Here is a 54,034-nt window from a genome sequence, read left to right on the forward strand (position 1 = left end):
GCGCCGGACTCGGCGCGGTGATCGGCGCGGCGACGGGCGATGGCGGCGGCCGCCGCACGGCGACAGGCGCGGCGCTCGGCGGCGCAGCGGGCGCGGTGATCGGCAACATCTGGTCGGCCCGCATGGAACAGCAAAAGCGCGTCATGCAGCAGGCAACACAAGGAACCGGCGTGCAGGTCACCCAGACCGCCGACAACCGCCTGAAGCTGGATATCCCGACTGACATTTCCTTCGATACCAACCGCTCCGACATCAAGGCCAACCTGCGTCCCATCCTCGACAAGTTCGCGAGCACCCTGGTCGAGAACCCCTATGCCAGGGTAAACATCGTAGGCCATACCGATAACACCGGAAGTGACGCCATCAACGATCCGCTGTCGGTGAACCGGGCGGCGCATACGCGGGACTACCTCGTCCAGCATGGCGTGGCGTCGAACCGCGTTGCGATCGACGGCCGCGGTTCGCATGAACCGGTCGCCCCCAACGATACGGACGTCAATCGCTCGCGCAATCGCCGCGTGGAAATCTACGTCGCCGAACAGCAGGCCAACGCGCAGGCGCCCCAGCAATCCTCGGGCGGCCCGTCTGGTCCCTACGGCAATCCGGGCACGGCGCAAGGCGGTTACGGCGGCCAAACGTATCCGGCGCCGGCGGGCTATCCCCAGGCTCCGGCTGCCGGCTATCCGGCACCCGCAGGCAGCTACCCCGCTCCCGCAGGCGGCTATGGCGGGCAAGGAAGCACGGGCGGATTGCTCCCGCCGCGCTGACAACTTGGATAAGACCCGGGAACGGGCAGACGCAAAAAAGCCGACCCGAGGGTCGGCTTTTTCATTGGACTGCGCTAGAACGGCGGCTTACTTTGCAGCTTACTTGGCGGCGCTGGCCATGTAATCCACGGCAGCCTTGACTTCGTCGTCGGAGGCGGAAGATCCACCCTTGGGCGGCATCATGCCAGCCTTGCCCTGGAAGCCCTTGATGGCGTGCTCGTACAGGGTGGCGTTGCCTTGCTTGATGCGCGGTTCCCAGGCGGCCTTGTCGCCGAACTTCGGTGCGCCGGCAACACCCGCGCCATGGCAGGCCACGCAGGCGGATTCGTAGAGCTTCTTGCCGTCGGCAGCGGCCGGTGCGGCTGCAGCGGCGGGAGCAGCGGGGGCCGGAGCGGCGGCGGCGGCCGGTTGAGCGGCAGGCGCTGCGGGAGCGGCTTCTGCCGCGGGTGCGGCAGCAGCGGGAGCAGCGGCTGCCTTGACTTCAGGCTCCTTCAGCTTGCCGCCGGACTGGTTGGCCATGTAGACCACGGCGCGTTCGACTTCCACGTCGTCCAGGTCGGGATTGCCACCCTTCGCCGGCATGGCGCGGATGCCCTTGATCGCATGCTCCACCAGGGTTGCCTGGCCCTGGCCGATGCGTGCCGACCAGGCACCTGCGTCACCCACCTTGGGAGCGCCGGCTGCGCCGGTTGCGTGGCAGGCTGCGCACACCGCCTTGAAGACGGCATCGCCGCTTTGCAGCTGCTTCGGCGCATTCGCGTCTTTCAGGATGAACCCGTCGTCGGCAACCGGACGCAGCCTGGCGGCAATCGCTTCCTGGGTCTGGCTGGTCGAACCGGCACCGACCTTTTCCGCATTCGTCACGTACTGGACCAACAGCACGATAGCGATGATCGGTACGAGAAAACCTGCCAGGACCGCAGCAACCAGCTGCTTGGGCGTCTGGATGGCAGATGCGTGTTCGTTGTGTGCGTCGCTCATTATTCCCTCATTGCATTTTTCGAAACCGGTGTCGGGTCCGCGCTTGAACCAGAGTCTCCCTTGTGCCGCAGCGCAATACCTCGCAAAACCCTTGATTATAGTCGGAAAGGTGGGCCTTTGGTATGGAGATTACCGGATTTGCATGGACGCCACGGCCGAAACCCGGTATCCTTCATGGCTCTTCAGCATCACTGCTGATGTCCCGTGCGGCTGTAGCTCAGTGGATAGAGTATTGGCCTCCGAAGCCAAGGGTCGTGGGTTCGATCCCCGCCAGCCGCGCCATTTAAATTCAATGACTTAGCTCATTTCTCGCCATCCCTTCAAGGTTGCCAGTTTTGGCCGTGGTCTATTGGTGGACTAGCGGCGGAGCGTTACGGCAACTAGATGCCAAGCTTCCGATACTGATTCAACAAGTTGGCAAAAGTCCGACTTGTATAGATGGCTTCGTTGTACTGGATCCCGCGGTTGTCGTACAGCTCGCCAATCAACAAGAGCGCGGCCGACTTGATTGGAGCGGGAACCTCGCCATCGGCATAGGTTTCGCCAGTGTAGTTCTCTACATGCGCCTTTGCGGTCGCAATCATTCCCAAAATCAAGTCATCGTCGGCGTTATCATCGACTCGGATAAAGTTTTTTGCTTCGTCTAGGGTAATCATTTTTGGTCCTCTGTTGAAAGTACCGGCCGCGCGAGCGGAGGTCTGAAAGGTTTGCCCGCCGCCGGTTGTCGGGGTTTTGCTCGACGCGGGCACTTGCCGACTGATCCCGCGAGTACCAATCCGCTTGCGCGGGGGCGTACTCTACCCTCTCAAAATCTAAAAGAACGCAAACTCGCCTTCGTCATAAACGCTTGGCCGTTCTTCGTCTGCTTCCATTGCGCGGCCAAGCGCCATAAGCGCCGCGACAATACCGTCGATTCTTTCGGTACTTTTGGACTTGTCCGGCTTCATATTCCCGGCTTCGTCTTGCTTTATAGAAACGTTGGACGCCATCCAGCGAAGAACCGGGTTGCCGCCGTGGTTGATTTCTTGCGCCAGGACTCGGCGCTCAAGTTCTTTTGTTGGGCCGCTCATCGAGGCAAAGCCTTGGCCGAATCCAATCATCTCGAACCCATCGCCGGCTAGTTGCGTTGAAATCTGCGTGGCGTTCCAGCGGTCAACCGCGATTTCCTTGATTTGGTATATCTCGGCTAGCTCGTTGATCTTTGCTCGAATGATGTCGTAATCAATTACGTTGCCTTCAGTTGGGATAATCAAGCCTTGGCGTGCCCAAACTTCATATGGCACGCGGTCCCGGCTGGATCGCCGCTTGATGCCTTCCCGCGGAACAAAGAAAAACGGAAGAAGATGGACCTTGCCGGCAATAGGGAAGGCAAGAACAAGCGCCGCAATATCGGTGGTGGAGGCAAGATCCAATCCGGCATAGCAAACCCGCCCGGACAGATCCGGTAACTCGCCGCCGCATTTGTCCCAAGTCTCAAGCGGAATCCATCGAGTGTTTTGCTCGGTCCAGATATTCAGCAAAAGCCGCTTGAACGTGTTTTCGTATCCCGGTAATTGCTGCGCCTTGGCACACTCAGCCGCAAAGTATTCTTCTTTGACCGATACGCCCAAGCCAGGGTGAGCTTTTCGCCAAGTCTCCGGCTTCTTCCAATCGTCCTCTTGGCCAGCCTCGAAGATAACCGGCAAGAACGCCTCGTCCTCAATGACTCCATCTCGAACCTTTACCGCGTAGTCGTAAAGCTCATAGCAAAGCGAGTTACGGTCATAGCCGGCGGTCGTAATTGCGACGGTAAGCGGCTGGCGGCGAGCGCCGGTGGAGGTCGTTAGAACGTCCCATAACTCGCGGTTTGGTAGTGCGTGAACCTCGTCAACCACAATTCCATGAGCGCTCAAGCCGTGCTTTGTGTACGCATCGGAAGAAAGTACCTTGTAACTGGAATTGGTTGAGCCAACGATGATGGACCGCTTGAAAGATCGCGAGCGAGTACGCAACGCGGCGGAAGCATCCACCATACCTTTTGCCATCTCAAAAACGATTGCCGCTTGTTCGCGGTCGGCGGCGGCCGAATAGACCTCCGCTCCCGGTTCGCCGTCAGCAAAGAGCAAGTAGTTTGCAATCCCGGCGGCTAAGGTTGACTTGCCGGCTTTACGGGGAATCATAATGAAAGCCGTCCGGTACTTTCTCGTCCCGTCTTTTCGCTTCCAACCGAATAGCGGGCGAATGATTTTCTCCGCTTGCCACTCGTCCAGGTGTAGCGGTTGGCCGGCCCACTCGCCCTTGGTATGCGTTAGGCACTTGGAGAAGAACTGGACGGCACGCTCCGCGGCGGCTTCGTCGTACCAGTAGCCGGCCTTATTGGAAGAACTGCGCTGTTTCATCGTCTTCCTCCCGTTTTGGCACGGCCAGTTTTGCTCTTGCCGCCGGAGACAAACCAAGCTCGCTCGCATAAGCACGCATTTGCGCTAGAAGCGCAGCCTTCAAAGGCTCGCCGGCTCGAACCGTGGAAACAATCTCCGCATAGGTCGCGCAATGGCCAACTAATACCGCGTTATCCACGCAAGTAAGCACGCCCAGGTTGTCCAGCTCCGGCACGATACGGTTCCACTCGTCGCGGGCCTCGACGGGTAGCCAGTCCGGACAAGTGGGAGCGCCAACGGTCGGGAGGATTTCCCGGTCGTTCATGGGTCGCTTGCCGGGGTTGCCAGCAAGTTTTTTTATCGCGGTTGGAGTGGGTCTATTTGCCATAGCAATTGGTTGTTGCCAGTTTCAAATTCTTTTTTGGTTGTAAGGGTTTCTTGTACTATTTGGCCTAGATAAATCCCGTGAGAAAGAACTTATGGACGTTGAAAATGCCGACAAAGTAGCTCTTGCTGAAACGTTAGGAGGCATCAAGCGAGGAGTAGCGCGATTTTTACGCATGGGTTCATGGGGGCTTGTGTGCCTAATAATTTTGGTTGCGATGTACGATGCGAGCGAGACCTCAAACTCCATCACACTCCTTCGTTCTATCGCTATGGCTACCATGCCAGTTTGTCTATTGATCGCCATCCAAAATTTTCTTAAGTAAAACTTTCAAGTGCGGTCGCGTGCGTGAGTGCCCATAGCCGGTTCGGGACCGTTTTGTTCTGGTGATTTTTGCGCTCGACGGTCCGTGTTCCAAAAATGGAGCGGGTCCAAGGGGCGGCCGTGGACGTCGCAACCCTTGATTGGCAACCACTGGCCGGTTCGCTTGTAGTGCTCGAAGTGTTGCGTCTTGCGGGAGTGGCACGGTCGGCACAAGCCAATCAAGTTGGATCGCTCGTTGTTGGTCGGGTCGTTGTCGGCGTGGTCTACTTCATTCGCGGGGGTAGTCCAACCACAACGCTCGCAGTCAGCGCAAAGCGGTTGCTCCGCCAGGACAAGAGCGCGGAGTTTGCGCCAAGCCGTGCCATTGAGCGCAAGCGTTCTGCCATTTGCCCTTTGCTTATCCTTAAGCGTGCGCACGGTATCAAGCGCCTTGGGCATCTTGGTTCGATGGGATTTGATTGCGTTCGGCATTGGTCAACTTATCGAGGTTTTCAAACTTGCGGACTTCATCGACGGTAAGCCAGCCATCGGTAATCCCCTTGGAATAGAATTCGGCTCGATTGGCGCTATCGCCGCGAAGCAAACCCTCTACGTTGTGCTCCGCGAAGTAGGTACGCCGGCCGGCTTCGGTGAGTAGAGCGCGCGAGATAGCTTGCTCCCACATGGCCAGATGGCGGCGCAAGGTATGAACCACGAAAACCCGGTTCATCTCGACGGAGTTGGAGTAGTTGCCATGTCGGAGGTCGCCAATAATGGTTGGGGGAACCCGGAATAGGCGCGCGATTTCCTCGACAGAGAATTGCCGGGATTCGAGCCATTGAGCATCCTCCATGCTCATCGAGACGGTTTGATACTCCACGCCTTCTTCGAGAATGGCGGTCTTGCCAGCGTTAGCGCCGCCGGAATATTGGCTAGTCCAGCTCGAAGCAAGATTTGTCCGTTGTTCGGTCTTGAGCTTTTGCGGAAACTTCAAGATTCCGGAAAGGCGAGTTCCATTCGCAAAAGTGCTATTGCCGTGGTCGCGTTCGGCAAGCGCCAGTTGAACGGTCTCCCGGCTTGCCGTAACGGGCGAAATGCCAAGCATTCCGTTATCGGATCTATGCCGCAAGTGGAAGATTTCTTCTTGCAGGAACCGCTTTACGTTTCCCTTGAGGTCGGAGACGTTATAGGCCATTCGGCCGTTCTCAAGGCGAATGACTGTTACCCGATCCGCCGGAATAGGGATAAGCGCTCGAACTTGGCCATCGTAGCCGCGTTGGATCTCCGCATAAGCATTGCCACGCAAAAGGACGCTTGCGGTCATCATCTCGCGGAATTCGAGCGCCGTTTGTAGTTCGTTCGGTTGGTCGTGAAGAACCTTGTAGAGCGGGTGAGACGTAGCGCGTTCGCGGCCATCATCATCGGTCCGCCGGTACAAAACCAGCGGGAGGGACGCGATAGTCTCGGAAATGGCAGATACGCAAGCGTAGACCGCGGATAGGCTTTCGGCACGTCCTGGCGTTACGCCGCCACTTCGCAATAGCGCCGCGCCATCCCACGAAGGATCAGCGGAGCGCCTTTCGACTCCAATAAGGCTTAGAGCGCGGGCAATGATGTTCATAATGTTTCGATCCAAAGTGCCTCTAGCGAGCGTGCTCGGTCAGAGTTAATTTTTCGCCATTGCTCCATGCTGCGAACGGCAACGGTCGTATCCAGATAGGCCGGATTGCCGGTAATCGTGATTTCGTGAAGTTCGACGTCTAGAAGATCGCGGGTCAATACGCCGCCACGAATGTCCCATCTATCGCCGTTTTCCGGGACGCGGAAGCCGAAAGAGCAACCGGCAATGTCGCCGCGCTGGACAAGAACGCCAAGGTCGCGAGCGTAGGTCGTATCCGGCAAGGTCAACTCGAAATAAAGTCCCTTGCTGTTCTCGGTTAGCTCCAAAGTGCCGGCTCCAACCCTTCCAAGCGTCTTTTGGTGGTCGTGTTCGTAGAGCGCGCGGATATTGTCCGGTTTGGCCAGGGAACGCTTGAAAGCTCCCGGCATGATGCGCTCCACAAACCCGCCCAGGTCTTGACTGAGCGAGTTGTAGACGGCCGCATAGCCGGTAAGTTTGTTGGTGGAGATGGCGCGCAGATCGCCGCCCGATCGTGTCTCGAAAGTATTGGTCCTCATGCGCGCCGCTCCGTTAGATTGCTACGTCATCCGCGACCACGAACGCTTCCGGATGGCGGATTGCGACGTCGCACGTTGCCATTGCGCGAACCAGAACGCCGCCGCGCTTGTAAGCGTCGCTATCGAACGGATTAACCAGAATATCCAGCTCGGACCAAACGCCAAGAATGACTTGCGAGAAGTCGCCAAGGATCAAGCGGCCGGTATCGGGCGAACCGGTCTTGACCGGAACTTGTTTGGTGCTGTTGACCGCGAGGTCAGCCATACGGCCGCCTTCGGACAGATAAGCAGCTCCAGCGCTTGCGGATTTGAGAGTGCCGCGCAGTTTCGTTGCGACTTGCGGAGAGGTCAGCCAAGCGCCGGCGGATCCGTTGACCAGTTCAATCTTTTCCAACATCGCCAAGATGCCGTCATAGTCCAGCGTCGAAAGGCTTGCCGTTTGGATGCCGGAGGTTGCCAGGATGCCGGTTGGCTCGTTCGTGCCGCCGCCTTTAATCATCGCGGTGTCAATCGCCTTGGCCAGCGCAAACGCCATATCGTCGCGAATCAATTGCTCGATTTGGGGAGAGCTTTGTTGGATCAGTTGACGCGACATTTCCGACAGAGCGCCAACATGCTTGGGGGTAAGCGTCTTTTTGCCAAAGGTCATGCCGGAGGTCGACAGATCGCCATTCTCGGCAACCCATCCGCTAGTAATGCCGGTTCCGTAAGCGGGGATTTCGACGTTGCCAGACAAGCCGGTCAGCACGCGAGCGCCAAGGGATCGGGCCAGCAGACGGTTACGGAACGGTTCAATGAATTGCTCCGGCTTGTAGTCAACCGGGACAATTTGGGAAGCCGTGGTGGTGGTGTTGCGCTGCTCAAGCGCGGCCAGCGGAACGAAAATGCCTTGAGCTTTGCGACCATTGCGGCGCTCGATTTCCTTGCTGTATTCGGCGGCGGCTCCGGTGAGGCTGCGGCCTTCCATGCCGGCTTGGAGCACTTCGAGCAGCGACACATTGCGCTCAAGGTCAGAAAAAGCCTTGTCGCCGTTGACCGGCGTTCCGCTCATGCGACGTTCGGCATCGGCAAGGAAAGAAGCGCGGGACTCTTGGCCTTCCAGTTCGGTTACGCGAGCTTTCAGCGCGTCAAACTTGGCGGACTCGTCGGAGGTAAGGGAACGGCTTTCGGATTGCGCACGCTCGACAATCGAGCGCATTTCGGTGACTGCCAGAGCACGTTGCTCTTTGATGGCATTGATGTTCATCGGTGGTCCTTTTGCAAAAGGGGTTTAGGTATTCCCCTTATAGCAATAGACCAAAGCTATTAGTATTGAACCGAAAAGATAAAACCTCTATGGATGGCTATAGAGCGCAAAAGCGCTTTCGGCTCAAAGAATTTCTTAAGATGCTCAAAAATCCTTAAGGCGCTCATGTATTTCCGTGAGCACCTTAAGGAAAAGTGAGCATCTTAAGGACCTAGACGCCATTTCCAATGGCCTTTCGATCCCGGACCGCCATCCCGGAAGGCTTCAATCTTTGCTTCGACTTTCGCGCGCCGGATAGTAGCCATTGAATATCCAGCGCCGCGAGCCTCGGCTTCAATTTGCTTACTTGGCAATGGTCCGTCCGATAACAGATCCCGCAAGAAACGCGCCGCATCTTCTCGTTCCCCGCCTTCTTCGCTATCGTCAAACTCGACGTCTCCAAGGATTTCGCGAGCCGATCCCTCCACCGTGCCGGTCCAGGTCGCTACGGTTGTCTCGATTCCGCCGTCGATAGTCGTTGGCTCGATAGCATAAGAGACGCCGCCGTCATCGCGGGCAATGTTGCACTTTGCCCTGGCCAATACCCGCCGCTCGTCATCTTCCTTTTTCGCGGCAACCAAGTTCATCCTGGCGAGCGCTCCGAAAGCTTGGGATCCAAGTATTCGGTCTTGGGGAGAGCGGCCGCCGCTTCCCTTCGTAAAGTGCGTAATACCAAGAACGGCACAGTTATAAGCGTCGGCAAAATCAACGATAGATTGGAGGCTACGTCGAACGTCATTTGCCTTGTTCATATCGCCAGCGACGGCGCTAACAATTGGGTCGATGATCAAAAGCGAAACGCCGCCGATCTTGTCCGCCGCTTCGTATAACCCGCTTATATCCGTTGAAGGATCAAACGGCATACTCTTGCCATCTTCCGCAACGCCATCAATGAAAAAACATCTATCCAGATCGGCCCCGGCGGCTTTCAACCGTGGCGCAAGCGTATCGTCCGGCGCATCTTCGCTGGACCATATCAAGACGTTTCCGCGTTGATTACATTGGGTTCCGTCCGGCCAATGCCGGCCGGCGGTTAGCGTTGCGGCCAAACCTAGCGCCAAAGTGGTTTTGCCGGTTCCAGCCGCACCGGCCAGGATAGTTAGCTTGCCAGCGGGAAGCCACTGATCCCAAAGCCAATGAATTGGCTTCATTTGAATGGTGGAGCCGCGGCGGAGTTGGACGGAACGGTCCTTTGTGGCCGGATATATTGGAGCGTCAAGCAACGCCGCCCCGCGTTCGATACTTGGCCAATCGTTACGCATTAGCGACCTCCAAGCCTCGTTGGAACCTCGATGCCGCGGTTAAAAGTCGTTGCTTCCGCTTTTCCGAAAGCGGTTCGCCGCGCGCTATCTCGTTGGCGTATTGAATAATCAAAACCGCTTCAAACGACAAGCATCGAAGAACGTCCGCCGCGTTGAACGGCCGGCGCTCCCGCTTGAGCGAATCGCCGGCAAGACGTTCCGGAAACAAAGCGTCGAAGGTCAAGCCGACAGCGGCCAAGATTTGTTCGGGTTCGCATCCAGCAAAGCAATGGAGTAGAACGCGGCCATCGTCCAGCTCGCGAACGGCCAAGCTTGGTCCCCGGTCATCGTGAGCGGGACAGCAAGCCGCCCACTTGTTTGGGCCGGTTTTTCGGACTTTATTGAGATTGGAAAGAAGGATATCAACGCTCATACATCATTCTCCCCAAGCCTTTGAGCCAATTCCATGAGTTCGCTGGCCAAGTCGGAGCAAGCCCATAGATAAGTGTCTTGAACGCTTTCCGCCAAGTTGTTGAACGGCTTCAAGCCGTCGCCTTGGATCGCGAGAAGCATGGCTTGGAGTTTGGTTGATTTCTCAATCAAGCCATCAATGGTTTCGGCTTCGCGTGGGGATACATTGATCTTTTTAGGCATGAGCGCCTCCTTTGTCAGTTGAGCCGGTCCCGTCGCCAAACGGGTGAGCGGCGAATAGCGGGGTTGGCGAACCGGTGACAAAGGAAACCGGCATACCCGAAGGTATCCCCACTACCGCCGCCCGTAGGAAGTGAGATAGTGAATGGACGTAAAAATACCGCCGTGCGGCGGTTGTCCGCCTCTGTCTATTCGAGTCGCCAAACTCGGTTGCCTCTTTATCGGCAACTTGGCCAGAATACGCCGCGGTTAAGCGAACGTCAATATTTTTGGGGTTGGTCATCACGCAACTCCCAAGTAGTAATACCGCTTTACCCTAGTCTCACCGCCAAACCGGTTGGGTACGGTTTCCCATTCGCCGCGGAAAAGATAACCCTTGTTTCCAAGGCTAGATATCGTCGTGTTTAGGCAATGATCGCCCAGGCGCTCCGCCTCAAACCGGTTCAAGCTCTGGCCAGCGCGCAAGATTGACAGTATCGTCATCTCCTTGCTAGGCTTGGCACGCTGTACTTTGGAAGGCGCATTCTCTTGGAAGGGGGCTGCGCCTTTCTTCTTTTGGTCTTTCATAGTCAAACCTCCACGATGTTTTGCGTGGTTTGCTTTTCCATCTCGGACCGCCATTCGGCTGCGGCCTCGGCGCTAATCAATGTGCGCCGGCCAATCTTCATGATGCGCGGGCCTTTGCCATCATTGACCAGCTTGTGAAAGAAACTCTTGGAAATGTTCCCGTGTTCCGCGCAGAACTGGGCAATTGTGAAACTAGCCTTGTTCATAGAAATCCTTATCGTCGGTTGAATACACACCGCTACTTCAGTGGAAGTGCGTGATAAGGACTTTAGTTACCCGCGCGCTCTAAAGCTTTATAAATATTGCCCGAGAAAATTATTCTAATTTTCGGGGCCGCGTTTTAGAAATTTTTCCGGTATTCCAGGCCCATTAATTCCCTTCTTTATGGCGTAGTAATCCAGCCTTGCCGTCTCGAACGAAATGAAATTTTCTTTGGCTTGTTGGTAGATCAAGTCAGTAACGTTTGCCTTTGAGTTTGCGGCTAATTCGTTCTGGATGGCCGCATAAATTTTCAGCGCCCTTTCCCCTTTCTCCGTCCAAGGTGAGCTTGCTTTTTGGTCCTCCCAAGGCATTGGCAAGACTTGTTGCAATGGCTCCCCGGCAAGCGCTTTAAACATTTGATCCGCAAGGTAATTCATGATCCAGTATGGAACGTCTGCGGGATCTCCATTTTTGTAAAAATCCCGGCAAAACTGCCCCATAACTCGCGCCGCGAATTCGCTTTGCTCTTGCTCGGTTAGTTGGCCTTGTTTGGACCTCTCGAAGTAATCTTCAAAGTTAAAAGAAAGATCAAACAAGTTAATTTCATCGCTGTTTTCGAGATCCACGCTATTTCCTTTTCATTAGTGTTTGAACGGCCGCGGCTTTGTGTTCTGGACTCAAATGAGCGTATCGAAGCGTCATCTTCATGTCCGCATGGCCAAGTAATTCTCGAACCGTGTTTAGATCATTCCCGGCCATCACTAGACGGCTTGCGAAGTGGTGGCGCATGTCATGCCATCGAAAGTCTTCGATTTTTGCGTCTTTGAGTAGCCGGCCCCAAGCCGTTTTGATTTCCGTTATCGGCTTGCCATTTGGACCGGGAAAAACAAAGTCGCCAGGGGTTTGTTGCTGCCAAAGCTTGAGTGTTTCTAAAGCCTCGTCGTTAAGCGGTATATGTCTTGTCTGGCCGGACTTCGTGTTTTCGTCGCGGATCGTCAAATGGGGAGGTTCAAGATCCAACTTCACATCTACCCATCGCAGACCAAACAATTCGCCTTGCCGTAATCCGGTATTTAGCGAAACAAGAACCATTGGTTTTAGGTGGTCAAGAAAAGCGACCTCCCGGAAATCCGGTAGCAAGTCATATTTGCGCGCTCGCCTCCACTCATTCGCACTCGCCCTTTCTGCGCGGCCAACAAATTCCCGTTCATCAAGCGCATTGCGTAGGCGGGTTTCTTCGTCGTCCGAAAGCCAGCGGACCTTGCCGTTCGGTTCTTTTAATGCCTTGACGTTGGCTAGCGGATGCTGCGCAAGGAATCCCCACTCGACCGCGCGGGAGCAAAGACCTCGTAGAGCTGTAATGTTCCGATTGGTTGTCGATGCGGACATGCCGCTTTCTCTCCGGTCGGATCGCCATTTTTCGACCATTAGGCCGGTAAGCTCAACAAGCGGTTTATCAAGCAAGGTCGGGAATGAAACCTTGATGCGGTTGGCAATCATGTTGCCGGTCTTGGTATTCGAGACAAGCCAAGCTTTGTAATGCTCGTCTAGGAATTCACCGAGAGTAATTTTGTCCGCTTGCTTTGATTTGCTTTCGTCGTTTGGATCTTTGCCGGCCGCAATTTCGCCAAGCTTGATACGGGCCGCTTCCCGCGCCTCGCTGACGCCAACCGCGGGAAATGCTTTGCGAAGGGAATAGCGGCTTTGCTTGCCGGCGGCGTTTGTGTAGCGGATCCCAAAGGAAATTGCGCCGCTTGGCGTAATCCTGGCCAAGAATCCTCGAACTTCCGTATCGAGGATATCGAAGGCGGCTTGCTTTGGCTTTACATCCCGGAGAAGCTCGCGAGTGATCTTGGTTTTCATTCGTGGACTATTTGTGGACTGAATCCGCAATGTACCACGGAGAACTTCTAAATACATCAATGCGCTAAGTCATTGATTAATAATATCTCTGTATTCAACAGAAGACTTCCATAGACCATATAATTCGCCCTCCGAAGCCAAGGGTCGTGGGTTCGATCCCCGCCAGCCGCGCCACCTTTTCCTCCCCCTTTCTCCCATCGATTTGCCTGTCGCGCCCATCCGCGATTCCTTTCCTCCAGACTTTAATTTCCCCGTGGAACTACCCGCCGCTTTTGTATCTAACCGAGACCGCCGCAATCGACGGCCGGCATGATTCAGTCAAGGCAAGGTATGTATTCGCTCAAGAACGTGAGAAAAATTCGGGGACTGGATGGCGCGGGGATGACTGCGTCCATTCATTGCAATGCGAAGCGGATCGGCTGGGTGCAGATGCCGGCCGACGGCGGACGAACCTTGCTGACCTTCGACGCGGAGAACGAGCGCGACGGGTTCGAGCGCTTCATCGACGCATGGTGGGACGAAGCCCGGAGCCGGGTAACGATGGACTTGCTGGCGGTCGAGATCGCGGCCAAGGATCCCTTCTTCGTGCCGTCTCGTTCGGCAAAGCTGAAATACTGGATCTGCATGGTCGCGGCGCAGGCTGCCGACCGCAAGCTGCCGTCCGCGGCCTGAGGCGCGGCGGACGGCGCGGGCTGAATTCATCGCGCTGCCGGCACGTCCACCCTGAGCGATTCGATGCGCCCCTGGCGCTCGGCAAGCGCCTTGAGCGGCCGGGGGAGCTTGCCCGAGGTGAGATAGAGGGTGTGGCCATCCTCACCGCCGAGCGCGCAGGCGATGGCCTGGCCGGGGATGGCGATACGGTGAGTAATTTCTCCGCCCTCTCTCACCCTGAGGTATTCGCGGGTCGGTGGCGACGCGACCCAGATCGCGTCCTCGGCGTCGATGCAGATCCCATCCGGCATCGCCTCGTCGAAGGCGGCCCATACACGGCGGTTGGATAGCGTGCCGTCCGGTGCAACGTCGAAGGCGCTGAGGCGCTTGCCGAAGGTTTCGGCGACGACCAGGGTGCGGCCATCGCGGGTCACCACGGTGCCGTTCGGGAAGCGCATGTCGCTGGCGACGATGCGCGCGCTGCCGTCGGGCTCGACCAGGATGATTTCCGCCGGCCTTTCCGGCTCTTTCTCGAACATGTCGAAACCGAAATTGCCGACGTAGGCGCGGCCCTGGCCATCGACCAGCATGTCGTTGCAATGGCAGGTGGCGAGGGCCGACAGGTCGGCATGCAGGGCCAGCCCCTGCGCATCCAGGCGCAGCACGCGGCGATCATGCATCGAGACCACGAGCAGGCGGCCGTCGGGCAGCCAGCCGAGACCGGAAGGCTGCCCTGGCACATGCGCCACCTCGCTCAGCCTGCCGTCGGGTTCGACGCGCATGACTTTCTGCAGGCAGAAATCGGAAAACCAGAGGCTGCCATCGTGCCAGCGCGGCCCTTCCACGATGGTCAGTCCCTCGGCGATCAGCGTGCGTTCGGCAATGATGTCCTGCATGGCGGCTCCATGGCGGTCAGTCGTGTGATTCAGGAAGCGATTCAATTCACGTCCGAGGTGTAGAGGAAGTCGGTGACCAGCACTTCCTGCACCCGGCCGGCTTCGGTCCGGCGGTTGATGGCCGCGCGCACCGATCCCTGGAATTCGCGCATGCCCTCGGGCGACAGGAGGCGTCTCGGCGAGGCCATCATCAACGCTTCCTTGAAGATGTCTTCCATGACCTTGCCGTTGCTGCCTGCCCACTCGGCATATTTGCCGTTGGTGCGGACGGCGAAGGTGGCGGCCATGCTGTAGTCCTTGGTGGCCAGCGTGACCTCGCGCGGCTTGGAATAGACACGCTCGCTTTCGAGGCGCTCGCCGCGCTTGAGGTAGAACCAGGTGGCGGCGAAGCCGACGACCAGCACCAGGGCGGTCGCGCCGATCAGGGTGCCGATCGAGCGCTGCGGCCTGGCGGCAGGCTTGGCCGCCGGCCTGGATACCGACTTGAGAACAGGCTTGGCGGACATGGTGCTCAGCTCCTCGGCTTGTCCTGCACGAGGATCCATGGCTTGACGACCACGGCCCACAGCTCGGCGTCGGCGTCATGCCAGGCCATCGCTTGCGCGTCGCTGACGCGTCCCACCTGACCGGTTTCCATCCATTGCGCGACGGCGCGCTTGTCGTCGGATGCGATGCGCTGGGCGACCTCGACCAGGTCGAGGGCGGCATCGACCGCGATCACCGACCCGGCGGCGAAGAAGCGCTCGAGTTCCTTCCATGCCATGCGGGAGGTTTCGCCATTGATCTTGGCGCGCAGCAGATCCGGGTTGTCGTCGTTCATGTCAGTAATGCGGGGGCGGTTCGTTGGCGGGGGCGGCTTCGGGCGCGGTGTCGCGCAGTTCCTTGAGGCGCCGGGCCAGCGCGGTACAGAGGGTTTCGAGTTCGGCTATCTTTTTCTGCTGCTGGTAGACCGTCGTGTTGAGGACGTCCACCAGGTCGTCGAGCCGGGCGATGCGTATTTCGAGGTCGGCAATGGATTCTTCGGTGCTCATGGGATTTTCCTTCCAGAGCGGAGAGGATGCGGCATCAGGCGCGGTTTCGTCAACGCGGTTTCATCCCCCCGTTGCTGCCACCGCGCCTGTCGTTACCGGAATGATCAGACCACGCGCACCGAGAGGTTGGGCAGGCCGTCGATATGGCCTTCCATGACATCGCCGCGCACCACCGGGCCGACGTTTTCCGGCGTGCCCGAATAGATGATGTCGCCGGGCATGAGCTCGAAGGCTTCCGACAGGTTGCTGATCTGTTCCGCCACCGACCAGATCATCTGGCTGAGGTCGGCGTTCTGCTTCACCTGGCCATTCACCTTGAGCCAGATGTTGCCCTTGGTGAAATGGCCGACCGTCGCGACCGGGTGGATCGGTCCGATCGGCGCGGACTTGTCGAAGCTCTTGCCGATTTCCCAAGGCTTCTTCTGGTCGCCCATGCCGCGCTGCAGGTCGCGCCGGGTCATGTCCAGGCCGATCGCGTAACCGTACACGTGGTTCAGCGCTTCGCTGACCGGGATGTTGCGTCCGCCCTTGTTGATCGCCGCGACCAGTTCGATCTCGTAGTGATAGTTCTTGGTCAGCGTGGGATAGGGATGGTCGGCGGTCTGGCCGGGCTTGACGAACTGCACCGCGTCGCTCGGCTTCTGGAAAAAGAATGGCGGCTCGCGCGTGGGATCGGAGCCCATCTCGCGCGCATGCGCGGCGTAGTTCCGGCCGATGCAATAGATGCGGCGCACGGGAAAGGCGTCGCTCATGCCAACGATGGGAATGCTCGGCTGCGCGACGTCGAAGATGGTCTTGGCGCGATTGTCGGCGCTGACGGGCAGCGCGCATCCGGTCACGGCGCCCAGCGCCATCAGGCCGGCGGACTGCAGCGCATGGCGTCGATTGATCTTGTCCATGGTGTCTCCTTCTCTGGTTGTTGTGAGAGGGAGTGTAGCATCGGCGTCATGGCGACGCAGGACCCGCGGCGGGCGTACACCAAAGGTCGATCGGGAATTGTCTTAGCGATGGATCTAGAGGCTGGTGCCGGGCAATCGGGCCGTCCTCGCATGGCAGGCGCGCAGGAAATCGCTTTGCTGCGCCGCGGGTTGCTGCGGCTTCTGGAACACCCGGGTGGCCGCTTCGATCAGGAATGCCGCGTCATCGTCGTCCTGCACGAACCAGCGCAACGCGGGCGGGAAGGCCTGGATCAGTTCGATGTCTTCGCGCAGCCGCGTGAGGAATGCGTCTTCGGTCATGCCGCCATCGCGCGCGATCGCCGCGTTGCGGATGAAGTCGCCGGCTTCGCGGCAATCCTGTTTGCTGGGGATGCGCGCCGCGCACACTTCCGGGATGAGCGCCAATCCAAGCAGGATCATGCCCGCCGCGAGCCAGTACCGCGACAGGTTGGGGAGGTGAACAGGACGCATGGCCGTCTCCTTTTCTTCATCTTAGGATTCGACCGGCGCTCCCGCAATAAATTTCCGTCAGCGGGCGACCCAGCCTCCGCATACCGGGAATGTCTGGCCAACGAAGCAGTTCGCGGCCTCGCTGCACAGGTAGGCGGCGAACTGCGCATCTTCGCGCTGCGCCACCAGCCGTCCCAGCGGCACCTCGCGCTTCAGCCTATCCTGAAATGCGGGATTGGCCTGCACCTCCGGCGGAAAATACGTCGGGTTCTCGACGAAGTTCTGGGCGATGGCATTGACCTGCACGTTGTGCGGCGCAACCTCGACCCCGACCGCCTGAATGTAGGCAAGCTGCGCGCCGCGCGCGGCGCTGTAGCTCGACGCGCGCTTCATGCCGCGCAGCGCCGATGCGCTGCCCATCAGCAAGACCTTGCCGGACCTGCGCTGCACCATCTGCGGCAGCACCGCGCGCACCAGGCGCTGCAGCGGATCGACCATGTGGGCGAACATGTTCCGCCATTCTTCGTCGCTGGCCTCGGCCGCGGGCGTATAGGGCGCGGGCACCGCGAGGTTGGCGACGAGGATGTCGATGCGCCCTGCCTTTGCGACGATGGTTGCCGGCAGCGCCGGGTCGAGCAGGGCCTGGTCGTCGGCGATGACCTCCGCGCCGTTCTCGCGGAACACCTCGCAGAGGGTGGGCCCCATGAAGGTATCGGACTGGGTGACGAGCACGCGCTTGCCGCTGAAATCGAAGCTGGCCATGGTAAGGCTCCGGAAAGGAAAATGGTCATGCTAAGCCAATCCCGGCCGCCCTGCTTTGCATCAGCGCGGCCCGGCCGGAATCACGCTAGACTGGACGTTTCGCAGCCCGTCCTTCACCCTTCGCCACAGCGTCACTCCACCGTCCTCACAGCGCCATGAGATCGACCAAAGCCGCCGCCGCCGTCACCCGCCTGAACACCCGCGACCCCGCACATCGTTATTCGCTTGGCATGACCGCCAGCGGGTTCTTCTACCTGCTGCGCGCGGTGCCGGGCGGCGCGCCGGAAAAGATCAGCGCCGACCTGACGATGGATGAATTCGTCGAGTTCGCCAACAAGACCGGGCCGCAGAAGAAAGTAAAGATCAGCAAGCTGGACGAGGCCTTCGAGCGGCAGCTTGGGGCGCGCGGGAAGTCGCGCGAAGGCGAGGATTGAGAAATGGGATTCCCGCCTGCGCGGGAATGACAGCGGATGCTTTGCCGAATGCAGACAAGAGCGACTTCTGCCATTCCATCTCTGTCATTCCCGCGCAGGCGGGAATCCCATTTTCCTCGATAGGCCGCTCTACGCCGCCTTGGGCTTCTGCAGCAAGGCCTTGAGATTCGCCAGCCGCGCCTGCGGCGTCAGCACTTCCTCTTCCTTGGGCACCGCGTCGCCCTCGTCCAACTTCATCTCCTTGATGAAGCGCGACATGTCGCAGTTCACGCTTTCCCGCGCACGCTTGCGCTTCTTGCACCAGCTTACGTGCAGGCTGCGTTGCGCGCGGGTGATGCCGACGTACATCAGCCGGCGTTCTTCCTCGATGCGCGCGGCGAGGGTCTCGACCGGCGCGTCCGGATCGCCCTTGTGCGGCAGGATGCCCTCCTCCACGCCAACCAGGAAGACATGCGGAAACTCCAGTCCCTTGGAAGCGTGCAGGGTCGACATGCGGACCGCGTCCGGCTCTTCGTCGCGTCCCTCGAGCATGGTCATGAGCGCGACCATCTGCGTGAGTTCGAGCAAACTCTTTTCTTCGGCGGTGCCGTCCTTGCCGCCGGTGCCCTTTTCCTTCAGCCAGGTGGTGAAGTCGAGCACGTTCTGCCACTTGGACTGCGCCTGCTTCTCGTCGAACGTGGTGTAGAGGTAGGACTCGTAGGCGATTTCCTTCATCATCTCGTCGAGCAGCTCGGCGGCGTTTTCTCCGCGCTGGGACGCGCGCGCCTCGAGGCCGTTGATGAAGTGGCAGAACTCGCGCAGCGGCCCGAGCTGGCGGTCGTTGAGCTTCGACTCGATGCCGCCCTTGAAGGCCGCCTCGAACAGCGAGCATTGCCATTGCCCGGCGAAGGCGCCGAGCGCCTCGAGCGTGCTCTGGCCCACGCCGCGCTTGGGCGTGGTGACGGCGCGGATGAAGGCCGGGTCGTCGTCTTCGTTGGCGACCAGCCGCAGGTAGCTGACGATGTCCTTGATTTCCGCGCGGTCGAAGAAGCTTTGCCCGCCGGAGATGGTGTAGGGAATGCGTTCCTTGCGCAGCGCGGTTTCGATCACCCGCGACTGGTGGTTGCCGCGATACAGGATGGCGTAGTCGGAAAACTTCGCGCGCCGCTCAAACTTGTGCGCCGAGATCATGATGGCGACCTGTTCGGCTTCCTGCTCGTCGTCCTGCATGGCCATGACCTTGATCGGGTCGCCCAGGCCGTGCTCCGACCACAGCTGCTTCTCGAAGAGCTTGGGGTTGTTGCCGATGACCGCGTTGGCGGCCTGCAGGATGCGGGTCGATGAGCGGTAGTTCTGTTCCAGCTTGATGACCTTGAGGTCGGGGAAATCGACCTGCAGCTGCTTGAGGTTTTCGATGGTCGCGCCGCGCCAGGCGTAGATGGCCTGGTCGTCGTCGCCCACGGCGGTGAACATCGGCTTCTTGCCGAGGCCCGTGACCAGCAGCTTCACGAGTTCGTACTGGCAGGTGTTGGTGTCCTGATATTCGTCGACCAGGAGATAGCGCAGCTTGCGCTGCCAGCGGTCGCGCACTTCCTCGTTGCCGCGGAAAAGTTCGACCGGCAGGCGGATGAGGTCGTCGAAGTCCACCGCCTGGTAGGAGGACAGCGTGGCGACATAGCTGCGGTAGATGCGGGCGGCCTGGTCCTCGTGTTCGTTTTTGGCCTGCTTCAATGCGGCCTCGGGGTCGACCAGGCCGTTTTTCCAGAGCGAGATGTCGGTCTGGATACGGCGGATGAGCTGCTTGTCGGTAGTGCAGGCGAGGTCCTGCACGAGGGAGAAGCAATCGTCGCTGTCCATGATGGAAAAGCGGTCCTTCAGGCCGAGTTCCCTCGCTTCGCGCCGCAGGATCTGCACGCCGAGCGAATGGAAGGTGCAGACCGTCAGGTGCTTGGCTTCCTTGGGTTCCTTGAGCAGCTTGGCGATCCGCTCCTGCATCTCGGCGGCCGCCTTGTTGGTGAAGGTGACCGCGGCGATGTTGCTCGCCTTGTAGCCATGGTCCTCAATCAGGTGGGCGATCTTCTGCGTGATGACGCGGGTCTTGCCCGAGCCGGCGCCGGCCAGCACCAGGCAAGGGCCGTCCATGTACTTGACGGCCTCGCGTTGCGGAGGATTCATGCCATGCAGGCCGGAAGTGTTGGGATGGGACATGCGTGAGGTGCTTGCGGGGAAAACGGCGGAGCCGGCGATTCTAGCAGCCGGTCAGAAAAACTGGTTCCATTCATCGATCCAGTCGGGTACCGCTTCGCGTTCCATCGGCTTGGCGATGTAGAATCCCTGCGCATAGGTGCAGCCCAGGCCGCGCAGCAGGTCCCAGTCTTCGCGGGTCTCGACGCCGACCGCCACCGAATTGCGGCGCAGCTTGCGCGCAAGATCAAGGCAGGAACTCAGCGCGATGCGCATTTGCTCGTTCTGCGCGGCCCCGGCGACGAAGGAACGGTCGATCTTGAGGTCGAGGAAGGGAATGCGCAGCAATTGCTGCATGTTGGAGCGGGCGGTGCCGTAGTCGTCGACCGAGAGGCCGAAGCCTTTCATGCGCAGGCGGGCCAGGTTTTCGAGGCAGACCGGCGAATCGGTCATGGCCATGAGCTCGGTGATCTCGATGGTCAGAAAGGCGGGTTCGATGCCATGCTCATGGATGTGCGCGAGGATGCGTTCCGCCAGGCCGGCTTCGCTCAGGGCCGTGGCCGACAGGTTGATGGACACCGACAGCATCAATCCGCGGTCGTGCCAGCTCCGGCACGCGGCGACCGAGCGCTCGATAATGCGCCACGTCAGCCTTTCCATGCTGCCGCTCTGCTCGAGCACCGGAATGAATGCTTTCGGCGTCAGGATGCCGTGGGCCGGATGGCGCCAGCGCGCGAAGGCTTCGACCGCCTTGACCTTGCCGGTGGCCAGCTCGACCTTGGGCTGGAAGAAGGGCTCGAACTGGTTCTGCGCTAGTGCCGCGTGGATGTCGTCGAGGGAAAACTGGGGGAGCGCCTGCTGGGCGTCGCCCCGGGCGCGCGACGAAGGCTTGTAGTTGCCGATCAGCCGCTCCAGGACCTCCGGCGTGGCCGGCTTCTCGAAGGTGCCGAGCACGTCGATGCCATAGGCCTTGGACATGGTCTCGACCGAGAACAGCAGCGCTGACCCGAGGGCGCTGGTGAGGGCGACGGCGCCTGCGTGTTCGCCGTTGGCTAGATGGCGGACGAGCTCGATGCCATCCATGCCGGGCATGTTGAGGTCGACGAAGCTGATGTCGATGCGGCTCGACGCGTCGCTCAGGATCTTCAGCGCCTCGCGGCCGTTTTGCGCTTCCGTGATGTGAGTGGCTCCCAGCTTGGTCAACATGACCGTCAGCCAGTGGCGCTGGAATTCGTCGTCTTCCGCGACAAGGAATCTCAGCCCCCCGATGCGGTGATGTTGTTCGTCCTGCATGGTTGCCCATCCCGTGGAAATAATGCCTCCGGTCAATTATGCCCGTGATTCCATGGCACTTGAAGGACTATCTTCGGCTTGCAGGAATGGCAACGGAAATGGCCTGCCAGCCCGCCTGGAAAAGGCTCGGACGGGAACTCTTTCCATTCAGTAATGTCCTTGTGAAGCGGTTTCGCTCCCGATACGGACAAGCACGCCCATTCTGATCATTTGCAGGAGTTTTTTTGAACCGCCATTTGCTTCTCGCCTCGCTGTCCTGCGCGGCGCTTGCCGCCTGCGGCGGCGGAAACGATGCCTCCACTGCAGCAACTGCGGCAGCACCGGCAGCTTCCATCTCTTCCAGCCAGCCGGCCGGTGCCGCAGCGCCGGCGTCGACCGTCACATCGAACCCGGCGTCGATCCCGGCCGCGAGCACCGCGCCAGCATCATCGACAACGCCCTCCCCTTCGGCAACGACCTCAACGACTGCTCCCGCTTCTTCGCCGGCTCCCGCCGCTGCCCCGGCCGCGGACAGCGCCGGCACCGCGCAGACCTGCGGCATCGGCAGCTTCCAGCAGGACCTGCTGGCCCGCATCAACCAGGCGCGCGCCAGCAGCCGCGCCTGCGGCGCCACGACCTACCAGGCAGCGGGACCGGTGACCTGGAACGCCAGGCTGTTCGACGCGGCGGCGGCGCACGCGCAAGACATGGCGGCCAACAATTACTTTTCCCATGTGAGCCTGGACGGCACGACCTTCAGCCAGCGCATCACCGCCGCCGGCTACGCCTGGTCCGCCGTAGGGGAAAACATTGCCGCCGGCCAGACCACGCCCGCCGAGGTGATGGCCGCCTGGCTTGCCAGCCCCGGCCACTGCGCGAACATCATGAACGCCGCCTACACGGAGGTGGCGGTGGCCTGCGTCAGGAACGATGCCAGCCAGTACAAGTGGTACTGGGCGATGGAACTCGGCCATCCGCAGTAAGCGGCCGCGAAGCCGCAGGGCAAGTGCTGCAAAGCGGCCGCGCCTGGTTCACAATGAGGCATGGCTGTCTAGGAGCGGATCATGCGTACAGTGCTTGCGGTCGTTGCCCTGCTCCCCGCGCTCGCCATGGCGGGGGGTTCCAACTACACCATCGTTCCCGGCGTGTCCTCTCCGTCGGGAAAGGTAAGCGAGTGGGCAGTGCCCACGCCCCGTTTCGCCCGCGACCCCGCCGCCGCGCCGGACGGGCGCATCTACATCGCGGTCATGCATGGCAACAAGCTCGCGCGCTTCGATCCCGCCACGCGGCAATTCGAGGAATGGGACTTGCCGGAAGGCACGCGGCCGCACGGCCTTGTCGTCGATGAGAAAGGCACGGTCTGGATGACGGGCCATGGCAACGGCACGCTGCTGGAGATTCCCTTCGCCGACGGCAAGCCGGTGCGCATGACGGCGCACAAGACGCCATCCGGCGGCACGCCGCACACCATCATCTTCGACGGGCGCGAAGCGCTGTGGTTTACCAACCAGGGCGCCGACAAGGTGACGCGCTACGAACGCGCCAGCGGCAGAATGACGGAATTCGACAGCCGGGACGGCCCGTACGGCCTGGCGATGGACAAGTCGGGCAACGTCTGGTTCTGCCAGGCCAGCGGCCAGCGGGTGGGCCGCATCGACGCGAAGACGGGCAAGGTCACGGAGATCGATTTCGGCAAGGGCTCCCTGCCCCGGCGCATCGCCGCCGCACCTGACGATACGCTGTGGGTGGCGCGCTACGGCGACGGCAAGCTGACGCACATCGATGCGCGCAGCGGGAAGATCATCAAGTCCTACGAGATGCCGGCAGGTCCCAGCGGCAATCCCTATGCGGTCACGGTGGATGGCGCGGGCAAGGTCTGGGCCAACGAGATCGGCACCGACACGGTAACCCTCTTCGATCCGGCGAGCGAGAAATTCCGGGTCTTCGACCTGCCGACGAAGAACGAAGGCATCCGCAAGATGGTCGTCGATGCCAAGGGCAGGCTCTGGTACATGGGCAGCCACAGCGGCAAGCTGGGCGTGGTGGAATGAAGACCCCGCCCGGCGGCGCGGCAGGCGGGAAAACGCTACACTAGGCGGCCTCGATCAGGAAACCGCGCAGGCAACCGCAGCGCGCGGATGCCCTGGCGGATACACCATCTTTCCCTTCCCATCATGAAGTTTGCCCACCTCGTCGAAATCAACGATCCGCTCAATCCGCTGATCGATACCCTGAACCGCGAGCAGTTGTGGCGCGGCCTGGTGCTGCGCGCCGAACTGCCCAAGTCGTTCATTCCCTGGCTGGACAGCTGCACGATTACCGAGAAGCATGAATCCGGCGTATCGCGCGTCTGCCGTTACGGCGACCTGACTGTGCGCGACACGGTGACCTACGAGCCCATGCGCCAGGTGGTCTACAACGTGCCGCAGCAGAACGACATCCCCGAGTCGCGCCTGACGATGACCATCGAGGAACCGGAAAAGGACCAGTTCTTTGTGCGCTTCGAATACGAGGACGACGCGCCGGAAGAGAACATGGACGCCTTCTACAATGACTTCCGGAAATCGGCCTACGAGGAGGCCGACATCGACACCATCCGCGTGATCCGCCAGATGGCCGAACTGGGCAAGCTCGGCTGAGCCGCGGCAAGCGCTTTCCATGAAAAAGGCCGGCCCATGCAGCGCATGGCCGGCCTTTTTCACGCCAGGGGCGCGCCGATCAGTGATGGCGGCCGGTGACTTTCTCGGCGCCGTAGCGCACCGCGTCCTTCACCTTGTCCCAGGTGCTCTCGGGATGGCTCGATTCCCAGTCGCTGCGCACGTCGGGCTCGACCTCGTCCCAGCGATAGTTCTTGAAGCGTTCGGTGCCCGCCATGGTGGAACCGTAGCGATAGGCCGAGGCATAGTCTTCATAGCGTCCGCCGGAGTCGCCGTAGGCTGACTGCCAGTGGCGGCGGTAATCGGCGTCATCGTCGCCGGCCATGCCCGTCATGCCGACCGAGTCCGTGGCTGCCATGCTGCCCGTCAAGTCGCCCGTCATGCGCGACGTGCCGCTGCCGGCGCCGAGCTGCTCGACTTCCACGTCGGTGCGGCGCACGCTGTCATTGACCTCCTGTGTGCGCTGCGTGGCTTCCTTGTTGAGCACCACTTCCTCGACCACGCGCGCCGTCTTGGAAACGACGGGCTCTTCGGCCATTTCACGCAGCTCGATCGATCCTTCCTTGAAGGCGGCCAGGTCGGCTTCGGTGGCAGGCTTGTCGACAGGATGGCGTTCGACGTTCACGTGCTCCTCGCGCAGGTCGACGCTCTCGTTCACCGGCTGCTCGCGCACGCGCTGGAACACGCGTACGCCGCCGCGCTGCACCTCGCGCTTGCCGATCTCGACGTCTTCCTGGATCACCGGGATGCGCGTGCCTTCCGCCATGTCGCGGCCGGCGAGGTGCTCGGTCGTGTCGTGGCGCGTCGCTCCATTGCTGGCTCCATTGCCCATCCGGTCGGACAGATTGGCGCTGGCTTCCTGCGCCAGCGTGCGGTCGCGCGTTGCTTCATCGTTCATGTCGCTGGTGAATGACTGCGTTGCGGGCATGGCGGCGGCGTCGTTGACCATGTCGTTGTCGGTGGTGAACGACTGGTCGCGGTTGCGCAGCATGTCGCTTTCGGTGCCGCCGGCAAGGGCCCGGTCGACCGAACGGTCGCGCTGGGAGTCATCGAAGGCGGAGGAGCTCATCGCGTTGTCCACCGTGCGGTCGTTCAGGGCATTGTTGCGCATGTCTTCGGCGGCGGCGGTGTCGCGGAAGTTTTCGCCGCGGCTGGACGCGGCGCCCATGCCGGTACCGAGGTTCATGCCGGCATTTTCCGACAGGCTCATGTCGCGGCCCTGGGTGTACATGCTGCGGTCCTTCTCGATTTCAGAACCGCTCAGCATGGGCGCCGCCGGATCGTAGGTGTTCCAGCCCTGGCTGCGCCAGTGCGCGGCGCGCTCGTCGATGTCGATCGGATCATGGCGGTTCATGATCTCCACGGCGCGGTCGCGCATTTCCTCGGTGTCGGCACTGACCGTCAGCACGCAGCTGCCGCGCCGTACGGCCTCGGAATAGATGTCGTGGTGTTCCCGGTGCTCTTCCTCCATGCCGAACAGCGAACGGAAGAAATCGCCGATGGCGGAGCGGCCTTCCCCGGCGTCGTCGCGGCGGACCGCGGTGCCCGCGCCATCCTGGCCGGTGGATGCGTCTTGCATGTCGGGCGAGAGCTGCACGTCGCCGCGCGAGAAGCCCGCTGTGAGCAGCTCGTTGAGCGCCGATTCAGCCCGGGCATAGCTGTCATATACGCCTACTACGGTGTTGTCCATGATTGAAGTCTCCTAACAATGCAGGTTATCCGGCGGTGGAGCCGGGCTGGTGTGGCTGAGATGACTGAGGTAACGGAGCGTGGAAATCATCAGGCATAACGCGTGCCTGCTCTTCGTCGCCGAAGCGCTCGACGCGGATGTGTTCCGAGCGCAACGCGACCTGCTGCGGCTCGTGCACCTCCTGCCTGCGGCGCGTGATCCGCACCTCTTCCTTGAGCAGCAATTGCTTCTGCACGACGAGGACTTCCTCCAGCACCGGCACCACCAGCGTGTCGCCTTCGTAGCGGGTTTCCGGCAGGCGGCCTTCGGGCACGATCTGCCCGACGGGCACGTGTTCGACGGCAAGTTCTTCCCGCATCAGCGGCTCGTCGATCGTGCGATGCCGTTCATCGACCGTCTTGTGCAGACGGATGCCGCGGCCGGTCTCGACGACGCGCTTGTCCACGTGCAGGACTTCCTCCATCACCGGAAAAGTCATCTGCACGCCGTGCGCCTGTTCGAGCGCGGCGTCGAAGGCGAGCGGGAGGTGATAGCCGCCATCGTCATGCCGCTGCAGCAGGCTGGCGGGGACCAGCATCTGCTTGCCATCGGCGAGACGGATCCATGCGCGGCCATCTTCGCTTCCGCTGCCGGATTCGATGTTCACCAGCGACGCGCGCTGTCCCGCGGCGTCGGTCACCACGCCAGCCGCGGCGTCGTCAATGCCTTGGCGGTCGTCGGAAAAATGCGCCATGTCGAGTCCTCTTCATGCATGCTCAAGGAAGACGCCGGCATGCAAGTTGCGGGCCGGGCCGTTGGCCGTGCGTGCGCGCCTCGCGGCAGGCGCGCGGGCCATGCATCGCGCAGCGCTTTTTACCTTGATCAGGGAAAAACTTACATGCGGCAGATCATGCGCGGCTGCAAGAACTAATGCCGCCGCCCGTGTTCATACCGAGTTGAATGGCTGTCTATAAGGAGGCAAGAGTGACTACCACCATCATCGCAGGCAGGTTCCAGCAACAATCGGCAGTGGATGAAGCGGTCGATGAATTCACCCGCGCCGGCTTCGCGCGCGACCGCATTTCCGCGTTCTTCGTCAATCCCCAGGGGCAACACGATACCTATCCCATCGGCGGCGACCATGACCGCTCGCCCGGCGCGGGCGAGTCCGGCCAGGGCGTGGCGGCCGGCGCGGCGGCGGGCGGCGCGATCGGCCTCGCCGCCGCTCCTATCCTCGGTCCGGTCGGCACCATCACCGGCGGCCTGCTCGGCGCGCACATCGGCGGGCTGGTGGGCAGCATGGCGAAGATGAAGGACCGCGACGAGCATAGCGACCATCCGGACGACGTCGGCAACGAAGAACCGATCCGGCGCTCCGGCATGATGCTGGCGATTGCCGTGGAAGGCGAAGACCAGATGCACCAGGCGGTCAACCTGCTGCGCTCTCTGGCGGCGTCGGACATCGAGCTCGCCGAAGGCACGATCACCGAAGGCGACTGGACCGACTTCAACCCGGACGAACGCCCGCACCTGATCGGCTCGCCCGAGCAGGCAACCAGCTCCAGCGTCCCCTCGGACCTGCGGCGGCTCTGAGGCTCCCGGACGGCTGACGCGCTTCAGCCGTCGATGCGGGCAATCAGCGGCAAATGATCGGATGCCACCCGCGCCAGCGGCGTGGCATGCACCTCGACATGCACGAGGCGGTGGCGCGGCCGGATCCAGATGCGGTCCAGCGCGAACAGGGGCCAGCGCGACGGGAAGGTGGTCGGCGCCGGCACCGCCTGGAAGTGGTTCACCAGCGAGCGCAGCGTCTTGCCCCAGGCAAACCATTCGTTGATATCCCCGAGCAGGATCACCGGCATTTCGTCGGTATCGAATTTTTCGAGCAGCCGCCGGATCTGGTCGCGCCGTTCGGCCGGCCGCAAGCCGAGGTGCGTGGCGATCACCCGCAGCATGTGGCCATGGCAGTCGACGTCGGCGTCCAGCGCGCCGCGCGGCTCGCGGCTGCCGAAGGACAGGTCGATGCTGCGCACCGACAGGATGGGGTAGCGGCTCAGCACCGCGTTGCCATAGCGCTTTTCGCGCGTGTCGCAGGCCGGGCCCTCGGCCGCGGCGTAGCCTGTGGCGCGCTGCAGTTCGGCCAGGACGTTGGGCGTCCTGCTGCCGCCCAGCGGCACTTCCTGCAGGGCGATGATGTCGGCATCGAGTTCCTTCAGTACGCCGGCGATGCGTTCCGGAGCGAACCGGCCGTCGCAGCCGACCGCGCCGTGGATGTTGTAGGTGGCGATGGCCAGCGGCCACGGATCGCCGGTGGATGACGCGTGGGCGTCGGCTGCGTAGGCGCGGCTGGCGTCCGACAGATCGGTCATGCGCGCTGTTCCTCCCTTTTCCTGAGCGCCCGGCGCAAGGCCAGGGCGACGACGATGATCACCGCCGCCACGCCTGCCAGCACCGCGATCGTTCCCGCGCTGGGCCGGCGGATGGCTTCCGCCAGGTGATGCACGAAGGTGACCGTCATGACGATGCCGGGCAGCATGCCGAGGAAGGTGCCGATGATGTAGTCGCGGAAGCGGATGTGCGAGGCGCCGGCGACGAGATTGACGATGCTGAACGGCGCCACCGGCAGCACGCGGATGACGATCACCGCGAGGATGCCGCGGCTGGCGATGCGCTGGCTGAGGCGGTTGACCCGTTCGCCGAGCATGCGCTGCACGGTATCGCGTCCCAGCCAGTGGCCGATGCCGTAGGTCGCCATGGCGCTGAGCACGGTGCCCGCGATCGCATACAGGGTGCCTTGCACCGGCCCGAACACGATGCCGGTGACGGCGATGAGCAGCATGACCGGCACCACGAGCAGGCCGGCGCCGATGTAGCAAGCCGCGATCGCCAGCGGCGTGAACGGCAGGTCGTCCAGCCGGCGCGCGAAGGCCACCATCGATTCCAGGTTGACGAATTCGCGCAGCGGCGTCCAGCGCCATGCCAGCGCCAGCGTGGCCAAGCCGAGCGCGAACAGGCCGAGGCCGATCAGCCGGCCCGGCAGGGGCTTGCGGGCCTCGCGCGGCACCACGTCGGTCACCAGCTTTTCCGGCTCGATCGGTTGCTCGGGATCGAACAATGCCTGTTCCGGAATCAGCGCATCGAGTTCCGGCGGCACGCTGGGCGCCATCTGCCTCAGCGAGCGTTCTTCATTGCGCAGGGCGCGCACCGCGCCGAGCAGGCTGCCCTGCTGCAGCATGGCTTCGCGCACGGCTTCCGGCGAGGTGTCGAGATGTTCGGCCAGCAGGCGGTTGCGCAGGCGCGCGATGGCCAGCCGCAGGCGTTCCCGCTCGCCGTTGCTGCCGGCCGCTTCGATCGTCAGGTTGCACTCGGTGTCCAGGGCCATCGACCGGTTGCTGAGGTTGGCCGAACCGACGCAGAACAGGTCGTCGTCCACCGCGAACACCTTGCTGTGCACGTTCAGGCATTGCTCGACCAGCCCGGGGATGTGGGGACATGCCATCAGGTAATGGCCATGCGCGTCGGCGTCGGCCAGCCGCCGGTGCGCCCGGGCGCGCAGCACGCCCATCGTGGCCTGCTCCAGCCAGCCGCTCTGGGTCTGCGGCGACACGATGAGCACTTCCGGCCCCTGCGGCTCCTTCAGGCGCTCGGCGAGCGCGTCGGCCAGCAGGCCGGAGGTGAAATACTGGTTCTCGAAGAACAGGGAACGGCGCGCCGCGGCGATGGCGTCGAGGTGCAGTTGCCGCACTTCATGCACGCCGGCATGGCCTTCGAAGGCCGGTTCGGTGCGCGAGATCGCGACGTCGACGTCGACGATGTCGGGCTGCACGCCGTCCGGCCAGGGATCGTGTTCGCTGCGGCGCGGGCCGGCCAGGCGTTCGCCGGTCGCGCGCTGCCAGCGCGCCCGCGCTAGCTCGCCGAGCGCCCAGGCCACATCGCCATCGACCATGGCCTGCACGTCATGGAAAGGGGCGTGCGGCTTGCCGTCGCTGTCGCAGCGCAAGGGGGCATGGCAGGCATGGTCCGAGGTATCCCAGCGGGCCTTGGTCAGGTCGAGCCCGCCGACGAAGGCGACCGCGTCATCGACCACCACGACCTTCTGGTGGTGCGATCCGCCAAGGGGATGGTTCGCGTCCATGCGGAAGGCCAGGTTGCGGTGGGTGCGCCAGTCCAGCTTCACGACCGGCAGCCATTCCCGCTCGAGCGCGTAGAGCATGGCGTAGTCCCAGTTCAGCACATGGACGTGCAGGTCTGGCCGGCTGGCCGCGATTTCATGCAGGAAATCGCCGAGGGGTTCAGGATAACCATCCCTGGCGCCGTCAGGCACGAGGCGGATTCGGCTGTCGATGTCCCAGCTCAGGATGAAGACGCTGTGCCGGGCATTGACGATGGCCGCGCGCACCGCCCGGAAGTAGGCGTCGGCATCGACCAGCATGGCGAAGCGTCGCGCCCGCTCGATGCGCCAGCAGTTGCGTCCGGGACGCAGGAGGCCGCTGGCCATGGAAGGGGGATCAAGAAAGGGTTCTTGCGCTCGCATCGTGCATGCCGAAGGGGAAACATTGTCGTTTTGGATTCGACGCAGGGCGGGCCGATTGGTTTCTTTACTGCCTGGACAGGATGAATCTTCCCTAGCCGCCTTCGCGGTGATCGGGAATCGGCGGGATCTCGCGCGGCGGGGACGCGGCCGGCACGCCCGGGTTGCCGGCCGCGCCGGTTCCGGCGGATGCTTCCGAGCTGCCTGAGACACCTGAGCCGCCCGAACCATTGATTGCGGGCGGTGCGGATTGCTGGGTATTGGCGAGGTTGCAGGCGGCGCTGAGTTGCTGCGCATACACGGGGCTGAACAAGGTCTTGTAGCGCGAACGGGTAAACGATGCCGTTGCGGGCAGGAGGTCATCGCGTCCCGGCTTGTCGGTGCGTTTCCACTGCAATCCGCCGCCGGTCATCTTGAGTTGTCCGCTGACCGGCGCGTCCGGCCTGGCGCGGCTGCTCACGAGGCTGACGTTCGCGGTGTCGTCGGCGATGCTGCCGAGGATGGACGGCCCGGAAGCGGCCTCGTCGACCATGGTCGCGCTGGCGGTGGCGAAGGTATGCGAGCCGCAGAGCCGGTCCTGTTTCTGGAACAGCTCGAGCACGAATTGCGAGCATTTGCCGGGCGCATACTTCGTGCCGCCGGGACAGACCGCGGCTGTCCAGACGCCGGTGAAGTCGCTGGCCGCGGCGGGCACGGCTACGCTCCCAAGAGCAACGAGGACGGCAACGACGGCGGCGATGGCGAACGCGGACGGGCAGGAGGCGCGCATGACGACAGGAACGATGGAAGTTGGGGCAGGACCCGGTGCTGCATGTCCACCTTAGCCTCCTTCGTTCCGGCGGGTCTTGTGGTTTGTTAAGACCCCTACCAGCCTCATTTGGCGCAGTCGCAGGCCTGCTCGCCCTTGTCGAAGATGATCTTCCATACGCCGGGCGCTTCCTGCCGCCAGATGGACGTGAAGGTGCCGATCTTCTTGCCCGCGGGATCATGTACCGGCCCGCTGCTGAGCGCCAGCCCTCCGGAAGGCAGCACCTCCACCTTGTCGGGCTCCCAGGAGAACGGCGCCTGCGGGCCTTCGTAGAAGCGCTTCCACCAGCCCGCCACGGCTTCCTTGCCGTGCAGGGGCGATGGGCCCGAAAAGAATACCGCTTCGTCCGACAGGAAACGGGTGAACGCGGCATGATCGCGGTCCGCCATGGTCTTGGCGAAGGCGCGTTCGGTTTCCCTGACCTCACCGGACAGCCGGGCCTGGCGTTCTTCGCCGGCGGCGGCCGAGGGTGCAGCAGGCAGGATGGCCGCCGCGCACAGTGCGATAGAGGCAGTGATCGGAAGAAGACGCATGGCAACTCCTTTCATGATGGCAAGGGTGCGGCGAGATCGGTCCACATGTGGACCTTGGCGATGTAGCGCTCGCCTTCGCGCATGGCCAGCGGTTCGACGCCGAAGACCGAAAAACCGCAGCGCTCATACAGCCGCTGGGCCGCCTCGTTGCCTTCCGAGACAGTAAGCTGGACCACGCGCAAGCCCGCCTGCCCCCGCGCATGCCGCAGCAGCGCCTGGACGAGGGCCTTGCCGGTGCCGCCATGGCGCGCCGCGGGCTGGACGAACATGCCGAGCAGGCTCGCCTTGTGGCGGCTTTTCGGCCGCGGCTCGCGGCGGTAGCTGACCGCGCCCACCAGTGCCGCGCCGTCGAAGGCGCCGAAGCTCGCTTCCATGCTGTCCTCGCCCGCGCCGACGCGCGTTTCCCACCAGGACATCGGGAAGGCGGCGCGTTCGTCGACGCTGGCGGTGAAAGCTTCGGGATGCGCCGCATATGCCTGCAGCATCAGGGTCCGGTAGGCATCGGCGTCGGCGGGAAGCAGTCTGCGGATCTCGGGTGTGTGCATGCTGGTCGGGAAGGACGAAGCGTGGCGCTGACGCCCGCGCGGTCAAGGGGGAATGGGCGCATCTTGCCAGAGCCGGCCGGCATGCACAACGGTCCGCCCTGCCCGGCGCCTCCGGACCGGACTCAGCCTGACCGGCCGTCGAAACCGCCCACCGGACCGCTGCGCTCGGCATGCAGGCGGGCCCGTTCCGGCGTGAGGAAGAACGACATCCGGACGAGCGAGCCGAGCTCCTCCGAAAACTCCATGCCGGTGATCACGAAGCCGAGCCGCAGCTTGGCGATCAGCACCGGGTTGTTGGTGGACAGGTGCCTGGAATACACGGTGTGGCAGCCCCGGGCGGCGGCTTCGTCGAGCACGGCGCGCGCGAGGCGGGAATAGACGCCGCGCCGGCGGTGGGCCGGCAGGACAGCGGAATTGGCCACGTAGAAGGCGCCGCCGCGTTCATACCATCCCATCGACCAGCCGACGAGCGTGTCGCCATCGAAGGCGCCCACCCGCAGGCGCTCCGGCGCGGGCAGGCTGTCGCGCAACGCATCGGCGCGCGCGAAGGCGTCGTCGCCCAGTTGCGAGCGTAGCAGGGAGCGGCGGGCAAGGTCGCCGAAAAGGCGCTCGACCGTCTCGGTGAAAGCGGGTTCGTCGAACTGCGGCACGACCGCGATGCGGATGCCGTCCGCCCGTTCCAGGCTGGTTGCTTGTGTCAAGGCGTCTCCCTGTTCAGATATCCATCGGATCGACTTCGAGCGACCACTTTACCCGGCTTTTCATGGCGCGCAGCTGCAGCATCCACTCCCTCAGGTAGGCCTGAAGCGCGGGGCGGGAAGGCGATTCGACCAGCAGCTGGGCGCGCTCGACGTTGGCCACGCGCGTCAAGGCCATGGGAATGGGATCGTTGATGGTGATGCCGGGCGGCTGGAGCATGCCGGCGGCTTCCTGCAGGAAGGCCAGCGCGGCATCGAGTTCGCGCGCCTCGGCGCGCAGCAGCGCCTGGTAGAGGTAAGGCGGCAGGCCGGCTTGCTGGCGTTCCTCGAGCAGGCCGGCGGCGAAACGGTCGTAGTCGTGCGCCATGAGCGCCGCATACAGGGGATGCTGCGGGTAGCGCGTCTGGATCAGGACTTCGGCGGCATTGCCATCTTCCTTGCGCGCCGCGCGGCCCGCCCGTCCGCCGACCTGCATGAGCTGCGCGAACAGGCGCTCGCTGGCGCGGTAATCGTGCGAAAACAGGGCGGTGTCGGGATTGAGCACGCCGACCAGCGTGAGGTTGCGGAAGTCATGTCCCTTGGCGACCATCTGCGTGCCGATGAGGATGTCCACCTCGCCCCGGTGCACGGCGTCGAAGGCGGCCTGCGCGCTGCCCTTGAGGCGCGTGGAATCGGCATCGATGCGCAGCAGCCTCGCCTCCGGGAACAGGTGCTGCAGGTTTTCCTCGATGCGCTGGGTGCCGCGGCCGAGCGGCTGCAGGTCCACGTTGCCGCAGGTGGGGCAGGCGCGCGGAATGCGCTGCTCCATGCTGCAATGATGGCAGCGCAGGCGGTGCTCCGACTTGTGCAGGACCATGAACGCGGTGCAGCGCACGCAGTTGCTGATCCAGCCGCAGGACTCGCAGGACAGGACCGGCGCGTAGCCGCGGCGGTTCAGGAAAAGCAGCGATTGCTCGCCCTGGTCGAGACGCTTCTTGATCGCGGCGCGCAAGCTGGCGGTGAGCCCGCCGTCGGCCTTGTCACGCTCCATGTCGACAAGCCGGATAGCGGGGAGCACGGCGTCGGGCACGGCGCGTTCGCGCAGCGTGAGCTCCCGGTAGCGGCCGGTGCGCGCATGGTGCCAGGTTTCGAGCGACGGGGTGGCCGAGCCGAGCACCAGCGGGATGTCCAGCTGGCGCGCGCGCCAGACGGCGAGGTCGCGCGCGGAATAGCGCAGTCCTTCCTGCTGCTTGTACGAGGGGTCGTGCTCTTCGTCGATGATGATGAGCTTCAGCGCGGGCAGCGAAGCGAGGACCGCGAGCCGCGTGCCAAGGATGATGCGGGCACGGCCGAGGTGCGCGGCGATCCAGTGCTGCAGGCGTTCGCCTTCCGCGAGGCCGCTGTGCAGGGTGACCACGTCGACGCCCGGAAAGCGCGCCCGCACGTTGGCTTCGAGCTGGGGCGTCAGGTTGATTTCCGGCGTCAGGATCAGCACCTGGGCGTCATGGTTTTCCGGCTTGGCGAGGATGCGCGCCGCCGCCTGCAGGTAGACCTCGGTCTTGCCGCTTCCCGTCACGCCGTACAGCAGGATGGGCGCGAAGCCCTCGGCGGCGGCGATCGCCTCGGCCGCCTCGCGCTGTGCCGCATTCAGCGGCGGCATGTTGGCGGGAGCGGGATCGTGAGCGTGTTCCTTGCCCGCCAGGCGCTTCAGCGCCCGGTCGAGGGATACCGTGGTCTCCGCGCGCAGGTTCTTCGGAATGCCGGGAATGACCACCTCGCCCAGGGGCCGCTGGTAGTAATCGGCGGCGAAGCTGCACAAGGCGATCCAGTCGGGCCGGAGCGGCTCGAGCTGAGCGCGGAGCGAAAGCACGGGCTTGAGCTTGTCTGGCGGGACGTCCGAGGTATCTTCGATGGCGATGATCAGGCCGACGGCTTCCCGCTTGCCGAACGGGACCATGGCCAGCTGGCCGGGGCGCGGCGGCGAGCTTGCGCCGTCGTCGAGCCAGACATAGTCGAAGAGCTGGTCGAGCGGCGTGTCGAGGGCGATCTTGAGGATGCGTTGTTTCACAAACTTAAAGTAATTTTTTAGAAAAAACGCTAAGCCACGGTTTCTAAAGCAGGATTTCGGTCTATCCACACAAGCTGTGGATAACTTTGTGGGCAAGTCTTGGGAAAGCTTTGGAGAGGCGCTCCACTGGGCGGTTTCCGCTACGTTGCCGCTTTTTCTTGCATCGATTTTTTCCTTAATTTTCAGACGCTTGGCGCTGCGTTCCTAGCGACGGATATTTTCCCTCGGAAAAATTCCGCGCAACTTGACAATTTTTCGGGATTCCAGTTTGTGTGAATAACCGCCCCGCCGCTGTCTCTCGTTTGCGCCACTTTGCGGCAATCCGCTTGAGATTTCGCAGCGTCGTGGCGCGGCGGCAATTGCCTGCCCGCATGCGTTTCGTTGTCCGGGCGGAAACCGTTCGGGGAAATCGGTACGACCATGTTGTGCTGCATTCCTGGTTCACTGCCGCCCAAGAATCTTAAAGTAAACTTTCACATTCCTCCGTAACTTGGCGATGGAAAAGGAGTTTTTCGGGGTATCCACAAAGTCTGTGGATAACTTTGTGGAGAAAGTGCCGGCACTTCGGCGCAGAGCCACGGCTGGCGCGGGTTTCGGCGGTTTCGCGGCGAATTGCCAGAAAAAATTTTCCTTCAATTTCAATGACTTGCGGGAGGCGTTCGCGCCTGCCGTGAAGGCGCCGAATCGAGGTTGTTTCCGCATCGCACCATCACCGTACTGTGAATAAGCGCAGCGTTCCGCCGGTCAATGGTATTTCCGGCGGGATTGATCGTGCTTAAGCCGCGGGTCAGGCTTCGGAACGCAGCCTGCGGCCGACGTCGTGGACCGTATCGACCAGCACGCTGACGGCCTCGGGAGGCGTGAACTGGGAAATGCCGTGCCCGAGGTTGAACACGTGGCCGTTGCCCGCCTGGGGCTTGCCGAACGATTCCAGCACGCGCGTGGCCTCGCTGCGGATCTGCTCGGCGCCGGCGAAGAGGGTCATCGGGTCGAGGTTGCCTTGCAGCGCAACGCGGTCACCCACCCGGCGGCGCGCTTCGCCCAGATTGACGGTCCAGTCCAGGCCGACGGCGTCGGCGCCGATGTCCGCGATCTCTTCGAGCCAGAGGCCGCCGCCCTTGGTAAAGACGATGGCAGGAATGTGCGCGCCCTGGTGTTCACGCTTGAGGCGGGAGACCACCTCGCGCATGTAGGCCAGAGAGAAGCGCTGGTACAGGCCATCCGCCAGGGTGCCGCCCCAGGTATCGAAGATCATGACCGCCTGGGCGCCTGCCTCGATCTGCGCATTCAGGTAGCTGGCCACGGCGCTGGCATTGGTCTTGAGGATGTGGTGCATGAGATCGGGGCGGTTGTACATCATGCTCTTGACCAGTCGGAAGTCGTCGGAGCCGCCGCCCTCCACCATGTAGCACGCCAGTGTCCACGGACTGCCGGAGAAGCCGATCAGCGGGACGCGGCCATTGAGCGTGGTGCGGATCTGGGTCACGGCATCGAACACGTATTGCAGGGATCCGGGAGGCGGTTCCTGCAGCGCCATCACGGCCTTCTCGTCGCGCAGCGGATGTTCGAACTTCGGGCCCTCGCCCTCGGCGAAATACAGCCCCAGTCCCATCGCATCCGGGACGGTGAGGATGTCGGAGAACAGGATCGCGGCGTCGAGCGCGTAGCGGTCGAGCGGCTGGATCGTCACCTCCGTGGCGTAATCCGGGTTCTTGGCGAGGCCGAGGAAGGAGCCGGCCCGCTTGCGGGTGGCGCAGTACTCGGGAAGGTAGCGGCCGGCCTGGCGCATGAGCCAGAGCGGCGTGTAATCGGTGGGCTGGCGCATGAGTGCGCGCAGGAAAGTATCGTTCTTGAGCGGGGCGAAGTTGGTGGGCATGGGCGTCTTTCGGTAATCCTGCATTATCGCCCAGGGCGGGCTAAAACGCTGCTGGTAACGCTGGTTGCGACGCTGCTTGTGCGTGAAACGCGGCGCTTTCCTGGAAGCGGAAAAGCGCCTGCATGGAAGCGCGATCCGGCGCCCGGCAGGTGTGCCTGCCTTCGTTCAGCCCGGCATGCGGTTCACGCACAGGTCGGCCATCTGGCGGGCCCACACCGCGCAGCCGCGGACGGACGGGTGGTAGCCGTCGCTTGCCATCATCTGCGGCGAGACGAGGTCGACATGCAGCGGCACGTGCAGCACGGCAGGCAGGCTCGCTGCCAGGCGTGCGCTCTCGTGGTCGAGCGCGGCGGACTTGAGCCCCATGACCCAGCGCAGGGGCTGCGGCAGGGCTGGAAAGCGGGAGAGCGGCGGCACGCCCGCCAGCAGGATGATGCGTGGCTGGCAGCGTTCCTCCAGCGCCTGCAACAGGCTGGAAAGCGTATCGCGCCACCGGCCGACCGGCGTGAACGCCGTCGTGTCGTTGACGCCCAAGCAAACGAGCGCCACGTCGACGGGGGCGGCGGGCAGCCCCGGCAGCACGGCTTCGCCGATTTCCCTGGCGGTGGCGCCGTTGCGCCCATGGGCCTGCCATGCCACGGGACGGCCGAGGCTGGATGACAGCGCGCGGGCGAGTTGTGCGGTGATGGCGTCTTCCTGGGTGGGGACGCCGACGCCGGCGACCGGCGATTCGCCGATGGCGACGATGCGCAAGGCCTGGCCGGCGAGCTGCGCGCCGGCCAGGCCCTCGCGCGGGCCGTCCGCTTCCGGCAAGCGCGGCGTCTTGCGCCGGGTCCGCTTTCCCTGCCAGGACAGCAGCGGAAACAGGGGTAGCGCGACGAGTTCGGGGAGAAACTGCTGCATGGTTCGCGAATAACGCTGATGACGGAAGGGCCGCACCGGCAGGCTTGATCGTACAGGGCTCAGGCACGCATGGCTCGGCGCCTGGTAACAAAAAAGGCAGCCGAAGCTGCCTTGATTGTCATGCTGACGTGCCCTGCCGGATCAACGCTTCTTGCGCAACTTCTGGATGGCGGCGAGCTGTGCTACGGCGGCGGCGAGTTCTGCCTGCGCCTTTGCATAGTCGATCGCGGAATCCTTGTTGACAAGGGCTTCTTCGGCCAGTCGCTTGGCTTCGGCTGCCTTCGCCTCGTCCAGGTCATGACCGCGGATGGCGGTATCGGCCAGCACGGTGACGCCATGCGGCTGCACTTCGAGAAGACCGCCCGCCACGAAAACGAATTCGTCTTCGGCCTGGCCCGGTACCTTGATGCGTACCGCGCCGGGACGGATGCGCGTGATCAGCGGCGTGTGCTGGGGGTAAATGCCCAGCTCGCCCGCTTCACCCGGCAACGCGACGAACTCGGCTTCGCCGGCGAAGATTTCCTCTTCGGCGGACACGACGTCGACGTGAATGGTGTTTGCCATGTTGGAACCTTTGTTGTTCGATGGAAGACTGCGTAACCCGACCAGCTCCTTCCCTTTCGAGGGGAAGGCCGGGATGGGGATGGGTTTCCGTCATGCCTGGAGACCCATCGGCTTCCCGGCCGACCTTCGGGAGAAGGCGGCTTGGACAGGATTACTGCAGCTTCTTGGCCTTTTCGATGGCTTCCTCGATCGTGCCGACCATGTAGAAGGCCTGTTCCGGCAGGTGGTCGAGTTCGCCGCTGGCGATCATCTTGAAGCCCTTGATCGTGTCCTTCAGCGAAACGTACTTGCCCGGGGAGCCGGTGAACACTTCGGCGACGTGGAAGGGCTGCGACAGGAAACGCTGCATCTTGCGAGCGCGTGCCACGACCAGCTTGTCTTCCGGTGCGAGTTCGTCCATGCCGAGAATCGCGATGATGTCGCGCAGTTCCTTGTAGCGCTGCAGCGTGCCCTGGACGGAGCGGGCCGTCTCGTAGTGCTCGGCGCCGACCACGTTCGGGTCCAGCTGGCGGGAAGTCGAGTCCAGCGGGTCCACGGCGGGGTAGATACCCAGCGCGGCGATGTCACGCGACAGCACGACGGTGGAGTCGAGGTGGGCGAAGGTGGTTGCCGGGGACGGGTCGGTCAAGTCATCCGCAGGGACGTACACGGCCTGGATGGACGTAATCGAACCGGTCTTGGTGGAGGTGATGCGCTCCTGCAGGCGGCCCATTTCTTCTGCCAGCGTCGGCTGGTAACCCACCGCGGAAGGCATACGGCCCAGCAGTGCGGACACTTCGGTACCGGCCAGCGTGTAGCGGTAGATGTTGTCCACGAAGAACAGCACGTCACGGCCTTCGTCACGGAAGGATTCCGCGATCGTCAGGCCGGTCAGCGCCACGCGCAGACGGTTGCCCGGCGGCTCGTTCATCTGGCCGTAGACCATCGCCACCTTGGAGTTGGCGAGGTTGTCCAGGTCGACGACCTTGGAGTCGGCCATTTCGTGGTAGAAGTCGTTGCCTTCACGGGTACGCTCACCCACGCCGGCGAACACGGACAAGCCGGAGTGCGCCTTCGCGATGTTGTTGATGAGCTCCATCATGTTCACGGTCTTGCCCACGCCTGCGCCGCCGAACAGGCCGACCTTACCGCCCTTGGCGAACGGGCAGACCAGGTCGATCACCTTGATGCCGGTTTCGAGCAGTTCCTGCGAGGGAGACAGTTCGTCGTACTGGGGAGCCTTGCGGTGGATGGATGCCGTGCGTTCCGCCGAAACGGGACCACGCTCATCGATCGGATTGCCCAGCACGTCCATGATGCGGCCCAGCGTTGCCGGACCAACGGGCACCGAGATCGGTGCGCCGGTATTGCTGATCATCATGCCGCGACGCAGACCGTCGGAGGAGCCCAGCGCAATGGTACGGACCACGCCGTCGCCAAGCTGCTGCTGCACTTCCAGGGTCAGGGCGGAGCCTTCCATCTTCAAGGCATCGTATACCTTGGGCATGGCGTTGCGCGGAAATTCCACGTCAACCACGGCGCCGATACACTGAACGATTTTGCCTTCAGCCATTTTCGTTCCTTCAATATTTAAATAGATTCGTTACGTTAAACCGCAGCCGCACCGGCGACGATCTCGGACAGTTCCTTGGTAATCGCGGCCTGACGAGTCTTGTTGTACACAAGCTTCAGCTCGCCAATGACGTTACCCGCGTTATCGGAAGCAGCCTTCATCGCCACCATGCGCGCCGATTGCTCGGACGCCATGTTTTCCGCGACAGCCTGATAGATCAGGGCTTCAACGTAACGCACCAGCAGTTCGTCGATGACGGTCTGCGCATCCGGCTCGTAGATGTAGTCCCAGGCGTGGGACGACTTGTCCGCCTGCATGCGCTCCGCCGACAGCGGCAGCAGCTGGTCCATCATCGGTTCCTGCTTCATCGTGTTGATGAACTTGGTGTAGAACAGATAGACCGCGTCGAGCTTGCCTTCCTGGTACGCATCGAGCAGCACCTTGACGGGACCGATCAGCTTGTCGAGGTGCGGCGTGTCGCCGAGACCCGTGACTTGCGAAACGACCCTGGCGCCGATGCGGTTCAGGAAGCCGAGACCCTTGTTGCCGATCGCGACTGCTTCAACCTTGGTACCTTGTCCGTCGAGCTCGCGCACCTTGTTGGTCACTTGGCGCAGCACGTTGGTGTTCATGCCGCCGCACAGACCCTTATCGGTCGTGACGACGATGACACCCACGGTTTTCGCTGCGCTTTGCTTGACCAGGAAAGGATGCGTGTACTCCGGATTGGCCTGCGACAAGTTGGCGGCGATATTGCGAATCTTGTCACTGTAGGGACGGGCCGCGCGCATCCGTTCCTGCGCCTTGCGCATTTTGGATGCGGCGACCATTTCCATCGCCTTGGTGATTTTCTTCGTGTTCTCGACGCTCTTGATCTTGCCGCGTATCTCTTTGCCTGCAGCCATGAGTATTTACTCCTTCAGCGCGTTGGCTCAGAAAGTCTTCTTGAAGGCGGCAATCGCGGAGGCGAGTTCTGCTTCGCCGTCTTTGTCGAGTTGCTTGCTGTCTTCAATCTTCTTCAGCAGCGCACCATGGCTGGTCTTCATGAAGTTGTGCAGGCCGGATTCGAAGGCCAGCACGCGCTTCACGTCGATGTCGTCGAAGTAGCCCTTGTTCACGGCGAACAGCGACACGGCCATCAGGGAGATGGGCAGCGGCGAGTACTGGGGCTGCTTGAGCAGCTCGGTCACGCGCGCGCCGCGGTCCAGCTGGCGGCGGGTGGCTTCGTCGAGATCGGAGGCGAACTGTGCGAACGCGGCCAGTTCACGATACTGCGCCAAGTCGGTACGGATACCGCCGGACAGGTTCTTGATGACCTTGGTCTGGGCTGCGCCACCGACGCGGGACACCGAGATACCGGCGTTGATCGCGGGACGGATGCCGGAGTTGAACAGCGAGGTCTCGAGGAAGATCTGGCCGTCGGTAATCGAGATCACGTTGGTCGGAACGAATGCGGACACGTCGCCGGCTTGCGTTTCGATGATCGGCAGCGCGGTCAGCGAACCGGTCTTGCCCTTGACCTGGCCGTTGGTGAAGGCTTCGACGTAGTCGGGGTTGACGCGGGCTGCGCGCTCCAGCAGGCGGGAGTGCAGGTAGAACACGTCGCCCGGATACGCTTCGCGGCCCGGCGGACGGCGCAGCAGCAGGGAAACCTGGCGGTAGGCCACGGCCTGCTTGGACAGGTCGTCGTACACGATCAGTGCGTCTTCGCCGCGGTCGCGGAAGTACTCGCCCATGGCGCAGCCGGAGTAGGCGGCGACGTACTGCATCGCTGCGGACTCGGACGCGTTGGCGGCGACGACGATGGTGTAGTCCATCGCGCCGTTCTGCTCGAGCGCGCGCACGATGTTCTTGACGGTGGATGCCTTCTGGCCGATCGCGACGTAGATACACGTCATGTCCTGGCCCTTCTGGTTGATGATGGCATCGATCGCGACGGCGGACTTGCCGGTCTGGCGGTCGCCGATGATCAGTTCGCGCTGGCCGCGGCCGATCGGCACCATGGAGTCAATTGCCTTCAGGCCGGTTTGCATCGGCTGGGAGACGGATTGACGTGCGATAACGCCCGGAGCGATCTTCTCGATCGGGGCGGACAGCGTGGCGTTGATCGGACCCTTGCCGTCGATCGGCTGGCCCAGTGCGTTGACGACGCGGCCCTTCAGTTCGGGACCGATCGGCACTTCCAGGATGCGGCCCGTGCACTTGACGGTGTCGCCTTCGGAAATGTGCTCGTACTCGCCCAGGATAACGGCGCCGACGGAGTCGCGCTCGAGGTTCAGCGCGAGGCCGAAGGTGTTGCCCGGGAATTCCAGCATCTCGCCTTGCATTGCGTCGGACAGACCGTGAATGCGGCAGATACCGTCGGTCACGGAGATGACCGTGCCCTGATTGCGGATCTCAGCGGTGTCGCCAAGGCCTTGAATCCGGCTCTTGATCAGTTCGCTGATTTCAGACGGGTTGAGTTGCATGTTAACTCCTAAATTTTTTAATCTCGGCTTGCTTGCGCTGGCAGGCAGCGGGCATAGCAGTCAAGAAGCGTCCGGTGCTTACGCGACCAGGGCGGTGTACATCTTCTGCAGCTTGGCGCGAACCGAAGTGTCCAGCACTTCATCGCCAACCGCGATGCGTACGCCACCGATGAGCGAGTTGTCCACCTTGACCGACGGATTGAGCTTGCGTCCGAATTTTCTTTCCAGCGTGGCGACCAGTTCCTGCACCTGTGCGGGGGTCATCTCGAAGGCGCTGGTGATCTCGGCGTCGGCGGCACCCTCGGCGCTGTTCTTGAGCGCGTGGAATTGCGTGCCGATCTCGGGCAACAGCGTGAGACGTCCGTTTTCCACCAGCATCTGCACGAAGTTTTTCGCTTCGGGGAAGACGGTTGATTTCAACAGGGACAAGAAAGTATCGACGATCTGCGAATCCGAAAGTTTCGGATTGCTGGCGAAAGTCTTGACATCGGGGAGCGCAGCCACCGCCGCCATTTCCGACACGAGGTCGGACCAGGCGGCGATGTTGCCGGACTTGGCGACACGGAACAGTGCTTCTGCGTAAGGGCGAGCAATCGTTGCGAGTTCGGCCATGATTACAGCTCGGTCTTCAGTTGGTTCAGCAGGTCGGCGTGGGCCGCTGCGTTCACCTCACGCTTCAGGATCTGCTCGGCGCCGGCCACCGCGAGGGTAGCGACTTGCGCGCGCAGTTCTTCACGTGCACGAGTGACTTGCTGTTCTGCATCGGCGCGGGCGGCCGCAAGGATGCGGGCGGCTTCGTCGGAGGCAGTTTTCTTGGCTTCTTCGATGATGGCGGCGGCGCGCTTTTCAGCGTCGCTGATGCGCTTCTGGCCTTCGTCACGCGCAGTGGCGAGCTCGGATTGCACGCGCTTTTCAGCGGCGGCCATCTCTGCCTTGCCACGCTCGGCGGCTGCCAGGCCGTTCGCGATCTTCTCGGCGCGTTCGTCGAGTGCCTTCATCAGCGGGGGCCACACGAACTTCATGGTGAACCACGCGAGGATGAAGAAGACCACGAACTGCGCAAACAAGGTTGCATTCAGATTCACGGCGTTTTTCCTTCCTAGAGTAAAGAATGCCGAACGCGAAGGTTCGGCAGCTCAGTGTTCAGGCTGGTCGCCCGATTAACCCCGGACGAAAGGATTGGCGAATGCGAACAGCATGGCGATACCGACGCCGATCAGGAATGCCGCGTCGATCAGGCCAGCCAGCAGGAACATCTTGGTCTGCAGGGTGTTCATCAGTTCAGGCTGACGGGCGGAAGCTTCGAGGTACTTGCCGCCCATGATGGCGATACCGATACAGGCACCGATAGCACCCAGGCCAATGATCAAGCCGCAAGCCAGAGCAACAAAAGAGACGTCAGTCATGAGAATTCCTTCAAAAGGTTAAGGTTGAAAACAAAAAATGAAAATTACTACTTCTTTACGTACTGCCTATCTTTCGATTCTTTACGTGCTGAGGGTCGTCCCGGCGATCAGTGGCCTTCGTGGGCCTGGCCGATGTAGACCAGCGTCAGCATCATGAAAATGAATGCCTGCAGGATAACGATCAGGATGTGGAAGATCGCCCAGATGGAGCCTGCGATGACGTGGCCGACGAAGCCGAATGCGGTGGCCATCGAACCGAGCAAAGCGATCAGCAGGAACAGCAGCTCGCCGGCATACATGTTGCCGAAGAGTCGCATGCCCAGGGACACTGCCTTGGCCGCGTATTCGATGATGTTGAGGAGGAGGTTGAACGGCGCCATGTAGATGCCGAACGGAGCGGCGAAAAGCTCATGGATCCAGCCGCCGAGGCCCTTGATCTTGATGCTGTAGTAGAGCATCAGTGCCAGGACGCCGAGGGAAATGCCGAGCGTGCCGTTGAGGTCGGCGGTCGGCACGACGCGGTGATGGATGTCGATGCCGATGACGCGGAACAGGCCGGAGAACAGGTCCACCGGCAGGAAGTCGAGCGAGTTCATCAGGGCAACCCAGATGAACACGGTCAGCGCCAGCGGCGCGATGAAGCTGCGGTCGCCATGGACGATGGCCTTGGACTGGTCCTCGACCATTTCCACGACCATTTCGACGAAGGCCTGGAGGCGTCCGGGAACGCCGGAGGTCGCGCGGCGCGCGGCCGCCCACATGATGAGGCAGCCGACGATGCCCATGGCGACGGACCAGAAGACCGTGTCCATGTTGATGATGGAAAAGTCGACGATCTTTTCCTGGTGATGCGTGGCGAGGTGTCCGAGGTGATGGACGATGTATTCGGATGCGGTCGGCGCGTGTGCTGCCGCTTCGGTTGTGGTGGACATGAGTCAGTGCCTAAATATTAAGATGATGTAACTTTTCAGCGCCACGATGAAGGCGGCGATCAGCGCCAGCCCGTTCAAATCGTGATACAGCCAGACCACCGCGCCCAACAGCGCGATCGTCAACGCAATCTTGATAAATTCACCGATGAAAAACGTCATCGGGTTGACCGCACCCGGCTTTCGCGCGTTCGAAAACAAACGCAAGGCGAACAAGCCATTCGGCACTACACAGCACAGTCCACCGAGAAGCGCGGAGATCAGCGCGTGGACGCCTCCGAGCATTCCAGCGATCAGGCCGGTGACGACCGTGGCCGCCAATTGCAGGAGAACGACGCGCAGCATGGCTATTCCAAAAACGTGCAGTTTCCAGGCGTCACGCGCCCGCTTCATGCACCGGTTTGGCTCCGCGATAAGACTTCTCAGGCCGCTGTGTTTCTTGATGGTGCGTCTCGACAAACCCCGGGATTATAAGTGTTTTCCACAGCCAGCGTCAAACCTTTGCCCAGTGGCAGTAACGCTTTTGGACTACGGTAAAACTACTAGGGTCAGGCTTGCAATTCAGCGAGCCACGCCCTGCCCCGCGGCCAGTCGCCCAGCCCGCTTTCCGCATTGATATGCCCCAGCGGACCGAGATCGTGAAAGCCTGCCTGCCAGTCCCGCGCCCACGATGCCGCCTTCTCGATTCCGCACCACGGATCGTCGCTCGACGCGGCAACGATCGCCTTGAAGGGCAGGCGCCGGCGCGGCATCGGCGCGAAGCCGGTAGCGCTTCCGGGAAAATCTTTCCGTTCCACGTCGGGCAAGGCCACAAGCAGTGCGCCCGCCACCTTGGCGGCGTGCGGCGCCGCGCCGTGTTCGCCGGCCCACCATGCGGCGAGCGCGCATCCGAGGCTGTGCGCCGCGAGGACGACCGGGCCGGCCGCCTCGCGGATCGCCGCGTCGAGCGCGGCCACCCAGGCGGCGCGGTCGGGGGCATCCCAGCTGTGCTGCTGCACCCGCCGCGCGTTCGGCATGGACCGTTCCCAATGCGTCTGCCAGTGTCCGTCGCCGGAGTTGTAGAGCCCGGGCAGGATCAGCACGGTGGGCAGGTCGCTTGTCATGATTCGTCTCGGTTTGATGTCAGCTTAGCGGGCAGGCGCGGGCAGGCCAATTACCTGCCCGGTAATGGAAGGCCTGCGCTGCCGGCGGGGATCAGGCGCGCAGCTTGGCGATGAGGGTGTCCAGCGCGTCGAGGCTGGCGAACTCGACGATGAGCTGGCCTTTGTTCTTGGCGCCGAGCTTGATGGAGACCTGGGTCGCCAGCGCGTCGGACAGTTCTTCCTCGAGCCGCGCGATGTCGCGCGACTTTTCCTTGCCGGCGCGCGGCTTGCCGGCGGAGGCGAGCTCGGTGCTCGCGCGCACGACCATCTTTTCGGCTTCGCGCACCGAGAGGCGCTTGGCGACGATCTGGTTGGCAAGCGTGATCTGCGTGGCGGAGTCGACCGCGAGCAGGGCGCGAGCGTGGCCCATGTCGATGTCGCCTGCCATCAGCATGGTCTGCACCGGCTTGGCGAGATTGAGCAGGCGCAGCAGGTTCGACACCGCGCTGCGCGACCGGCCGACGGCATTGGCCGCCTGCTCGTGGGTGAATTCGAAATCGCTGATCAGGCGGTGGATGCCCTGCGCTTCTTCCAGCGGGTTGAGGTCTTCGCGCTGGATGTTTTCGATCAGTGCCATCGCCGCGGCGGCCTGGTCGTCCACGTCCTTGACGAGCACAGGCACTTCGCTCAGCCCGGCGATCTGCGCGGCGCGGAAGCGGCGTTCGCCGGCGATGATCTCGTAGCGGGTGCTGCCATTGTGCTGAACGTTGCCGCTGCCATTGCTGCCATTGGTGCCATTGCTGCCGCCGTTGCCGCTGTCCACGGGACGGACCAGGATGGGTTGCATCAGGCCCTGCGCCTTGATGGAGGCGGCAAGCTCGTTGAGCGCGCCTTCGTCCATGCGGGTGCGCGGCTGGTACTTGCCGGCCTGCATCTGCGCCACGTTGAGCGTAGAAGGCGCGCCGGGGACGGTGGGCACCGCCTCGGTCATGTCGGCGGACCCGCCCAGCAATGCATCGAGTCCGCGCCCGAGGCCCTTGGATTTTTTCGTGACCATGTCTGCCCCCTGGATGCTTAGAATGTCTTGATGCGATCGACCATCTCGGCGCCGAACGCGATGTAGGCCTGCGCGCCTTTGGACGCGGGATCGAAGGTCACGCCGGGCATGCCATACGAGGGCGCTTCGGCCAGGCGCACGTTGCGCGGAATGATGGTGCGGAACACCTTGTCGCCGAAGTGCTGCTCGAGCTGCGCGGACACCTGCTGCGACAGGGTCATGCGCGGATCGAACATGACCCGCAGCAGGCCGATGATCTTGAGTTCGGGATTGAGCTTGGCATGCACCTTCTTGATGGTGTTGACCAGGTCGGACAAGCCTTCGAGCGCATAGTATTCGCACTGCATGGGAATGATCACCCCATGGGCGGCGCACAGGCCGTTGAGGGTAAGCATGGAGAGCGCCGGCGGGCAGTCGATCAGCACGAAGTCATAGTCGCTTTCGACCGAGGCGATGGCGTCCTTGAGCCGCTTCTCGCGGTTGTCGAGCTCCACCATCTCGACTTCGGCGCCGGCCAGTTCGCGGTTGGCGGGCAGCACGTCGAAGCGGCCGCTTTCGGAGCGCACGCGCGCAGCCGCCAGCTCGGCCATGCCGAGCAGGACTTCATACACGGATTTTTCCAGGGTCGCCTTGTTGATGCCTGCCCCCATGGTGGCGTTGCCCTGCGGATCGAGGTCCACCAGCAGCACGCGCTGGTCCAGCCTGGCAAGTCCGGCTGCGAGATTGACGGCGGTTGTTGTTTTGCCGACGCCGCCTTTCTGGTTGGCGACGCAGAAGATTTTTGCCATGTTTTAGTTGGTGGTGAGTTTGATGCCGAAGCCGATCAGGAAAACGCCCGCCGCCTTCGACGCGAAGGTGGCTATGCGGCGGTTGCGGGCAAGCCGGCGCGCGGCGGCATTGCCAAGCAGCACCAGCAGGCTTCCATAGAACAGGGTGCACGACGAGATCACGCCGCCCATCGCGAGGAAGGTCAGGCTGCCCTGGTGGTGCGCGGGATCGATGAACAGCGGGAAGAAGGCCATGTAGAACACGATGGCTTTCGGATTGATGAGCGTGACCAGGAAGCCGCGCCGGAAGTCGGCGGCGTTGGAGAACGGCACGATGGCCCCGCCCTCCCCTCCCTTCGCCACGAGCAGCTTGAAACCGAGGTAGGCGAGGTAGGCCGCGCCGAGGTATTGCATGCCCTGGAACAGCAGCGGATTGGCCTTGAGCAGCGCGGCCACGCCGACCGCGGCGAGGAACATCAGCACGGCGTCGCCCAGCATGAGGCCGGCCAGCGAAGCGAAGCCGCCGCGCAAGCCATGCTGGCCGGTGCAGGTCAGCACGCAGAAGGTGCCGGGCCCGGGCAGCATGAGGAAGACCATGGTCGCTGCGACCAGCTGCCGGATGTCAGTAATGCCGATGGCCTGGAACATGTCGATCATGATGCCTCCCGCGAAATGACGATGAGATGCCGCTCCGCCTGCAAGCCCGGCACGTGCACGGAACGGATGTCCGCGACCGTCCAGCCGGCAGGCAAGCCGGCGATTTCCTTTTCGGGCATGACGCCCTTCATGGCAATGAAGCGTCCGTCCGGCGCCAGCAGGTGGTTCGACCAGTTCACGAAGTCCGCCAGGTCGGCGAAGGCGCGCGACGTGATCACGTCGAAGGGTTGCGGCACGCGCAATTCCTCCACGCGCCCTGTGTGGACCGTGACGTTCGCCAAGCCGAGTTCTGCCTTGACCTGGGTGAGGAAGGCGGTCTTCTTGTGCACGGTGTCGATCAGCGACACCTGCATGTCGGGACGCGCGATGGCAAGGACGATACCCGGCAGGCCGCCGCCGGCGCCGACGTCCAGGATGTGGCGCGCATCGGCGAATGCGGGCGCGACGGCCAGCGAATCGAGGAGGTGCTGGGTCACCATCTGCGCGGGATCGCGTACGGCGGTCAGGTTGTAGACGCCGTTCCACTTCGCCAGCAAGGCGAGGTAATCCATCAGCGCGGCGATCTGCCGCGCGTCCAGGACGAGCGGCAAGGACGCCGCGCCCTGCTCCAGGGTGCGGGTCAGCGCCGGGCGATCGAAGGCCCTCATGCGGCGGACTGCTGGTCGGGCAATGCGGCGAAGTCCTTGAAGCCGCCCTTCTTTAGGTGCACCAGCAACAGGGAGATGGCTGCCGGGGTGACGCCGGAAATGCGTGAAGCCTGTCCCAGGGTTTCCGGGCGATGCTTGTTCAGCTTCTGGCGAACCTCGACCGACAGGCCGCGCACATCCATGTAGTCGATCGCTGCCGGCAACTTCAGGTTTTCGTAATGGTCATGGCGCTCGACTTCCTTGGCCTGCCGGTCGATGTAACCGGCATACTTCACCTGGATCTCGACCTGCTCGCGTACCGCGCCGTCGGACACGCCCGGTCCGGCAAGGTCCTGCCCCTGGGTTCCCTTCAGGGTCATCAGGCTATCGTAGCTGACCCCCGGCCGGCGCAGGAGATCAGTTAGCGCATACTCTCGCTCTATCGCCTTACCCAGCAGGCGTTCTGCTTCGTCCGTGCTGACGATACGTGGATTCACCCAGGTCGATTTGAGACGTTCCATTTCTCGAGCGACGGCTTCGCGCTTGCGCTCGAAGTGCGCCCACTGGGCGTCGCCGACGCAACCGAGCCGGCGGCCGATTTCCGTGAGCCGCATGTCGGCATTATCTTCCCGCAGGCTGAGTCTGTACTCTGCCCGGCTGGTGAACATGCGGTAAGGTTCCTGCACGCCCTTGGTGATCAGGTCGTCGACCAGGACGCCGAGATAGGCTTCGTCGCGGCGCGGGGTCCAGGGCTCGCGGTTCTGGGCCTGCAAGGCAGCGTTGAGTCCGGCCAGCATGCCCTGGGCGGCGGCTTCCTCGTAGCCGGTTGTGCCGTTGATCTGTCCGGCGAAGTAGAGTCCCTGGATGGCGCGGGTTTCGAGCGAGGACTTCAGGCCGCGCGGATCGAAGTAATCGTATTCGATAGCATAGCCGGGCCGCAGGATGTGCGCGTTTTCGAGGCCGCGCATGGAATGCACGAGCTCGAGCTGCACGTCGAATGGCAGGCTGGTGGAAATGCCGTTGGGGTAGAACTCGTTGGTGGTGAGCCCTTCCGGCTCCAGGAAAATCTGGTGGGCGCTCTTGTCCGCAAAGCGGTGGATCTTGTCTTCGATGGACGGGCAATACCGCGGGCCGACCCCTTCGATCACGCCGGTGTACATCGGGCTGCGATCGAGTCCGCCGCGAATGATGTCATGCGTGCGTTCGTTGGTATGGGTCACCCAGCAAGGCAACTGCCTCGGGTGCATGTCTACCGAACCCATCACGGAAAACACCGGCACCGGATCGAGGTCGCCGGGCTGCTCCTCCATGACGGAAAAGTCGATGGTGCGCCCATCGATTCGCGGCGGGGTACCCGTCTTCAGCCTCCCCTGCGGCAGCTTCAGTTCCTTGAGGCGTGCCGAGAGCGACACGGCCGGCGGATCGCCTGCCCTGCCCGCGGAATAATTATTCAGGCCGACGTGGATTTTCCCATCCAGGAAAGTGCCGGCCGTCAGGACGACGGCGCGGGAACGAAAGCGGATGCCGACCTGGGTCACCGCTCCAACCACGCGGTCGCCCTCGACCATGAGGTCGTCCACCGCCTGTTGGAAGAGCCAGAGGTTGGGCTGATTCTCCAGTCGGCCACGAATTGCCTGCTTATAGAGTATCCGGTCTGCCTGGGCGCGTGTAGCCCTGACTGCGGGGCCTTTCGATGAATTCAGGATGCGGAACTGAATGCCTGCTTCGTCGGTGGCAATTGCCATCGCGCCGCCCATGGCGTCGACTTCCTTGACGAGATGACCCTTGCCGATGCCGCCGATCGACGGATTGCAGGACATCTGCCCGAGGGTCTCGATGTTATGGGTCAGCAGCAAGGTTTTTTGGCCCATGCGTGCAGAGGCAAGAGCGGCTTCGGTACCGGCGTGGCCGCCGCCGACCACGATCACATCAAATTCAGTTGGAAAAAGCATAGTTCGCCTCGAAGAGACGCAAAGAAAGGGACTGGGGAGCTGGAGGCGAGATTATACGGCGTTTTTCCATGACGCCGCATTGGCTTTTCTTGGATTCAAGGCACGCCGCCTTCGCCGATTGTTTCACGTGAAACATCGATCATCTCCAGAGCTTCAGCATGCCAAAACCCACGATCAGAGCCGCTCCCAAGGCAATGACGGCATGTTCCCAATGCAGACTACCCTTCCCTTTCGCCACTTTTTCCACGGGCGGCACGGGGGCTTTTACGGCCTGGATAGCCTCCGGTGCGACGGGCATTACTGTCACCACGGGAGCTCCGGACACGGCAGCAAGGTCGCGCGCCTGGATGTCCTCCTGGTCGGCAAGCTTGCGTTTCCTTTCAAGGTTCTTCGCAACCAGTTCTTCATGCAATTCATCGGCCATTTTGGCGTGCGCCACGTCGATTGCCGGCGAAGGCATTACTTCGGTCAATTCAGGCACAACGGTCGGCGCGGGCTTTTGCTGCTCGCCGTCGCCAAACTCGTCCTCGGGCTGAAAGGAAATGATCGTAATGGGGTCCAGCGCATCTTGATGCAGGAAGCGCTCGACTACCTGCTGGTCTAGCTCCTCGGCCACCTGGTCATCCAATGGCAGAAGAATCGGCGTAATCAAGTCTTTCTTTTGCAGGGTTTGCATTGCCCGGGAGAAGCGATCTCCATTGATGGAAGTCAGCTTTTCTTTGATCTGGTCCACCTTGGAAACACCGTCGACCATGATCAGGACGAGGCGCTCGCTCTGGGTCAGCCCGCATTTCTTGTCATGAATTTCGGTGCGTCCAGCTTCGGTTCGCAAAAAGATTGCCTTCGGGTCCAATCGGATGCCCCTTTCACATTGACCTGATTCATCGAGCAAGGAATGTTTCACGTGAAACATCGCTGCGGCTTTCGCCTTATTTCAGAAAAGCGTCATACCCTGTCTTGAGGATGAGGAGCGAAACGACGAACAGGAAGATCTTTCGGACGAACGCGCTGCCATTCTTGATTGCTAGCCTCGTTCCCACCAGGGATCCGGCGACATTGCAGACAGCCATCATCAATCCTACTTGCCACAGCAGGTGGCCGCTATACCAAAACCACAACAGCGCCGCCAGGTTGCACGCGACGTTGACAACCTTGGCTACCACGGATGCCGAAAGGAAGTTAAAGCCGAAAAAGCGAACGAAGAGGAAGACAAGAAAACTGCCAGTGCCCGGCCCAAAGAAACCGTCATAAAAGCCGATGCCGCCCCCTACACCGATTGCGATCAGCTTCTCGCGCATTCCGCCGAACAGCGGCGCGTGGATGCTGCCGAAATCTTTCTTCTTGAGCGTGTAGAGAAAGACCGCGAGCAGGACGAAAGGCAAAACCTTGCGTAGGAAATCGGGCGGGATCTTCGTGACGGTGAAAGCGCCGAGAAAGGAAAACGCAAACGCCGTGACCGCCGCCGGCGTGGCTGCATTCCATTCCACCTTCACGCGGCGCGCAAAGTTCACGGCTGCCGCGCTCGTTCCCCAGATGCCCGCCAGCTTGCTCGTGCCAAGCAGAGAGGCGGGAGCCGTCGTTGGCAATACCGAGAACAAGGCAGGGATCTGGATCAGGCCGCCCCCGCCCACCACGGCATCGATCAATCCAGCTATGAAGGCGGCGACGCAAAGAATGAGGTATTCCATTTGTTTCCCGTGAAAACGGTCGACCCGGCATGGTTGCTCATGCCGGACCGCCCGATAAATCTTGCATTGAATCAAGTAACGCGAAGCGGCCATTTTACCCTTCTGCCGCCCTCGCTAAGCTTGCATGGTTTTCGTGCCGGATCCTCGCCCAGCTTGCTACAATAAAAAGTTCACACAGGAGAGAAAATGACCAATTCAGCCTCATTCGGAGCCTTCACGTTCAGCACCGTTCCGCACATCGTCAGTGAAGTTGGCGCGGTGAAAAAGCTTGGCCAGCTCGTAGCCCAGCATTTCCCGAAAGCGCGCCGCGCCCTGATCGTGACCGACGGCGGTTTCCTGAAGACGGGCCTGGTCGACGCGCCAATCACCAGCCTGCGCGAAGCCGGCCTTGCCGTCAGCATATTCTCGGACGTCGTGGCCGATCCGCCGGAAGCCGTCGTGCTGAAAGCCGTGGCCGATGCGCGCCACTCGGAAACCGACCTGGTCATCGGACTAGGTGGCGGCAGTTCCATGGACGTCGCCAAGCTGATCGCCGTGCTGGCAGGCAGCGACCAAGAATTGAAAACCATGTATGGCATCGGAAACGTGAAGGGCAGCCGCTTGCCACTTGTGCAAGTACCTACTACGGCAGGCACCGGCTCTGAAGTGACGCCGATTTCCATCGTCACGACCGGAGAAACGACGAAGATGGGCGTCGTCTCCCCGCAGCTGTATGCGGACGTCGCGGTGCTGGATGCGGAACTCACCGTGGGCCTGCCGCCCAAGGTGACAGCTGCCACCGGCATCGATGCCATGGTGCACGCCATCGAGGCATACACCACCAAGCACAAGAAGAATCCCTTGTCGGACATGCTGGCGCGGGAAGCCCTGTCCCTGCTGTCGAAGAACATCGTCGCCGCCTGCGAGAACGGCAAGGATCTGCAGGTGCGCCAGGCCATGCTGCTCGGCGCCATGCTCGCCGGCCAGTCCTTTGCCAACGCGCCCTGCGCAGCCGTGCACGCCCTCGCCTACCCCATCGGCGGCATCTTCCATGTCCCGCACGGATTGTCCAACTCGCTGGTCCTGCCGCATGTGCTGCGCTTCAATGCACCGGAAGCCGCCGGCATGTATGCGGAGCTGGCAGAGATCGTTTCGCCCGGAGCGAGCGGCAGCGTCGAGGCCCGTACGCAGGCCCTGATCGACCGCATGGATGACATCGCCCGCCGTACCGGCATCGAAACCCAGCTGCGCCAGGTAGGCATCCAGGAATCCGACCTCGACCGCATGGCGGACGACGCCATGCTGCAGACCCGCCTCCTGACCAATAACCCGCGCGAGATCCGCCGCGATGACGCACGCGCGATCTATGCCGCTGCGCTATAGCGTTGAAAGCGGGGCCGGAACGCGCGAGCGGCGCCGGCATGAAAAAAGCGGCCCGCGGGCCGCTTTTTTATCGGGTGCGAATGTTGGTCAATGACCCTGACCCGCCGTCGGTCCGCGCTTGAACAAGGCGATGAATTCGCCCACGATGCCGCGTCGGAAGGCCAGCACGCAGATGATGAAGATGAAGCCGGTGACGATGGTGACCGACTCGCCGATGGTTCGGAACCACTCCACGTTCGTCAGCGTCGCCAGCCAGTTGCCGAGGTCGCCCAGCTTGTTTT

At 62.2% G+C, this 54,034-nt stretch carries 59 protein-coding genes, 1 tRNA gene and 2 pseudogenes; 9 read left to right on the plus strand and 53 right to left on the minus strand.

Features of this window, described 5'->3' with window-relative positions:
• A pseudogene (locus tag G3574_RS20440) lies at positions 1–554 on the plus strand (OmpA family protein); the annotation flags it as partial.
• Between the two features lie 312 nt (positions 555–866).
• Here the strand turns inward: G3574_RS20440 and G3574_RS20445 are convergent.
• A complete protein-coding gene (locus G3574_RS20445; RefSeq protein ID WP_163967340.1) occupies positions 867–1,748 on the minus strand; it encodes a c-type cytochrome in 882 nt (293 codons plus the stop codon).
• Positions 1,749–1,954: 206 nt separating this feature from the next.
• On the opposite strand from G3574_RS20445, the gene G3574_RS20450 reads away from it, so the two are divergent.
• A tRNA-Arg gene (locus G3574_RS20450) sits at positions 1,955–2,030 on the plus strand.
• Between the two features lie 98 nt (positions 2,031–2,128).
• Here the strand turns inward: G3574_RS20450 and G3574_RS20455 are convergent.
• The 14 genes from G3574_RS20455 to G3574_RS20515 form a co-directional block, all read right to left on the minus strand.
• Positions 2,129–2,404 (minus strand): head-tail connector protein, encoded by a 276-nt coding sequence (locus tag G3574_RS20455; protein ID WP_163967342.1) that lies wholly within the window; start codon positions 2,402–2,404, stop codon positions 2,129–2,131.
• 156 nt (positions 2,405–2,560) lie between these two features.
• Positions 2,561–4,126: a terminase large subunit gene (locus G3574_RS20460; protein WP_163967344.1), complete on the minus strand. Its 1,566-nt coding sequence runs from the start codon at positions 4,124–4,126 to the stop codon at positions 2,561–2,563.
• Positions 4,101–4,430, minus strand: a complete 330-nt coding sequence (locus tag G3574_RS20465; protein WP_163967345.1) for a P27 family phage terminase small subunit — start codon at positions 4,428–4,430, stop codon at positions 4,101–4,103. The genes G3574_RS20460 and G3574_RS20465 overlap by 26 nt, the downstream gene beginning before the upstream one ends.
• A 390-nt stretch (positions 4,431–4,820) precedes the next feature.
• On the minus strand, positions 4,821–5,285 hold the full coding sequence (locus tag G3574_RS20470) for an HNH endonuclease signature motif containing protein (protein ID WP_328804821.1): 465 nt from the start codon (positions 5,283–5,285) through the stop codon (positions 4,821–4,823).
• Positions 5,236–6,414, minus strand: a complete 1,179-nt coding sequence (locus G3574_RS20475) for a phage portal protein (RefSeq protein WP_163967349.1) — start codon at positions 6,412–6,414, stop codon at positions 5,236–5,238. The genes G3574_RS20470 and G3574_RS20475 overlap by 50 nt, the downstream gene beginning before the upstream one ends.
• Positions 6,411–6,971: an HK97 family phage prohead protease gene (locus G3574_RS20480; RefSeq protein ID WP_163967352.1), complete on the minus strand. Its 561-nt coding sequence runs from the start codon at positions 6,969–6,971 to the stop codon at positions 6,411–6,413. Before G3574_RS20480 ends, G3574_RS20475 begins: the two co-directional genes overlap by 4 nt.
• A 13-nt stretch (positions 6,972–6,984) precedes the next feature.
• Positions 6,985–8,217 carry a phage major capsid protein gene (locus tag G3574_RS20485; RefSeq protein WP_163967354.1) on the minus strand — a complete coding sequence of 411 codons (1,233 nt, stop codon included), beginning with the start codon at positions 8,215–8,217 and terminating at the stop codon, positions 6,985–6,987.
• A gap of 203 nt (positions 8,218–8,420) precedes the next feature.
• Positions 8,421–9,518, minus strand: a complete 1,098-nt coding sequence (locus G3574_RS20490) for an AAA family ATPase (protein ID WP_163967356.1) — start codon at positions 9,516–9,518, stop codon at positions 8,421–8,423.
• Positions 9,511–9,930, minus strand: a complete 420-nt coding sequence (locus tag G3574_RS20495; protein ID WP_163967358.1) for a CHC2 zinc finger domain-containing protein — start codon at positions 9,928–9,930, stop codon at positions 9,511–9,513. Before G3574_RS20495 ends, G3574_RS20490 begins: the two co-directional genes overlap by 8 nt.
• Entirely contained in the window at positions 9,927–10,151 is a 225-nt protein-coding gene (locus G3574_RS20500; protein ID WP_163967360.1) for a hypothetical protein, read from the minus strand. Before G3574_RS20500 ends, G3574_RS20495 begins: the two co-directional genes overlap by 4 nt.
• 279 nt (positions 10,152–10,430) lie before the next feature.
• Positions 10,431–10,715: a helix-turn-helix domain-containing protein gene (locus G3574_RS28140; protein ID WP_235953532.1), complete on the minus strand. Its 285-nt coding sequence runs from the start codon at positions 10,713–10,715 to the stop codon at positions 10,431–10,433.
• Between the two features lie 2 nt (positions 10,716–10,717).
• On the minus strand, positions 10,718–10,921 hold the full coding sequence (locus G3574_RS20505; RefSeq protein ID WP_163967362.1) for a hypothetical protein: 204 nt from the start codon (positions 10,919–10,921) through the stop codon (positions 10,718–10,720).
• A gap of 114 nt (positions 10,922–11,035) precedes the next feature.
• Entirely contained in the window at positions 11,036–11,542 is a 507-nt protein-coding gene (locus G3574_RS20510; protein ID WP_163967364.1) for a hypothetical protein, read from the minus strand.
• 1 nt (position 11,543) lies between these two features.
• Entirely contained in the window at positions 11,544–12,779 is a 1,236-nt protein-coding gene (locus tag G3574_RS20515; protein ID WP_163967366.1) for a site-specific integrase, read from the minus strand.
• Positions 12,780–13,160: 381 nt separating this feature from the next.
• On the opposite strand from G3574_RS20515, the gene G3574_RS20520 reads away from it, so the two are divergent.
• Complete coding sequence (locus tag G3574_RS20520; protein ID WP_163967368.1) at positions 13,161–13,451, plus strand: hypothetical protein; 291 nt, start codon at positions 13,161–13,163, stop codon at positions 13,449–13,451.
• 26 nt (positions 13,452–13,477) lie between these two features.
• Here G3574_RS20520 and G3574_RS20525 read toward each other — a convergent pair whose 3' ends face one another.
• From G3574_RS20525 to G3574_RS20555, 7 genes are all read right to left on the minus strand, one after another.
• Entirely contained in the window at positions 13,478–14,326 is an 849-nt protein-coding gene (locus G3574_RS20525) for an SMP-30/gluconolactonase/LRE family protein (RefSeq protein ID WP_163967370.1), read from the minus strand.
• A gap of 41 nt (positions 14,327–14,367) precedes the next feature.
• Positions 14,368–14,832, minus strand: coding sequence for a hypothetical protein (locus tag G3574_RS20530; protein WP_163967373.1), 465 nt, complete (start codon positions 14,830–14,832; stop codon positions 14,368–14,370).
• Positions 14,833–14,837: 5 nt separating this feature from the next.
• Positions 14,838–15,146, minus strand: a complete 309-nt coding sequence (locus G3574_RS20535; protein WP_163967375.1) for a DUF2288 domain-containing protein — start codon at positions 15,144–15,146, stop codon at positions 14,838–14,840.
• Position 15,147: 1 nt separating this feature from the next.
• Positions 15,148–15,357 (minus strand): SlyX family protein, encoded by a 210-nt coding sequence (locus G3574_RS20540; RefSeq protein WP_163967377.1) that lies wholly within the window; start codon positions 15,355–15,357, stop codon positions 15,148–15,150.
• 104 nt (positions 15,358–15,461) lie between these two features.
• Positions 15,462–16,256: a fumarylacetoacetate hydrolase family protein gene (locus G3574_RS20545; RefSeq protein ID WP_163967379.1), complete on the minus strand. Its 795-nt coding sequence runs from the start codon at positions 16,254–16,256 to the stop codon at positions 15,462–15,464.
• Positions 16,257–16,370: 114 nt separating this feature from the next.
• Positions 16,371–16,766 carry a hypothetical protein gene (locus tag G3574_RS20550; RefSeq protein WP_163967381.1) on the minus strand — a complete coding sequence of 132 codons (396 nt, stop codon included), beginning with the start codon at positions 16,764–16,766 and terminating at the stop codon, positions 16,371–16,373.
• Positions 16,767–16,823: 57 nt separating this feature from the next.
• Complete coding sequence (locus tag G3574_RS20555) at positions 16,824–17,507, minus strand: SDR family oxidoreductase (protein WP_163967383.1); 684 nt, start codon at positions 17,505–17,507, stop codon at positions 16,824–16,826.
• Positions 17,508–17,662: 155 nt separating this feature from the next.
• Here G3574_RS20555 and G3574_RS20560 point away from each other — a divergent pair, with 155 nt between their 5' ends.
• Positions 17,663–17,941, plus strand: a complete 279-nt coding sequence (locus G3574_RS20560; protein WP_163967385.1) for a hypothetical protein — start codon at positions 17,663–17,665, stop codon at positions 17,939–17,941.
• A gap of 129 nt (positions 17,942–18,070) precedes the next feature.
• On the opposite strand, the gene G3574_RS20565 is transcribed toward G3574_RS20560, so the two are convergent.
• A complete protein-coding gene (locus G3574_RS20565; RefSeq protein ID WP_163967387.1) occupies positions 18,071–20,128 on the minus strand; it encodes a UvrD-helicase domain-containing protein in 2,058 nt (685 codons plus the stop codon).
• A 51-nt stretch (positions 20,129–20,179) separates the two neighbouring features.
• Positions 20,180–21,397: an EAL domain-containing response regulator gene (locus tag G3574_RS20570; protein ID WP_163967389.1), complete on the minus strand. Its 1,218-nt coding sequence runs from the start codon at positions 21,395–21,397 to the stop codon at positions 20,180–20,182.
• Between the two features lie 224 nt (positions 21,398–21,621).
• Here G3574_RS20570 and G3574_RS28470 point away from each other — a divergent pair, with 224 nt between their 5' ends.
• From G3574_RS28470 to G3574_RS20585, 3 genes are all read left to right on the plus strand, one after another.
• On the plus strand, positions 21,622–22,359 hold the full coding sequence (locus tag G3574_RS28470) for a CAP domain-containing protein (protein WP_235953533.1): 738 nt from the start codon (positions 21,622–21,624) through the stop codon (positions 22,357–22,359).
• Positions 22,360–22,440: 81 nt separating this feature from the next.
• Positions 22,441–23,427, plus strand: a complete 987-nt coding sequence (locus tag G3574_RS20580) for a Vgb family protein (protein WP_163967390.1) — start codon at positions 22,441–22,443, stop codon at positions 23,425–23,427.
• A 123-nt stretch (positions 23,428–23,550) separates the two neighbouring features.
• Positions 23,551–24,015: an SRPBCC family protein gene (locus tag G3574_RS20585; RefSeq protein ID WP_163967391.1), complete on the plus strand. Its 465-nt coding sequence runs from the start codon at positions 23,551–23,553 to the stop codon at positions 24,013–24,015.
• A gap of 79 nt (positions 24,016–24,094) precedes the next feature.
• Here the strand turns inward: G3574_RS20585 and G3574_RS20590 are convergent, their stop codons facing one another.
• Together G3574_RS20590 and G3574_RS28475 are read right to left on the minus strand one after the other, a co-directional pair.
• On the minus strand, positions 24,095–25,723 hold the full coding sequence (locus tag G3574_RS20590) for a YsnF/AvaK domain-containing protein (protein WP_235953534.1): 1,629 nt from the start codon (positions 25,721–25,723) through the stop codon (positions 24,095–24,097).
• A 25-nt stretch (positions 25,724–25,748) separates the two neighbouring features.
• A complete protein-coding gene (locus G3574_RS28475) occupies positions 25,749–26,456 on the minus strand; it encodes a YsnF/AvaK domain-containing protein (RefSeq protein ID WP_235953535.1) in 708 nt (235 codons plus the stop codon).
• 230 nt (positions 26,457–26,686) lie between these two features.
• Here G3574_RS28475 and G3574_RS20600 point away from each other — a divergent pair, with 230 nt between their 5' ends.
• Positions 26,687–27,295, plus strand: a complete 609-nt coding sequence (locus G3574_RS20600) for a hypothetical protein (RefSeq protein WP_328804822.1) — start codon at positions 26,687–26,689, stop codon at positions 27,293–27,295.
• A 23-nt stretch (positions 27,296–27,318) separates the two neighbouring features.
• Here G3574_RS20600 and G3574_RS20605 read toward each other — a convergent pair whose 3' ends face one another.
• The 26 genes from G3574_RS20605 to G3574_RS20730 form a co-directional block, all read right to left on the minus strand.
• A complete protein-coding gene (locus G3574_RS20605; protein WP_163967393.1) occupies positions 27,319–28,071 on the minus strand; it encodes an endonuclease/exonuclease/phosphatase family protein in 753 nt (250 codons plus the stop codon).
• On the minus strand, positions 28,068–30,200 hold the full coding sequence (locus tag G3574_RS20610) for a VTT domain-containing protein (protein ID WP_235953536.1): 2,133 nt from the start codon (positions 30,198–30,200) through the stop codon (positions 28,068–28,070). Before G3574_RS20610 ends, G3574_RS20605 begins: the two co-directional genes overlap by 4 nt.
• Positions 30,201–30,327: 127 nt before the next feature.
• Positions 30,328–31,002 (minus strand): hypothetical protein, encoded by a 675-nt coding sequence (locus G3574_RS20615; protein WP_163967395.1) that lies wholly within the window; start codon positions 31,000–31,002, stop codon positions 30,328–30,330.
• Positions 31,003–31,106: 104 nt separating this feature from the next.
• Positions 31,107–31,574 (minus strand): YybH family protein, encoded by a 468-nt coding sequence (locus G3574_RS20620; RefSeq protein ID WP_163967396.1) that lies wholly within the window; start codon positions 31,572–31,574, stop codon positions 31,107–31,109.
• An 11-nt stretch (positions 31,575–31,585) separates the two neighbouring features.
• Positions 31,586–32,119 (minus strand): GNAT family N-acetyltransferase, encoded by a 534-nt coding sequence (locus tag G3574_RS20625; RefSeq protein WP_163967398.1) that lies wholly within the window; start codon positions 32,117–32,119, stop codon positions 31,586–31,588.
• A gap of 122 nt (positions 32,120–32,241) precedes the next feature.
• Entirely contained in the window at positions 32,242–32,820 is a 579-nt protein-coding gene (locus G3574_RS20630) for a GNAT family N-acetyltransferase (RefSeq protein ID WP_163967401.1), read from the minus strand.
• A gap of 13 nt (positions 32,821–32,833) precedes the next feature.
• Entirely contained in the window at positions 32,834–34,864 is a 2,031-nt protein-coding gene (locus G3574_RS20635; protein ID WP_163967403.1) for a primosomal protein N', read from the minus strand.
• A gap of 787 nt (positions 34,865–35,651) precedes the next feature.
• A complete protein-coding gene (gene hemE, locus G3574_RS20640; protein WP_163967405.1) occupies positions 35,652–36,740 on the minus strand; it encodes a uroporphyrinogen decarboxylase in 1,089 nt (362 codons plus the stop codon).
• 165 nt (positions 36,741–36,905) lie between these two features.
• A complete protein-coding gene (locus G3574_RS20645) occupies positions 36,906–37,643 on the minus strand; it encodes an SGNH/GDSL hydrolase family protein (protein ID WP_163967407.1) in 738 nt (245 codons plus the stop codon).
• A gap of 141 nt (positions 37,644–37,784) precedes the next feature.
• On the minus strand, positions 37,785–38,207 hold the full coding sequence (locus G3574_RS20650; protein ID WP_163967409.1) for a F0F1 ATP synthase subunit epsilon: 423 nt from the start codon (positions 38,205–38,207) through the stop codon (positions 37,785–37,787).
• A gap of 151 nt (positions 38,208–38,358) precedes the next feature.
• A complete protein-coding gene (gene atpD, locus G3574_RS20655) occupies positions 38,359–39,759 on the minus strand; it encodes a F0F1 ATP synthase subunit beta (protein ID WP_163967410.1) in 1,401 nt (466 codons plus the stop codon).
• A gap of 35 nt (positions 39,760–39,794) precedes the next feature.
• Complete coding sequence (gene atpG, locus G3574_RS20660; protein WP_163967412.1) at positions 39,795–40,664, minus strand: F0F1 ATP synthase subunit gamma; 870 nt, start codon at positions 40,662–40,664, stop codon at positions 39,795–39,797.
• A gap of 27 nt (positions 40,665–40,691) precedes the next feature.
• A complete protein-coding gene (gene atpA / locus G3574_RS20665; RefSeq protein ID WP_163967413.1) occupies positions 40,692–42,227 on the minus strand; it encodes a F0F1 ATP synthase subunit alpha in 1,536 nt (511 codons plus the stop codon).
• Between the two features lie 78 nt (positions 42,228–42,305).
• The gene (locus G3574_RS20670; RefSeq protein ID WP_163967415.1) at positions 42,306–42,839 is read right to left on the minus strand and encodes a F0F1 ATP synthase subunit delta; all 534 of its coding nucleotides are present in this window, start codon (positions 42,837–42,839) and stop codon (positions 42,306–42,308) included.
• Between the two features lie 2 nt (positions 42,840–42,841).
• Positions 42,842–43,312 carry a F0F1 ATP synthase subunit B gene (locus tag G3574_RS20675; RefSeq protein WP_163967417.1) on the minus strand — a complete coding sequence of 157 codons (471 nt, stop codon included), beginning with the start codon at positions 43,310–43,312 and terminating at the stop codon, positions 42,842–42,844.
• 75 nt (positions 43,313–43,387) lie between these two features.
• A complete protein-coding gene (atpE, locus tag G3574_RS20680; RefSeq protein WP_163967419.1) occupies positions 43,388–43,633 on the minus strand; it encodes a F0F1 ATP synthase subunit C in 246 nt (81 codons plus the stop codon).
• Positions 43,634–43,740: 107 nt separating this feature from the next.
• Positions 43,741–44,565, minus strand: coding sequence for a F0F1 ATP synthase subunit A (atpB, locus tag G3574_RS20685; protein WP_163967421.1), 825 nt, complete (start codon positions 44,563–44,565; stop codon positions 43,741–43,743).
• A 3-nt stretch (positions 44,566–44,568) separates the two neighbouring features.
• Positions 44,569–44,907 (minus strand): ATP synthase subunit I, encoded by a 339-nt coding sequence (locus G3574_RS20690; protein WP_163967424.1) that lies wholly within the window; start codon positions 44,905–44,907, stop codon positions 44,569–44,571.
• 203 nt (positions 44,908–45,110) lie between these two features.
• Entirely contained in the window at positions 45,111–45,665 is a 555-nt protein-coding gene (locus tag G3574_RS20695) for an RBBP9/YdeN family alpha/beta hydrolase (protein ID WP_163967426.1), read from the minus strand.
• Positions 45,666–45,756: 91 nt separating this feature from the next.
• Complete coding sequence (locus tag G3574_RS20700) at positions 45,757–46,701, minus strand: ParB/RepB/Spo0J family partition protein (protein ID WP_163967428.1); 945 nt, start codon at positions 46,699–46,701, stop codon at positions 45,757–45,759.
• A 17-nt stretch (positions 46,702–46,718) separates the two neighbouring features.
• Complete coding sequence (locus G3574_RS20705; protein ID WP_163967430.1) at positions 46,719–47,489, minus strand: ParA family protein; 771 nt, start codon at positions 47,487–47,489, stop codon at positions 46,719–46,721.
• 3 nt (positions 47,490–47,492) lie between these two features.
• Positions 47,493–48,116 carry a leucine efflux protein LeuE gene (gene leuE / locus G3574_RS20710; RefSeq protein ID WP_407941689.1) on the minus strand — a complete coding sequence of 208 codons (624 nt, stop codon included), beginning with the start codon at positions 48,114–48,116 and terminating at the stop codon, positions 47,493–47,495.
• 5 nt (positions 48,117–48,121) lie between these two features.
• On the minus strand, positions 48,122–48,772 hold the full coding sequence (rsmG, locus tag G3574_RS20715; protein ID WP_163967434.1) for a 16S rRNA (guanine(527)-N(7))-methyltransferase RsmG: 651 nt from the start codon (positions 48,770–48,772) through the stop codon (positions 48,122–48,124).
• Positions 48,769–50,703, minus strand: coding sequence for a tRNA uridine-5-carboxymethylaminomethyl(34) synthesis enzyme MnmG (gene mnmG, locus G3574_RS20720; protein WP_163967437.1), 1,935 nt, complete (start codon positions 50,701–50,703; stop codon positions 48,769–48,771). The genes rsmG and mnmG overlap by 4 nt, the downstream gene beginning before the upstream one ends.
• Positions 50,704–50,842: 139 nt before the next feature.
• Complete coding sequence (locus G3574_RS20725; RefSeq protein WP_163967439.1) at positions 50,843–51,607, minus strand: hypothetical protein; 765 nt, start codon at positions 51,605–51,607, stop codon at positions 50,843–50,845.
• A 25-nt stretch (positions 51,608–51,632) separates the two neighbouring features.
• Entirely contained in the window at positions 51,633–52,391 is a 759-nt protein-coding gene (locus G3574_RS20730; RefSeq protein ID WP_163967441.1) for a sulfite exporter TauE/SafE family protein, read from the minus strand.
• A 186-nt stretch (positions 52,392–52,577) separates the two neighbouring features.
• On the opposite strand from G3574_RS20730, the gene G3574_RS20735 reads away from it, so the two are divergent.
• Positions 52,578–53,753: an iron-containing alcohol dehydrogenase gene (locus G3574_RS20735; RefSeq protein ID WP_163967442.1), complete on the plus strand. Its 1,176-nt coding sequence runs from the start codon at positions 52,578–52,580 to the stop codon at positions 53,751–53,753.
• Positions 53,754–53,840: 87 nt separating this feature from the next.
• Here G3574_RS20735 and G3574_RS20740 read toward each other — a convergent pair.
• Positions 53,841–54,034, minus strand: a pseudogene (locus G3574_RS20740) (branched-chain amino acid ABC transporter permease); the annotation flags it as partial.

It is taken from the genome of Noviherbaspirillum galbum, from assembly GCF_010974945.1.
GTDB classification, from domain to species: domain Bacteria; phylum Pseudomonadota; class Gammaproteobacteria; order Burkholderiales; family Burkholderiaceae_D; genus Noviherbaspirillum; species Noviherbaspirillum galbum.

What these genes read in the sequence shown, in the direction of transcription:
- G3574_RS20470 (WP_328804821.1), bottom strand. Translation starts at nt 5,285, where the DNA reads ATGCCGAACGCAATCAAATCCCATCGAACCAAGATGCCCAAGGCGCTT.
- G3574_RS20445 (WP_163967340.1), bottom strand. Translation starts at nt 1,748, where the DNA reads ATGAGCGACGCACACAACGAACACGCATCTGCCATCCAGACGCCCAAG.
- G3574_RS20585 (WP_163967391.1), top strand. Translation starts at nt 23,551, where the DNA reads ATGAAGTTTGCCCACCTCGTCGAAATCAACGATCCGCTCAATCCGCTG.
- G3574_RS20625 (WP_163967398.1), bottom strand. Translation starts at nt 32,119, where the DNA reads ATGCACACACCCGAGATCCGCAGACTGCTTCCCGCCGACGCCGATGCC.
- G3574_RS20690 (WP_163967424.1), bottom strand. Translation starts at nt 44,907, where the DNA reads ATGCTGCGCGTCGTTCTCCTGCAATTGGCGGCCACGGTCGTCACCGGC.
- G3574_RS20480 (WP_163967352.1), bottom strand. Translation starts at nt 6,971, where the DNA reads ATGAGGACCAATACTTTCGAGACACGATCGGGCGGCGATCTGCGCGCC.
- G3574_RS20670 (WP_163967415.1), bottom strand. Translation starts at nt 42,839, where the DNA reads ATGGCCGAACTCGCAACGATTGCTCGCCCTTACGCAGAAGCACTGTTC.
- G3574_RS20535 (WP_163967375.1), bottom strand. Translation starts at nt 15,146, where the DNA reads ATGAACGACGACAACCCGGATCTGCTGCGCGCCAAGATCAATGGCGAA.
- G3574_RS20505 (WP_163967362.1), bottom strand. Translation starts at nt 10,921, where the DNA reads ATGAACAAGGCTAGTTTCACAATTGCCCAGTTCTGCGCGGAACACGGG.
- G3574_RS20460 (WP_163967344.1), bottom strand. Translation starts at nt 4,126, where the DNA reads ATGAAACAGCGCAGTTCTTCCAATAAGGCCGGCTACTGGTACGACGAA.
- atpE (WP_163967419.1), bottom strand. Translation starts at nt 43,633, where the DNA reads ATGACTGACGTCTCTTTTGTTGCTCTGGCTTGCGGCTTGATCATTGGC.
- G3574_RS20570 (WP_163967389.1), bottom strand. Translation starts at nt 21,397, where the DNA reads ATGCAGGACGAACAACATCACCGCATCGGGGGGCTGAGATTCCTTGTC.
- mnmG (WP_163967437.1), bottom strand. Translation starts at nt 50,703, where the DNA reads ATGCTTTTTCCAACTGAATTTGATGTGATCGTGGTCGGCGGCGGCCAC.
- atpB (WP_163967421.1), bottom strand. Translation starts at nt 44,565, where the DNA reads ATGTCCACCACAACCGAAGCGGCAGCACACGCGCCGACCGCATCCGAA.
- G3574_RS28140 (WP_235953532.1), bottom strand. Translation starts at nt 10,715, where the DNA reads ATGAAAGACCAAAAGAAGAAAGGCGCAGCCCCCTTCCAAGAGAATGCG.
- G3574_RS20620 (WP_163967396.1), bottom strand. Translation starts at nt 31,574, where the DNA reads ATGCGTCTTCTTCCGATCACTGCCTCTATCGCACTGTGCGCGGCGGCC.
- G3574_RS20490 (WP_163967356.1), bottom strand. Translation starts at nt 9,518, where the DNA reads ATGCGTAACGATTGGCCAAGTATCGAACGCGGGGCGGCGTTGCTTGAC.
- G3574_RS20705 (WP_163967430.1), bottom strand. Translation starts at nt 47,489, where the DNA reads ATGGCAAAAATCTTCTGCGTCGCCAACCAGAAAGGCGGCGTCGGCAAA.
- G3574_RS20580 (WP_163967390.1), top strand. Translation starts at nt 22,441, where the DNA reads ATGCGTACAGTGCTTGCGGTCGTTGCCCTGCTCCCCGCGCTCGCCATG.
- G3574_RS20525 (WP_163967370.1), bottom strand. Translation starts at nt 14,326, where the DNA reads ATGCAGGACATCATTGCCGAACGCACGCTGATCGCCGAGGGACTGACC.
- atpG (WP_163967412.1), bottom strand. Translation starts at nt 40,664, where the DNA reads ATGGCTGCAGGCAAAGAGATACGCGGCAAGATCAAGAGCGTCGAGAAC.
- G3574_RS20695 (WP_163967426.1), bottom strand. Translation starts at nt 45,665, where the DNA reads ATGACAAGCGACCTGCCCACCGTGCTGATCCTGCCCGGGCTCTACAAC.
- G3574_RS20520 (WP_163967368.1), top strand. Translation starts at nt 13,161, where the DNA reads ATGACTGCGTCCATTCATTGCAATGCGAAGCGGATCGGCTGGGTGCAG.
- G3574_RS28475 (WP_235953535.1), bottom strand. Translation starts at nt 26,456, where the DNA reads ATGGCGCATTTTTCCGACGACCGCCAAGGCATTGACGACGCCGCGGCT.
- G3574_RS20530 (WP_163967373.1), bottom strand. Translation starts at nt 14,832, where the DNA reads ATGTCCGCCAAGCCTGTTCTCAAGTCGGTATCCAGGCCGGCGGCCAAG.
- G3574_RS20465 (WP_163967345.1), bottom strand. Translation starts at nt 4,430, where the DNA reads ATGAACGACCGGGAAATCCTCCCGACCGTTGGCGCTCCCACTTGTCCG.
- G3574_RS20555 (WP_163967383.1), bottom strand. Translation starts at nt 17,507, where the DNA reads ATGGCCAGCTTCGATTTCAGCGGCAAGCGCGTGCTCGTCACCCAGTCC.
- G3574_RS20455 (WP_163967342.1), bottom strand. Translation starts at nt 2,404, where the DNA reads ATGATTACCCTAGACGAAGCAAAAAACTTTATCCGAGTCGATGATAAC.
- atpA (WP_163967413.1), bottom strand. Translation starts at nt 42,227, where the DNA reads ATGCAACTCAACCCGTCTGAAATCAGCGAACTGATCAAGAGCCGGATT.
- G3574_RS20650 (WP_163967409.1), bottom strand. Translation starts at nt 38,207, where the DNA reads ATGGCAAACACCATTCACGTCGACGTCGTGTCCGCCGAAGAGGAAATC.
- hemE (WP_163967405.1), bottom strand. Translation starts at nt 36,740, where the DNA reads ATGCCCACCAACTTCGCCCCGCTCAAGAACGATACTTTCCTGCGCGCA.
- G3574_RS20495 (WP_163967358.1), bottom strand. Translation starts at nt 9,930, where the DNA reads ATGAGCGTTGATATCCTTCTTTCCAATCTCAATAAAGTCCGAAAAACC.
- G3574_RS20590 (WP_235953534.1), bottom strand. Translation starts at nt 25,723, where the DNA reads ATGGACAACACCGTAGTAGGCGTATATGACAGCTATGCCCGGGCTGAA.
- G3574_RS20545 (WP_163967379.1), bottom strand. Translation starts at nt 16,256, where the DNA reads ATGGACAAGATCAATCGACGCCATGCGCTGCAGTCCGCCGGCCTGATG.
- G3574_RS20565 (WP_163967387.1), bottom strand. Translation starts at nt 20,128, where the DNA reads ATGTCCCATCCCAACACTTCCGGCCTGCATGGCATGAATCCTCCGCAA.
- G3574_RS20560 (WP_163967385.1), top strand. Translation starts at nt 17,663, where the DNA reads ATGAGATCGACCAAAGCCGCCGCCGCCGTCACCCGCCTGAACACCCGC.
- G3574_RS20610 (WP_235953536.1), bottom strand. Translation starts at nt 30,200, where the DNA reads ATGGCCAGCGGCCTCCTGCGTCCCGGACGCAACTGCTGGCGCATCGAG.
- G3574_RS20475 (WP_163967349.1), bottom strand. Translation starts at nt 6,414, where the DNA reads ATGAACATCATTGCCCGCGCTCTAAGCCTTATTGGAGTCGAAAGGCGC.
- leuE (WP_407941689.1), bottom strand. Translation starts at nt 48,116, where the DNA reads ATGTTCCAGGCCATCGGCATTACTGACATCCGGCAGCTGGTCGCAGCG.
- G3574_RS20735 (WP_163967442.1), top strand. Translation starts at nt 52,578, where the DNA reads ATGACCAATTCAGCCTCATTCGGAGCCTTCACGTTCAGCACCGTTCCG.
- G3574_RS20605 (WP_163967393.1), bottom strand. Translation starts at nt 28,071, where the DNA reads ATGACCGATCTGTCGGACGCCAGCCGCGCCTACGCAGCCGACGCCCAC.
- G3574_RS20700 (WP_163967428.1), bottom strand. Translation starts at nt 46,701, where the DNA reads ATGGTCACGAAAAAATCCAAGGGCCTCGGGCGCGGACTCGATGCATTG.
- G3574_RS20550 (WP_163967381.1), bottom strand. Translation starts at nt 16,766, where the DNA reads ATGCGTCCTGTTCACCTCCCCAACCTGTCGCGGTACTGGCTCGCGGCG.
- G3574_RS20515 (WP_163967366.1), bottom strand. Translation starts at nt 12,779, where the DNA reads ATGAAAACCAAGATCACTCGCGAGCTTCTCCGGGATGTAAAGCCAAAG.
- G3574_RS20500 (WP_163967360.1), bottom strand. Translation starts at nt 10,151, where the DNA reads ATGCCTAAAAAGATCAATGTATCCCCACGCGAAGCCGAAACCATTGAT.
- G3574_RS20615 (WP_163967395.1), bottom strand. Translation starts at nt 31,002, where the DNA reads ATGCGCGCCTCCTGCCCGTCCGCGTTCGCCATCGCCGCCGTCGTTGCC.
- G3574_RS20645 (WP_163967407.1), bottom strand. Translation starts at nt 37,643, where the DNA reads ATGCAGCAGTTTCTCCCCGAACTCGTCGCGCTACCCCTGTTTCCGCTG.
- rsmG (WP_163967434.1), bottom strand. Translation starts at nt 48,772, where the DNA reads ATGAGGGCCTTCGATCGCCCGGCGCTGACCCGCACCCTGGAGCAGGGC.
- atpD (WP_163967410.1), bottom strand. Translation starts at nt 39,759, where the DNA reads ATGGCTGAAGGCAAAATCGTTCAGTGTATCGGCGCCGTGGTTGACGTG.
- G3574_RS20730 (WP_163967441.1), bottom strand. Translation starts at nt 52,391, where the DNA reads ATGGAATACCTCATTCTTTGCGTCGCCGCCTTCATAGCTGGATTGATC.
- G3574_RS20540 (WP_163967377.1), bottom strand. Translation starts at nt 15,357, where the DNA reads ATGAGCACCGAAGAATCCATTGCCGACCTCGAAATACGCATCGCCCGG.
- G3574_RS20485 (WP_163967354.1), bottom strand. Translation starts at nt 8,217, where the DNA reads ATGAACATCAATGCCATCAAAGAGCAACGTGCTCTGGCAGTCACCGAA.